The sequence below is a fragment of the Kitasatospora sp. NPDC089509 genome, from assembly GCF_044749365.1.
Classification (GTDB): domain Bacteria; phylum Actinomycetota; class Actinomycetes; order Streptomycetales; family Streptomycetaceae; genus Kitasatospora.
Genome location: NZ_JBIVHS010000004.1, coordinates 369,624 through 426,630, shown reverse-complemented (window position 1 = coordinate 426,630; position 57,007 = coordinate 369,624). Strand labels below are relative to the sequence as shown.

The 57,007-nt window shown below is 72.5% G+C and carries 51 protein-coding genes and 1 pseudogene; 28 read left to right on the top strand and 24 right to left on the bottom strand.

Annotation, left to right across the window (positions count from 1 at the left end):
* Positions 1-166: 166 nt before the first annotated feature.
* The 3 genes and pseudogenes from ACIP4P_RS11615 to ACIP4P_RS11605 all read right to left on the bottom strand — a co-directional run.
* Positions 167-1,390 (bottom strand): annotated as a pseudogene (locus ACIP4P_RS11615) (diguanylate cyclase domain-containing protein); the annotation flags it as partial.
* Positions 1,391-1,689: 299 nt separating this feature from the next.
* On the bottom strand, positions 1,690-2,811 hold the full coding sequence (locus ACIP4P_RS11610; RefSeq protein ID WP_400916985.1) for an adenylate/guanylate cyclase domain-containing protein: 1,122 nt from the start codon (positions 2,809-2,811) through the stop codon (positions 1,690-1,692).
* 173 nt (positions 2,812-2,984) lie between these two features.
* Positions 2,985-3,878: a biotin--[acetyl-CoA-carboxylase] ligase gene (locus ACIP4P_RS11605; protein WP_400916983.1), complete on the bottom strand. Its 894-nt coding sequence runs from the start codon at positions 3,876-3,878 to the stop codon at positions 2,985-2,987.
* A gap of 245 nt (positions 3,879-4,123) precedes the next feature.
* Here ACIP4P_RS11605 and ACIP4P_RS11600 point away from each other — a divergent pair, with 245 nt between their 5' ends.
* From ACIP4P_RS11600 to ACIP4P_RS11575, 6 genes are all read left to right on the top strand, one after another.
* A complete protein-coding gene (locus ACIP4P_RS11600) occupies positions 4,124-5,734 on the top strand; it encodes an acyl-CoA carboxylase subunit beta (protein WP_400916981.1) in 1,611 nt (536 codons plus the stop codon).
* A 29-nt stretch (positions 5,735-5,763) separates the two neighbouring features.
* Entirely contained in the window at positions 5,764-5,985 is a 222-nt protein-coding gene (locus tag ACIP4P_RS11595) for an acyl-CoA carboxylase epsilon subunit (protein ID WP_350511214.1), read from the top strand.
* Between the two features lie 156 nt (positions 5,986-6,141).
* Positions 6,142-6,282 carry a morphogenic membrane protein MmpB gene (gene mmpB / locus ACIP4P_RS11590; RefSeq protein ID WP_350511215.1) on the top strand — a complete coding sequence of 47 codons (141 nt, stop codon included), beginning with the start codon at positions 6,142-6,144 and terminating at the stop codon, positions 6,280-6,282.
* A 58-nt stretch (positions 6,283-6,340) separates the two neighbouring features.
* The gene (locus ACIP4P_RS11585; protein ID WP_350511216.1) at positions 6,341-6,943 is read left to right on the top strand and encodes a nucleoside triphosphate pyrophosphatase; all 603 of its coding nucleotides are present in this window, start codon (positions 6,341-6,343) and stop codon (positions 6,941-6,943) included.
* Positions 6,944-7,008: 65 nt separating this feature from the next.
* A complete protein-coding gene (locus ACIP4P_RS11580; RefSeq protein WP_400916978.1) occupies positions 7,009-7,773 on the top strand; it encodes a hypothetical protein in 765 nt (254 codons plus the stop codon).
* Positions 7,774-8,009: 236 nt separating this feature from the next.
* Positions 8,010-9,785 (top strand): acetyl/propionyl/methylcrotonyl-CoA carboxylase subunit alpha, encoded by a 1,776-nt coding sequence (locus ACIP4P_RS11575; protein WP_400916977.1) that lies wholly within the window; start codon positions 8,010-8,012, stop codon positions 9,783-9,785.
* Positions 9,786-9,946: 161 nt separating this feature from the next.
* Here the strand turns inward: ACIP4P_RS11575 and ACIP4P_RS11570 are convergent, their stop codons facing one another.
* Together ACIP4P_RS11570 and ACIP4P_RS11565 are read right to left on the bottom strand one after the other, a co-directional pair.
* A complete protein-coding gene (locus tag ACIP4P_RS11570; RefSeq protein WP_400917161.1) occupies positions 9,947-10,900 on the bottom strand; it encodes a DeoR/GlpR family DNA-binding transcription regulator in 954 nt (317 codons plus the stop codon).
* Between the two features lie 236 nt (positions 10,901-11,136).
* Positions 11,137-12,585: an NAD(P)H-quinone dehydrogenase gene (locus tag ACIP4P_RS11565; RefSeq protein ID WP_400916975.1), complete on the bottom strand. Its 1,449-nt coding sequence runs from the start codon at positions 12,583-12,585 to the stop codon at positions 11,137-11,139.
* A 99-nt stretch (positions 12,586-12,684) separates the two neighbouring features.
* Here ACIP4P_RS11565 and ACIP4P_RS11560 point away from each other — a divergent pair, with 99 nt between their 5' ends.
* From ACIP4P_RS11560 to ACIP4P_RS11550, 3 genes are all read left to right on the top strand, one after another.
* Complete coding sequence (locus ACIP4P_RS11560; RefSeq protein WP_400916973.1) at positions 12,685-13,122, top strand: gamma-glutamylcyclotransferase; 438 nt, start codon at positions 12,685-12,687, stop codon at positions 13,120-13,122.
* 147 nt (positions 13,123-13,269) lie between these two features.
* The gene (locus ACIP4P_RS11555) at positions 13,270-14,091 is read left to right on the top strand and encodes a purine-nucleoside phosphorylase (RefSeq protein ID WP_350511221.1); all 822 of its coding nucleotides are present in this window, start codon (positions 13,270-13,272) and stop codon (positions 14,089-14,091) included.
* A gap of 159 nt (positions 14,092-14,250) precedes the next feature.
* Complete coding sequence (locus ACIP4P_RS11550; protein WP_400916971.1) at positions 14,251-15,969, top strand: phospho-sugar mutase; 1,719 nt, start codon at positions 14,251-14,253, stop codon at positions 15,967-15,969.
* A 60-nt stretch (positions 15,970-16,029) separates the two neighbouring features.
* On the opposite strand, the gene ACIP4P_RS11545 is transcribed toward ACIP4P_RS11550, so the two are convergent.
* Positions 16,030-16,710: a PH domain-containing protein gene (locus ACIP4P_RS11545; protein ID WP_400916970.1), complete on the bottom strand. Its 681-nt coding sequence runs from the start codon at positions 16,708-16,710 to the stop codon at positions 16,030-16,032.
* A gap of 224 nt (positions 16,711-16,934) precedes the next feature.
* On the opposite strand from ACIP4P_RS11545, the gene deoC reads away from it, so the two are divergent.
* From deoC to ACIP4P_RS11525, 4 genes are all read left to right on the top strand, one after another.
* Positions 16,935-17,921 (top strand): deoxyribose-phosphate aldolase, encoded by a 987-nt coding sequence (deoC, locus tag ACIP4P_RS11540; RefSeq protein WP_350511224.1) that lies wholly within the window; start codon positions 16,935-16,937, stop codon positions 17,919-17,921.
* A gap of 5 nt (positions 17,922-17,926) precedes the next feature.
* Positions 17,927-19,408: an aldehyde dehydrogenase family protein gene (locus ACIP4P_RS11535; protein ID WP_400916967.1), complete on the top strand. Its 1,482-nt coding sequence runs from the start codon at positions 17,927-17,929 to the stop codon at positions 19,406-19,408.
* A complete protein-coding gene (locus ACIP4P_RS11530; RefSeq protein ID WP_400916965.1) occupies positions 19,401-20,303 on the top strand; it encodes an aldehyde dehydrogenase family protein in 903 nt (300 codons plus the stop codon). Before ACIP4P_RS11535 ends, ACIP4P_RS11530 begins: the two co-directional genes overlap by 8 nt.
* A 203-nt stretch (positions 20,304-20,506) precedes the next feature.
* Positions 20,507-21,145 carry an ATP-binding protein gene (locus tag ACIP4P_RS11525; RefSeq protein ID WP_400916963.1) on the top strand — a complete coding sequence of 213 codons (639 nt, stop codon included), beginning with the start codon at positions 20,507-20,509 and terminating at the stop codon, positions 21,143-21,145.
* A gap of 215 nt (positions 21,146-21,360) precedes the next feature.
* Here the strand turns inward: ACIP4P_RS11525 and ACIP4P_RS11520 are convergent, their stop codons facing one another.
* On the bottom strand, positions 21,361-22,329 hold the full coding sequence (locus tag ACIP4P_RS11520; protein WP_400917159.1) for a SigE family RNA polymerase sigma factor: 969 nt from the start codon (positions 22,327-22,329) through the stop codon (positions 21,361-21,363).
* 280 nt (positions 22,330-22,609) lie between these two features.
* Between ACIP4P_RS11520 and ACIP4P_RS11515 the strand changes: the two genes are divergently transcribed.
* From ACIP4P_RS11515 to ACIP4P_RS11500, 4 genes are all read left to right on the top strand, one after another.
* The gene (locus ACIP4P_RS11515) at positions 22,610-23,287 is read left to right on the top strand and encodes a response regulator transcription factor (RefSeq protein WP_030257458.1); all 678 of its coding nucleotides are present in this window, start codon (positions 22,610-22,612) and stop codon (positions 23,285-23,287) included.
* An 89-nt stretch (positions 23,288-23,376) separates the two neighbouring features.
* Positions 23,377-24,918: an ATP-binding protein gene (locus tag ACIP4P_RS11510; protein WP_400916961.1), complete on the top strand. Its 1,542-nt coding sequence runs from the start codon at positions 23,377-23,379 to the stop codon at positions 24,916-24,918.
* Entirely contained in the window at positions 24,915-25,238 is a 324-nt protein-coding gene (locus tag ACIP4P_RS11505) for a hypothetical protein (RefSeq protein WP_400916959.1), read from the top strand. Before ACIP4P_RS11510 ends, ACIP4P_RS11505 begins: the two co-directional genes overlap by 4 nt.
* Before the next feature lie 114 nt (positions 25,239-25,352).
* Positions 25,353-25,970: a VanZ family protein gene (locus ACIP4P_RS11500; RefSeq protein WP_400916957.1), complete on the top strand. Its 618-nt coding sequence runs from the start codon at positions 25,353-25,355 to the stop codon at positions 25,968-25,970.
* Here ACIP4P_RS11500 and ACIP4P_RS11495 read toward each other — a convergent pair.
* Both ACIP4P_RS11495 and ACIP4P_RS11490 read right to left on the bottom strand, forming a co-directional pair.
* Positions 25,940-26,614: a PhzF family phenazine biosynthesis protein gene (locus ACIP4P_RS11495; protein ID WP_400916955.1), complete on the bottom strand. Its 675-nt coding sequence runs from the start codon at positions 26,612-26,614 to the stop codon at positions 25,940-25,942. The genes ACIP4P_RS11500 and ACIP4P_RS11495 overlap by 31 nt on opposite strands.
* Before the next feature lie 125 nt (positions 26,615-26,739).
* Positions 26,740-28,137, bottom strand: a complete 1,398-nt coding sequence (locus ACIP4P_RS11490) for a hypothetical protein (protein ID WP_400916954.1) — start codon at positions 28,135-28,137, stop codon at positions 26,740-26,742.
* A gap of 396 nt (positions 28,138-28,533) precedes the next feature.
* Between ACIP4P_RS11490 and ACIP4P_RS11485 the strand changes: the two genes are divergently transcribed.
* Positions 28,534-28,719 (top strand): PspC domain-containing protein, encoded by a 186-nt coding sequence (locus ACIP4P_RS11485; RefSeq protein WP_188308551.1) that lies wholly within the window; start codon positions 28,534-28,536, stop codon positions 28,717-28,719.
* A gap of 38 nt (positions 28,720-28,757) precedes the next feature.
* Here the strand turns inward: ACIP4P_RS11485 and ACIP4P_RS11480 are convergent, their stop codons facing one another.
* The 3 genes from ACIP4P_RS11480 to ACIP4P_RS11470 form a co-directional block, all read right to left on the bottom strand.
* Entirely contained in the window at positions 28,758-29,138 is a 381-nt protein-coding gene (locus ACIP4P_RS11480; protein WP_400916953.1) for an ATP-binding protein, read from the bottom strand.
* A gap of 214 nt (positions 29,139-29,352) precedes the next feature.
* Positions 29,353-30,510: an adenosine deaminase gene (locus ACIP4P_RS11475; protein WP_350511233.1), complete on the bottom strand. Its 1,158-nt coding sequence runs from the start codon at positions 30,508-30,510 to the stop codon at positions 29,353-29,355.
* Between the two features lie 118 nt (positions 30,511-30,628).
* Complete coding sequence (locus ACIP4P_RS11470; RefSeq protein ID WP_400916951.1) at positions 30,629-31,591, bottom strand: LysR family transcriptional regulator; 963 nt, start codon at positions 31,589-31,591, stop codon at positions 30,629-30,631.
* A gap of 98 nt (positions 31,592-31,689) precedes the next feature.
* Here ACIP4P_RS11470 and ACIP4P_RS11465 point away from each other — a divergent pair, with 98 nt between their 5' ends.
* On the top strand, positions 31,690-32,982 hold the full coding sequence (locus tag ACIP4P_RS11465; protein WP_400916949.1) for an MFS transporter: 1,293 nt from the start codon (positions 31,690-31,692) through the stop codon (positions 32,980-32,982).
* 26 nt (positions 32,983-33,008) lie between these two features.
* A complete protein-coding gene (locus tag ACIP4P_RS11460) occupies positions 33,009-33,563 on the top strand; it encodes a Uma2 family endonuclease (protein WP_400916947.1) in 555 nt (184 codons plus the stop codon).
* A 179-nt stretch (positions 33,564-33,742) separates the two neighbouring features.
* On the opposite strand, the gene ACIP4P_RS11455 is transcribed toward ACIP4P_RS11460, so the two are convergent.
* The 8 genes from ACIP4P_RS11455 to ACIP4P_RS11420 form a co-directional block, all read right to left on the bottom strand.
* Positions 33,743-35,020: a thymidine phosphorylase gene (locus ACIP4P_RS11455; RefSeq protein WP_400916945.1), complete on the bottom strand. Its 1,278-nt coding sequence runs from the start codon at positions 35,018-35,020 to the stop codon at positions 33,743-33,745.
* A gap of 106 nt (positions 35,021-35,126) precedes the next feature.
* Positions 35,127-35,537 (bottom strand): cytidine deaminase, encoded by a 411-nt coding sequence (locus ACIP4P_RS11450; protein ID WP_400916944.1) that lies wholly within the window; start codon positions 35,535-35,537, stop codon positions 35,127-35,129.
* On the bottom strand, positions 35,534-36,799 hold the full coding sequence (locus ACIP4P_RS11445) for an ABC transporter permease (protein WP_400916942.1): 1,266 nt from the start codon (positions 36,797-36,799) through the stop codon (positions 35,534-35,536). Before ACIP4P_RS11445 ends, ACIP4P_RS11450 begins: the two co-directional genes overlap by 4 nt.
* Entirely contained in the window at positions 36,796-37,959 is a 1,164-nt protein-coding gene (locus ACIP4P_RS11440; protein WP_350511241.1) for an ABC transporter permease, read from the bottom strand. The genes ACIP4P_RS11445 and ACIP4P_RS11440 overlap by 4 nt, the downstream gene beginning before the upstream one ends.
* A 3-nt stretch (positions 37,960-37,962) precedes the next feature.
* Entirely contained in the window at positions 37,963-39,489 is a 1,527-nt protein-coding gene (locus ACIP4P_RS11435) for an ABC transporter ATP-binding protein (protein ID WP_400917157.1), read from the bottom strand.
* Between the two features lie 351 nt (positions 39,490-39,840).
* Complete coding sequence (locus ACIP4P_RS11430; protein WP_350511242.1) at positions 39,841-40,896, bottom strand: BMP family ABC transporter substrate-binding protein; 1,056 nt, start codon at positions 40,894-40,896, stop codon at positions 39,841-39,843.
* Positions 40,897-41,151: 255 nt separating this feature from the next.
* Entirely contained in the window at positions 41,152-42,450 is a 1,299-nt protein-coding gene (locus tag ACIP4P_RS11425) for an amidohydrolase (protein ID WP_400916940.1), read from the bottom strand.
* A gap of 201 nt (positions 42,451-42,651) precedes the next feature.
* Positions 42,652-44,247 (bottom strand): methylmalonyl-CoA mutase, encoded by a 1,596-nt coding sequence (locus tag ACIP4P_RS11420; protein WP_400916938.1) that lies wholly within the window; start codon positions 44,245-44,247, stop codon positions 42,652-42,654.
* A 281-nt stretch (positions 44,248-44,528) separates the two neighbouring features.
* On the opposite strand from ACIP4P_RS11420, the gene ACIP4P_RS11415 reads away from it, so the two are divergent.
* The 7 genes from ACIP4P_RS11415 (at position 44,529) to ACIP4P_RS11385 (ending at position 51,562) form a co-directional block, all read left to right on the top strand.
* Positions 44,529-45,284, top strand: a complete 756-nt coding sequence (locus tag ACIP4P_RS11415) for an SDR family oxidoreductase (RefSeq protein WP_350511244.1) — start codon at positions 44,529-44,531, stop codon at positions 45,282-45,284.
* 74 nt (positions 45,285-45,358) lie between these two features.
* Positions 45,359-47,011, top strand: a complete 1,653-nt coding sequence (locus tag ACIP4P_RS11410) for an alpha/beta hydrolase (protein ID WP_400916936.1) — start codon at positions 45,359-45,361, stop codon at positions 47,009-47,011.
* Positions 47,012-47,155: 144 nt separating this feature from the next.
* The gene (locus tag ACIP4P_RS11405; protein ID WP_400916935.1) at positions 47,156-47,821 is read left to right on the top strand and encodes a 2-oxo-4-hydroxy-4-carboxy-5-ureidoimidazoline decarboxylase; all 666 of its coding nucleotides are present in this window, start codon (positions 47,156-47,158) and stop codon (positions 47,819-47,821) included.
* A gap of 296 nt (positions 47,822-48,117) precedes the next feature.
* On the top strand, positions 48,118-48,498 hold the full coding sequence (gene sdhC, locus ACIP4P_RS11400; RefSeq protein ID WP_350503491.1) for a succinate dehydrogenase, cytochrome b556 subunit: 381 nt from the start codon (positions 48,118-48,120) through the stop codon (positions 48,496-48,498).
* A gap of 8 nt (positions 48,499-48,506) precedes the next feature.
* Positions 48,507-48,998, top strand: a complete 492-nt coding sequence (sdhD, locus tag ACIP4P_RS11395; protein ID WP_350511246.1) for a succinate dehydrogenase, hydrophobic membrane anchor protein — start codon at positions 48,507-48,509, stop codon at positions 48,996-48,998.
* Positions 48,999-49,049: 51 nt separating this feature from the next.
* Positions 49,050-50,792, top strand: a complete 1,743-nt coding sequence (gene sdhA, locus ACIP4P_RS11390) for a succinate dehydrogenase flavoprotein subunit (protein ID WP_400916932.1) — start codon at positions 49,050-49,052, stop codon at positions 50,790-50,792.
* Entirely contained in the window at positions 50,792-51,562 is a 771-nt protein-coding gene (locus ACIP4P_RS11385) for a succinate dehydrogenase iron-sulfur subunit (protein ID WP_350511248.1), read from the top strand. The genes sdhA and ACIP4P_RS11385 overlap by 1 nt, the downstream gene beginning before the upstream one ends.
* Positions 51,563-51,624: 62 nt before the next feature.
* On the opposite strand, the gene ACIP4P_RS11380 is transcribed toward ACIP4P_RS11385, so the two are convergent.
* Positions 51,625-53,241 (bottom strand): hypothetical protein, encoded by a 1,617-nt coding sequence (locus tag ACIP4P_RS11380; RefSeq protein ID WP_400916930.1) that lies wholly within the window; start codon positions 53,239-53,241, stop codon positions 51,625-51,627.
* 100 nt (positions 53,242-53,341) lie between these two features.
* The gene (locus tag ACIP4P_RS11375; protein WP_400916929.1) at positions 53,342-53,599 is read right to left on the bottom strand and encodes an SCO4848 family membrane protein; all 258 of its coding nucleotides are present in this window, start codon (positions 53,597-53,599) and stop codon (positions 53,342-53,344) included.
* Positions 53,600-53,740: 141 nt separating this feature from the next.
* On the opposite strand from ACIP4P_RS11375, the gene ACIP4P_RS11370 reads away from it, so the two are divergent.
* Entirely contained in the window at positions 53,741-54,943 is a 1,203-nt protein-coding gene (locus tag ACIP4P_RS11370; RefSeq protein ID WP_400916927.1) for a D-alanyl-D-alanine carboxypeptidase family protein, read from the top strand.
* Between the two features lie 19 nt (positions 54,944-54,962).
* Here ACIP4P_RS11370 and ACIP4P_RS11365 read toward each other — a convergent pair whose 3' ends face one another.
* Together ACIP4P_RS11365 and ACIP4P_RS11360 are read right to left on the bottom strand one after the other, a co-directional pair.
* The gene (locus ACIP4P_RS11365) at positions 54,963-55,895 is read right to left on the bottom strand and encodes a YihY/virulence factor BrkB family protein (protein WP_350511251.1); all 933 of its coding nucleotides are present in this window, start codon (positions 55,893-55,895) and stop codon (positions 54,963-54,965) included.
* Between the two features lie 36 nt (positions 55,896-55,931).
* The gene (locus ACIP4P_RS11360; RefSeq protein WP_400916925.1) at positions 55,932-56,942 is read right to left on the bottom strand and encodes a glycosyltransferase family 2 protein; all 1,011 of its coding nucleotides are present in this window, start codon (positions 56,940-56,942) and stop codon (positions 55,932-55,934) included.
* Positions 56,943-57,007 lie beyond the last annotated feature (65 nt).

Below are 57,007 nucleotides of genomic sequence, written 5' to 3'. Positions count from 1 at the left end.
GCAGTCGGGCGGAGGTCTCCGCGACGACCACCAGCTTGCCGAGGGTGTCGGCCGGGTGGACGGCGCGGGCCGCCGCGGCCTGGTCGAGGGAGGCGAGCACGGCGGTGAGCAGCTGCCCCGGGTCGGCGCTGTGGGCGGCGCCACGGAAGCGCCGCCGGTCGGCGGTGCCCGGTCGGCCGCCCGGTCCGCGCCGCCCGTCGGCCCGGTGGTGCGGGTCGGCGGCGTCGGCCAGTAGCACGGTGGGGTCGGGCGAGAAGCCGGGGCCGTGGCTGCGCCCGGCGACCACGGGATGGGCGGCGCGGGCGGCCTTGGCCCGGTACTGGGCGGCGTCGGCGAGCCGGAAGAGCCGGTCGGGGGTGGTGACCGGCCCGATCGAGTCGCCGGTGGAGGCGACCCCGCAGGCGACTCCCTCGCCCTCGGCGAGGGCGAGCGCCCGCGCGCACAGCTCCTCGGCGACGGCGACCACCTCGTCGGCCTTCTGGCCCTCGGCGAGCAGGCAGAACTCGTCGCCGCCGAGCCGGGCGGCCAGGCTGCCGGGCAGTTTGGCGGCGGCCAGCGAGAGCTGGTGGGCGAAGCGTTCCAGCAGCCGGTCGCCCATCTCGTGGCCGAGCTGGTCGTTGACCCGCTTGAGCCCGTTGACGTCGCAGACCACCAGCGAGACCACGGTGTTGTCCCGGTTGTGCGCCTCCAGCGCGCTGTCCAGCCGGGCGTCGACGGCACGTCGGTTGGCGAGGCCGGTCAGCGGGTCGGAGAAGGCGAGCCTGCGCAGGTCGGCGAGGCGTTCGGTCTGGGCGAGCCCGGCCGAGATCTGGGCGGCGAGCAGGGTCGCGTAGTCGGCGTCGGCGTCGGTGAAGGCGGGCATGCCGGCCGCCCGGGCGAGGTAGAGCTCGCCCCAGGCCTGTCCGTGCAGCACGATCGGCGCGACCACGCAGCACGCACGCCCGCGCCGGCGCAGTGCGGCGGCGCGTTCCTGGCAGTACGCGCCGGCGGTCGGATGCGTGTGTCCGGCGTGCGGCTCGATGTTCTCCGCCGTCTGCAGCCAGGCCCGCGGCAGCCGCCCGGTGGTCCAGCGTTCCTCCAGATAGGTGACGATCTCCGGGAAGTCCGCGACCGGGTACGACTCGTCCTCCGGCAGCTCCTCCTCGCCGGGGGCGAGGTCACCGTGGTTGACCAGCACCCGCAGCCGGCCGGACTCGCGGTCCCAGACCGAGACGGCGGCCATGGTGGCGCCCAGTGCCTCGGTGGCCCGGGTGGCGGCGGCCCGGACGGCCTCCAGCGGGGTGAGCGCCCCGGCCATGTCCTGGGCGAGTTCGACCACCGACTGCAGCCGCAGGTCGGGCAACGGGTCGGGGTGGTGCGGGCCGTCGCAGTCGCAGCCGCGGTCCGTCATGATCGCCTCACTGCTCACCGGCTCGCCTCGCTCCCTGTGCTCGGTCCTGCCGGACCCCCGCCCGCGGACCCCCACCGGTCGACCGCACCCGCGTCCGGCCGCTTGCACCAAGACTATGGCGATTTCGTTCGGTTATGCCCCGTTTGCCCGGATGGACCCGCACCGGACCGTACGACCTTCAACCGTTCGGCCACCCGAAGAAGCCCGGCCGAGCCCGCAAAACCACCCCATGAAGCCGACCCGGCGAAGAGACCTACCCCGGCGACGCCCGGCCAAGCCCGGCGAACGCGACCGCCCCGCTACTCGGCCTTCACCCGCCGCGACAGCAGCCACGGCTCCACCAGCCCCAGCCCCCGCACCGGCCGCCGCCACATCGGCTGCAGATGGAACCGCGCCCCCGCGTCCGGCCCCGGCATCGGCAGCCCGGAGGCGGGCATCCCGGCCGCCACCGAGAGCGCCTCGGCCAGGCCCGGCCCCTCCGAGTCGGCCGGGGCGACGCTGCCGTTCTGCTCCAGCGCGGCGGCGAACTCCCCGTCGATCAGCACCGCGTCCTTGGGCGCGATCGAGGTGAGCCGGCTGGCCAGGTTGACCGTGGTGCCGAAGACGTCGCCCATCCGCTGGGTGACCGTCCCGAAGGCCATGCCGACCCGCAGCGCCGGGATGGTCTCGTCCTCGGCCAGCGCGTCGATCAGGCTGAGCGCGATCTCGGCGGCGGTGGCCGGGTCCTCGGAGACGTAGAGGATCTCGTCGCCGAGGGTCTTGATCACCCGGCCGCCCTGGCCGGCGATCAGGTCGGAGCAGGTGTTCTCGAAGGTCTCGACCAGCTCGCCGAGCTCCTCCTCCTCCAGCCGGCGGGACAGCCGGGTGAAGCCGACCAGGTCCGCGAAGCCGACCGCGAGCCGACCGCTGGTGATCTCGTGGTCCTCGGCCGCCTGCACCACCCGGCCGGTGACGGCGGCCAGCTGGCGCCGCCAGACGTACACCAGGAACTGCTCCAGCTCCGGCAGCAGCAGCTCGACCAGCGGGTACGCCACGTCGGCGCGGGTCAGCCCGGGCTCGACGGCCTGGGTGAGGTTCTCCAGGAAGGTGTCCATCTGCCAGCCGGCCAGCCGGGCCGTGGTCTGGCCGGTGGACCGGGCCACCTGGATCGCCATCGACTCGCTGAGCAGCCCGGACTCGACCAGGCCGGCGAGGCGCCGCAGCGCGATCACGTCGCCGTCGGTGAGCGCCCGGGACTGCCCGATGTCGGGGAAGCCCATCGCCCGCCAGAACCGGGTGGCCAGCTCCATCGGGACGTCGGCGGCCCGCGCGGCCTGGTACGGGGTGTAGCGGCGTGGTGCGTCCAGGATCAGGCGTTCCAGTTCGAGCGCGACCGTGGGGTCGTGGCCGCCCGCCGTCCCGCTGCTGCCTTCCTCTGCCACCGGTCCGTCCCCGTGCGGTCGCCGCACTTGCCTCGTGTCCTACCGGTCCGGGCGCACCGCCCGCCACCCGGACGGACAGTGGCGCGCCTCACACCGCTGCCAGGTGGAATGTTCGCACGGAATCACGTGATCCGGAGCATCCGCCCGGGTCAAGGAGAGGTGAAGACTGCCGTTCAGCGCGGCTCGGGGCGGACGTGGACCACGTCCCCCGCGCCGACCGCCCGGCGTGCGCCGTCCTCGGTGCGGACCACCAGCCGGCCGTCCCCGTCGATCGCCACCGCCTCGCCGACCAGTTCGCGGTCGCCGGGCAGGTGCACCTTCACCCGGCGGCCGAGCGTGCTGCAGCGGTCCACGTACGCGCGCAGCAGGTCGCTCGCGTGCGGGTCCCCGGCGGCGGCCGTCCACTCCCGGTACAGCCCGGCGAACTCGCGCAGCAGGGCGCGCAGCAGCACGGAGCGGTCGGTGGTGGTGGCGCCGGCCAGGGCGAGCGAGGCCGCGGTGGGGACGGGCAGTTCGGCGGCGCGCAGCGAGACGTTCAGGCCCATCCCGACCACCACCGCGCCGCCGCTCAGCTCGGTGAGGATGCCGCCGAGCTTGCGCTCCGCGCCGTCGATCTCGGCCTGGAGGTCGTTGGGCCACTTCAGCCCGACCTCCACCCCGGCCACCCGGTCCAGGGTGCTGGCGGCGGCCACCCCGACCAGGATCGGCAGCCAGCCGTACCGCTCGACCGGCACCTCCTCGGGGCGCAGCAGGAAGGACAGGAACAGCCCGGAGCGGTCCGGGGCGGTCCACTGCCGGTCCAGCCGGCCGCGCGCGGCGCGCTGGGCCTCGGCGACCAGCACGGCGCCCTGGGGGGCGCCGGCCCGGGCCCGCTCGGCGAGGTCGCTGTTGGTGGAGCCGGTCTCGGCGACGACCTCCAGGGAGGTCCACAACCCGCCCGGGACGACCAGCTCACGGCGCAGCGCCTCCTGGTCCAGCGGCGGCCGGTCCAGGTCGGTCCAGGGGGACGGCCCGGTGCGGCCGAAGCCGCGCAGTCCGCTGCGGCGGGGGGTCTCGGATGCGGTCATGGGGGCAACCCTAGAACGCGGCCCGCGCACCGGCAGGACGGGCCGACGGCGCACCGCAGAGGCGCAGTCCGCCCCATCGTCCCGCAGAACGCTCGTTAACACACTGTGTCGATGGCCATAACGCCAGGACGTGCCGGATCGCCCTTCGCGCTGGCTACGCTACGCAGCGGTAGTTCGCAGCGCCGCCCTGCCTCCTGCGCGAGCCCCCGATCCCGGCCCGCGCGCACCCGAACAGGTCGCGGCCGATGATCAGGGAGAGCCACCGGATGACCGAGGCGCCGTACGACCCCCACACCACCGCCGGCAAGCTCGCCGACCTGCGGCGCAGGCTGGACGAGGCGGTGCACTCCGGCTCGTCCAAGGCCGTGGAGAAGCAGCACGCCAAGGGCAAGCAGACCGCCCGCGAGCGGGTCGTGGAGCTGCTGGACGAGGACTCCTTCGTCGAGTTCGACGAGTTCGCCCGGCACCGCTCGACCAACTTCGGCCAGGAGAAGAACCGCCCGTACGGCGACGGCGTGGTGACCGGCTACGGCACCGTCGACGGCCGCCAGGTCGCCGTCTTCGCCCAGGACTTCACCGTCTTCGGCGGCTCGCTCGGCGAGGTCTTCGGCGAGAAGATCGTCAAGGTGATGGACTTCGCGCTGAAGACCGGCTGCCCGGTCATCGGAATCAACGACTCCGGCGGCGCCCGGATCCAGGAGGGCGTGGTCTCGCTCGGCCTGTACGGCGAGATCTTCCGCCGCAACGTGCACGCCTCGGGCGTCATCCCGCAGATCTCGCTGATCATGGGCCCCTGCGCGGGCGGCGCGGTCTACTCCCCCGCGATCACCGACTTCGTGGTGATGGCGGACCGGACCTCGCACATGTTCATCACCGGCCCGGACGTGATCAAGACCGTGACCGGCGAGGACGTCGGCATGGAGGAGCTGGGCGGCGCCCGCACCCACAACACCAAGTCCGGCAACGCCCACTACCTGGCCTCGGACGAGAAGGAGGCGATCGAGTACGTCAAGAGCCTGCTCTCGTACCTGCCCTCCAACAACCTGAGCGACCCGCCGTCCTACCCGGAGCAGGCCGACCTCACGGTCACCGAGGAGGACCTCGAACTCGACGCCATCGTGCCGGACTCGGCGAACCAGCCGTACGACATGCGCAAGGTGATCGAGCACATCGTCGACGACGGCGAGTTCCTGGAGACCCAGCCGCTGTACGCGGGCAACATCATCACCGGTTTCGGCCGGGTCGAGGGCCACGCGGTCGGCATCGTCGGCAACCAGCCGATGGACCTGGCCGGTTGCCTGGACATCAACGCCAGCGAGAAGGCCGCGCGCTTCATCCGCACCTGCGACTCCTTCAACATCCCGGTGCTGACCTTCGTGGACGTGCCCGGCTTCCTGCCCGGCACCGAGCAGGAGTGGGACGGCATCATCCGGCGCGGCGCCAAGCTGATCTACGCCTACGCCGAGGCGACCGTCCCGCTGATCACCGTGATCACCCGCAAGGCCTTCGGCGGCGCGTACGACGTGATGGGCTCCAAGCACCTGGGCGCCGACCTCAACCTGGCCTGGCCGACCGCGCAGATCGCGGTGATGGGCGCGCAGGGCGCGGTCAACATCCTGCACCGCCGGGAGATCGCCGAGGCCGAGGAGGCCGGCACCGTCGAGGAGAAGCGGGCCGAGCTGATCGCCTCGTACGAGGACACCCTGCTGAACCCGTACCTGGCCGCCGAGCGCGGCTACGTGGACGCGGTGATCGCCCCGAGCGAGACCCGCCGGCACATCGTCCGGGGCCTGCGGGCGCTGCGCGGCAAGCGCGAGGTGCTGCCGCCCAAGAAGCACGGCAACATCCCCCTGTAGGCACCATCCCTCTCGGGAGAGAACCAGCCATGTCCCCGATCCACGTGCTGCACGGGCAGCCGACCCCCGAGGAGCTCGCCACCGTCCTGGCGGTGGTCCAGGCCCGGGCCGCCGCCGCGCAGGCCGCCGCCGAGGCGGCGCGTCTGGCGGGCGCCGGCCCGGCCTCCCCCTGGAACGACCGTTCCCGGCTGCTCCGCCCCGCCCTCCACCCGGGCGTCAACGCCTGGCGGACCTCGGGCTGGGCGCGCTAGCAACTCCTCGTCCGGAGCAGGAAGTCGGCCGGTCCGACTTCCTGCTCCGCACGCTCTCCGGCACCCGCGCCACGGCCCGGACCGCCGCCCGCTTTGCCCGAAACCTGAGTACGGATACTCAGGCGCCCCGGCCCGGCCGCGGCGCACTCTGGACGGGTGCTCTGGTCAGATCCCGAGGACGAGCCCTCGCCCGAGGCCCGTCGCATGCAGGAGCGGATGCAGCGGGCCGGCAAGGTGCTGGCCGCCATGGTCCTGGTGGGCTCCGTGCTGATCATGCTGACCCGGTACTTCACCTGACCGGTCACTCGACCGTTCACCCGAACGGCGGACACGGGCACCCCCTACCCTGGTGGGCATGACCGACCAGCGCGCCCTCGTCCTCGCCTCCGCCTCCCCCGCCCGCCTCGGACTGCTGCGCCAGGCGGGGCTCGACCCCCGCGTGGTGGTCAGCGGCGTCGACGAGGACGCGATCACCGCCGCCACCCCCGGCGAGCTGGCCCTCGTCCTGGCCGAGGCCAAGGCGAAGGCCGTCGCCGCCGAACTGACCGGCGGCGAGCTGGTGATCGGCTGCGACTCCGTCCTGGAACTGGACGGCCTGGCCCTCGGCAAGCCCGCCGACGCCGCCGAGGCGCTGGCCCGCTGGCAGTCCATGCGCGGCCGCGCCGGGGTGTTGCGCACCGGCCACTGCGTGATCGACACCGCGACCGGCCGGCAGTCCTCCGCGACCGCCTCCACCACCGTCCGCTTCGGCACCCCGGACGACGAGGAGGTGGCCGCCTACGTCGCCTCCGGCGAACCGCTGTACGTGGCCGGGGCGTTCACCCTGGACGGCCGCTCGGCGCCGTTCATCGAGGGCATCGACGGCGACCCGGGCAACGTGATCGGCCTGTCCCTGCCGCTGCTGCGCCGGCTGCTCGCCGACCTCGACCTGCGGATCACCGACCTGTGGACCAAGTGACCTGCCGCATCCGGCCGTTGTACCCCTAAGCTGACCGGCGTTCGAACGGGGAGGGAACGCGGGCGATGACCGACAACGTGCTCAACGTGGTGCTCGGCCTGGTGGCCAGCGCCATCAGCGCCGGGCTCGGCTGGCTGGCCCAGGCCCTGCGGCGGCGCCGGAAGGTCGAGCGGGTCCGGGAGTTCTTCGGGCTGCCGGCCGGCAGCGAGTGCCTGATCGTGGTGCCGCGCAGCATCGGGGCGGGCTCGCACGCCAACACCGTGACCCGCCGGGACGCCTACGCGCTGATGTGGCTGGCCGGTCTGGTCGAGGAGTGCGGCGCCCGGCCCGAACTGGTCGCCCACGACGCCGCGCACCGCGGCCTGGGCGCCAAGACCGAACTGTGCCTGGGCGGTCCGGTCAGCAACGAGCGGATGGCCGCCCACATCGCCTGGGGCCTGCCCGGCGTGCTGGTCACCTCCGGTCCCGGCCCGGGCAGCAACGTCCTCGTGGTCGGCGACCGGGACTTCACCGCCGACCGCGAGCAGGCCCACACCCTGCTGGCCCGGATCGCCACCCCGGACGGCGGCCGCCCGGTCTTCCTGATCGCCGGCCAGACCGGCACCGCCAACCAGGCCGGCGTCCGCTACCTGGTGGCGCACCACCGCGAACTCGCCCGCCGGCACGGCCGGAACGGCACCTTCGCGCTCGTCCTGCGGGTGGTCAACCCGGAGGCGTACGGACCGGACATGGTCGAACTGGCCGCCGACGTGACGACCGAGGCCCTGCGCCACCCCTCGGCCACCCCGGCCCCGCCACCGGCACCGGCGCCCGCCGCCGGCCCGGTTTGACCGGACCGCGGGAAGGTGTGTTCCATGCCACCGTCCCGCCGCGCCGCGGCACGGTCACCCACCGTCCACCACGGGCGTCCGACCGGACCGGTCACGACCTGCGAAGTCGTCGTCCACCCGGTCCAGACGGCCCGAAATCCCATCACGGTGCGTGTGGGATAGTTCACAACCTGGGGCTACTCGCCGGTACCGCCCAGGAATCCATAAACTCAACGAGGTTCAAGAAGGGAGCCACAGTGCGCAAGGTGCTCATCGCCAACCGCGGGGAAATCGCCGTCCGCGTCGCCCGGGCCTGCTCGGACGCCGGTATCGCCAGCGTCGCCGTCTACGCCGAGCCGGACCGGGATGCGCTGCACGTCCGCGCGGCCGACGAGGCTTACGCGCTGGGCGGTGACACCCCCGGCACCAGTTACCTGGACATCGCCAAGGTCCTCAAGGCCGCCGAGGACTCCGGCGCCGACGCCGTCCACCCCGGTTACGGCTTCCTGTCGGAGAACGCCGAGTTCGCCCAGGCCGTCCTCGACGCGGGTCTGACCTGGATCGGCCCGCCGCCGCAGGCCATCCGCGACCTCGGTGACAAGGTCACCGCCCGGCACGTCGCCCAGCGCGCCGGCGCCCCGCTGGTGGCCGGCACCCCGGACCCGGTCTCGGGTGCCGACGAGGTCGTGGTGTTCGCCCGCGAGCACGGCCTGCCGGTCGCCATCAAGGCGGCGTTCGGCGGCGGCGGCCGCGGCCTGAAGGTCGCCCGCACGCTGGAGGAGATCCCGGAGCTGTACGAGTCCGCGGTGCGCGAGGCGGTCGCCGCCTTCGGTCGCGGCGAGTGCTTCGTCGAGCGCTACCTGGACAACCCGCGGCACGTGGAGACCCAGTGCCTCGCGGACAAGCACGGCAACGTGGTGGTCGTCTCCACCCGTGACTGCTCGCTGCAGCGCCGGCACCAGAAGCTGGTCGAGGAGGCGCCCGCGCCGTTCCTGACCGAGGCGCAGAACGCCGAGCTGTACCGCGCCTCCAAGGCCATCCTCAAGGAGGCCGGCTACGAGGGCGCCGGGACCTGCGAGTTCCTGGTCGCGCTGGACGGCACGATCTCCTTCCTGGAGGTCAACACCCGTCTGCAGGTGGAGCACCCGGTCACCGAGGAGGTCACCGGGATCGACCTGGTCCGCGAGATGTTCCGGATCGCCGACGGCGAGGAGCTCGGCTACGGCGACCCCGAAGTCCGCGGTCACTCCTTCGAGTTCCGCATCAACGGCGAGGACCCGGGCCGCAACTTCCTGCCCGCGCCCGGCACCGTGACGCTGTTCGCCCCGCCGTCCGGCCCGGGCGTGCGGCTGGACTCCGGCGTCGAGAGCGGCTCGGTCATCGGCCCGGCCTGGGACTCCCTGCTGGCCAAGCTGATCGTCTCCGGCCGCGACCGCAAGCAGGCCCTGGAGCGGGCCAGGCGGGCGCTGAACGAGTTCAAGGTCGAGGGCATGGCCACCGCCATCCCGTTCCACCAGGCGGTCGTCACCGACCCGGCGTTCGCGCCCGAGGTGCACGGCGGCGACGGGCCGTTCACGATCTACACCCGTTGGATCGAGACCGACTTCGACAACACCATCCCGCCGTTCGCGGGCTCGGCCGGCGAGGCCGAGGAGGCGGAGACCCGGGAGACCGTGGTCGTCGAGGTCGGCGGCAAGCGGATCGAGGTCTCGCTGCCGTCCTCGCTGGGCGTCGCGGCGGCCCCGGCGGCCGGCCCGGCGGGCGGTGCCAAGGCCAAGCGCCGGGTGGGCGCCAAGAAGGCCGGCTCGGCCATCAGCGGTGACACCCTGGCCTCGCCGATGCAGGGCACCATCGTCAAGGTCGCCGTCGAGGAGGGCCAGGTCGTCGCCGAGGGCGAGCTGATCGTGGTCCTGGAGGCGATGAAGATGGAGCAGCCGCTGAACGCCCACAAGGCGGGCACCGTCGTCGGCCTCAAGGCCGAGGTGGGCGCGAGCGTCAGCAGCGGCGCCGCGCTGTGCGAGATCAAGGACTGACCCGATCGAGGGCTGACCTGATCGGGCACCGACCCGGTCGAGGACCGACGTAGGCGCGGTCCGTCAATCGACCGACCGGTCCGTACTCCCTTCGGGGGGTGCGGACCGGTCGTGTTTCCACCACCGGCCCGGGCGCTCGGCGCGCCGCGGCGGCCCCGGACTCAGCGCCCGCGCGGCAGGCCCATCTCGGCCAGCCGGACCGGCATCCCGCCCGGGCCCAGCGGCCCGCCGTGGGCGCCGGGGCGGCGCTGGCCGGGCAGCGGGGCGGCGCCGGGCGGCGGGACCGGACGGCGGCCCAGCGGGCCGGGCTGGGTCTGGTGCACCGGGCCGCTGCCGGTGCCGTGCACCGGGGCGTCACCGCCCGCCCCGCCGAGCGGGGCGAGGTCGATCTGCACCCCGCAGTCGGCCAGTGCGTCCAGCTCCCGGGCGGTGGCGTCGTCCGAGGTGGCCTGCTCGTCGGTGACCAGCCGGGTGATGGTCTCGGTGGCGACGGTCTGGAACATGCCGGCCGCGCCGAGCTTGGTGTGGTCGGCGAGGACGATGACCTCGGCGGCCGCCAGCACCATTGCCCGGTCCACGCTCGCGGACAGCATGTTCGCGGTCGACAGCCCCCGCTCGGCGGTCAGCCCGCTGCCGGAGATGAAGGCCTTGGTGACCCGCAACCCCTGCAGGGACTGCTCGGCCCCACTGCCCACCAGGGCGTAGTTGGAGCCGCGCAGGGTGCCGCCGGTCATCACCACCTCGACCCGGTTGGCGTGTGCCAGCGCCTGGGCGACCAGCAGCGAGTTGGTGACCACCGTCAGCCCGGGCACCCGGGCCAGTCTGCGGGCCAGCTCCTGGGTGGTGGTGCCGGCGCCGACCACCACCGCGTCGCCCTCCTCCACCAGCCCGGCGGCGAGGTCCGCGATGGCGCTCTTCTCCGCCGCGGACAGGTGGGTCTTCTGCGGGTAGCCGGGTTCGCGGCTGAAGCCGCCGGGGAGCACCGCGCCACCGTGCCGGCGGTCGAGGAGCCCTTCTGCCTCCAGCGCCCGCACGTCCCGGCGCACGGTCACTTCGGAGGTCTGGACGACGCGGGCCAACTCCCGGAGCGAGACGGCTCCGTTGGCGCGCACCATTTCGAGGATCAACTGGCGACGTTCTGCTGCAAACACAGAACCGACGGTAACCTGCGTGACCGTCTGCTTTCAGGCGTTTGCAGCTGGTAGCGGGAATTGCTCACGCAAGAGCGGCGCGTGACCGTACAATACGCGCCGTCAACAACCCGGAACTGCGCCCGCCGTCCGGGTGACGATCATGCCCGCGCGAAGGGCGGCCGCCGATCGGCAGCCGCCCTCAACTGTGCGCCTTGAGCTCAGGATTCGCCCGCGGCCCGCTTGCGGACGTGCAGCTGCCGGGCGGCCTCGGCGGTCGAGCCGGAGACGGACGGGTAGACGGTGAAGGCGCTGGCCACCTGTTCGACCGTCAGATTGGCGTCCACCGCGAGCGCGATCGGGTGGATCAGTTCACTGGCCCGCGGGGCGACCACCACGCCGCCGACCACGATGCCGGTGCCCGGGCGGCAGAACAGCTTCACGAAGCCGTCCCGGATGCCCTGCATCTTCGCCCGCGGGTTGCCGCGCAGCGGCAGCTTGACCACGACGGCGTCCATCTTGCCGCACTCCACGTCGGCGGCGGTGTAGCCGACGGTGGCGATCTCCGGGTCGGTGAAGACGTTGGAGGCCACGGTCTTCAGGTTCAGCGGCTGCACCGCGTCGCCGAGCGCGTGGTACATCGCGATCCGGCCCTGCATGGCCGCCACCGAGGCGAGCATGAAGACGCCGGTGCAGTCGCCGGCCGCGTAGACGCCCGGGGCGCTGGTGCGGGAGACCCGGTCGACCTGGATCTGGCCCCAGTCGTTGAGCTTGACCCCGGCCTCCTCCAGGCCCATCTCCGCGGTGTTGGGGATCGAGCCGACCGCCATCAGGCAGTGGCTGCCCTCGATCACCTTGCCGTCCGAGAGGGTCACCTCGACCCGGTCGCCGATCCGCTTGGCGCTCTCCGCGCGGGAGCGGCTCATCACGTTCATGCCGCGGCGGCGGAAGACGTCCTCCAGCACCTCGGCGGCGTCCGGGTCCTCGCCCGGCAGCACCCGGTCGCGGCTGGACACCAGGGTGACCTTGGAGCCGAGCGCCTGGTAGGCGCCGGCGAACTCGGCGCCGGTGACGCCTGAGCCGACCACGATCAGCTCGCGGGGCAGCTCCTCCAGGTCGTACACCTGGGTCCAGGTCAGGATCCGCTCGCCGTCCGGCTGGGCGTCCGGCAGCTCGCGCGGGTGGGCGCCGGTGGCGATCAGCACCGCGTCGGCGCGCAGCGACTGCACGTTGCCGTCGGGGCCGTCCACCAGCACCTCGCGGGAGCCGTCCACGGCCTGCCCGCCGGCGCCGAGCCGGCCGCGGCCGCGCAGCACGGTGACCCCGGCGCGGGTGACGGACTGGGTGATGTCGTGGGACTGCGCGATCGCCAGGCGCTTGACACGGCGGTTGACCTTGCCCAGGTCCACCCCGATGACCTTCCGGTCCTCGTCGGTGCCGTCCCGGTCGACCGTGATGCCCAACTCCTCGTACGAGCTGTCGAAGGTGGTCATCACCTCCGCGGTCGCGATCAGGGTCTTCGACGGCACGCAGTCCGTGAGCACCGCCGATCCGCCCAGGCCGTCGCTGTCGACGACGGTCACCTCCGCGCCGAGCTGGGCCGCCACCAGGGCCGCCTCGTAGCCGCCGGGTCCGCCACCGATGATCACGATCCGAGTCACGTACCCCATTGTCCCGCACGCCGGGAGCGGCGCCACAAGGGGGTCCGGGCTCAGAACGTCCGTCCACTCGCCCCCGTCCCGTGCGCCACCCGGGCTACGCTGACGTCCATGCCCCTTTACGCCGCGTATGCCACCAACCTCGATGCCCGGCAGATGACCCGCCGAGCCCCGCACTCGCCGCTCCGCGGCACGGGGTGGCTGGACGGCTGGCGGCTCACCTTCGGCGGCGAACAGCTCGGCTGGGAGGGCTCGCTGGCCACCGTCGTCGAGGACGGCAAGGACCAGGTGTTCGTCTCCCTCTACGACATCGCGCCGATGGACGAGGAGGGCCTGGACCGCTGGGAGGGCGTCCAGCTCGGCATCTACCGCAAGATCAAGCTGCGGGCGCAGACCCTGGACGGCGACATCCCGGTCTGGACGTACGTGCTCAACGACTACGAGGGCGGCCTGCCCGCGGCCCGCTACCTCGGCCTGATCGCCGACGCCGCCGAGAGCGCCGGCGCCCCGCACGACTACGTACTGGACCTCCGCCGCCGGCCCTGCTGACCGACCGGCCCGATGTCCGTACGTATCGACAACCCGGTCATCCCAAAAGCACCTCCGAGCTGTGTTTTCAGGTCAACCGGGTAACGATCCGGCATGCCGCGGCGGAATTTCTACGCGCGTAGCCGAAAGCCGTCTATCCTCTGACCCGTGAACGCTTCTCCTCAGTCGGTCGTCTCCGCCGACCCCTACGCCGCCGCCCAGGCCGCCGCCGAGCGCCTGCGCGAGCTGACCGGTGCCGAGCGGCACGACGTCGCCCTGGTGATGGGCTCCGGCTGGGTGCCGGCCGCCGACGCCCTGGGCGAGACCGTGGCCGAGTTCCCGGTCACCGAGCTCCCGGGCTTCCCCGCCCCCGCCGTGGCCGGCCACGCCGGCAAGATCCGCTCGGTGAAGATCGGCGACAAGCGCGCCCTGATCTTCCTCGGCCGCAACCACTACTACGAGGGCCACGGCGTGGCCACCGTCGTCCACGGCGTGCGCACCGCCGCCGCGGCCGGCTGCGGCATCATCGTCCTGACCAACGGCTGCGGCGGCCTGCGCCAGGGCTGGACCCCGGGTCAGCCGGTCCTGATCAGCGACCACATCAACCTGACCGCGGACTCCCCGATCGTCGGCGCCAACTTCGTCGACCTCACCGACCTCTACTCCAAGCGCCTGCGCGCGCTGTGCCACGAGGTCGACCCGAGCCTGGACGAGGCCGTCTACGTCCAGTTCCGCGGCCCGCACTACGAGACCCCGGCCGAGGTCAACATGGCCCGGGTGATCGGTGGCGAGCTGGTCGGCATGTCCACCACCCTGGAGGCCATCGCCGCCCGCGAGGCCGGCGCCGAGGTGCTCGGCATCTCCCTGGTCACCAACCTGGCCGCCGGCATGACCGGCGAGCCGCTCAACCACGAAGAGGTGCTGGAGGCCGGCAAGGCCTCCGCCGAGCGCATGGGCGAGCTGCTGGCGAAGGTCCTGGAGCGGATCTGACCCCTGCCGGGCGCAGAATCATGAACGACGGGGCCCACGGGCGCGTGATCCGCTGATCACGCCTTCCCGCGGGCCCCGTCCGCATGTGCACACCTCTTCTCACCTTTGCGCGGAACCCTCCGGTCGACCCCCGACGCACTCCCCGATGGAGCAGGCAACATGACGCAGGCACTTAACCCCGACCTCCTCGCCCGGGCCCGGACCTGGCTGGCCGAGGACCCCGACCCGCAGACCCGCGAGGAGCTGGCCGCCCTGCTGGCCCGCGCCGAGGGCGCGGAGGCCGACGAACCCTGCACGATCGCCTGGGCCGAACTCGCCGAGCGCTTCGCCGACCGCCTCCAGTTCGGGACGGCCGGCCTGCGCGGCGAGCTCGGCGCCGGCCCGATGCGGATGAACCGCGCCGTGGTGATCCGGGCCGCCGCCGGCCTGGTCGCGTACGTGAAGAAGCAGGGCCTGGGCGACCTGGTCGTGATCGGCTACGACGCCCGCCACAAGTCCTACGACTTCGCCCGGGACACCGCCGCCGTGGTGGTCGGGGCCGGCCTGCGCGCCGCGCTGCTGCCCCGCCCGCTGCCGACCCCGGTGCTCGCCTTCGCCGTCCGCCACCTGGGCGCGGCCGCCGGAGTGACCGTCACCGCCAGCCACAACCCGCCGCAGGACAACGGCTACAAGGTCTACCTGGGCGACGGCTCGCAGATCGTCCCGCCGGCCGACGCCGGGATCGCCGCCGAGATCGACGCGATCGGCTCGCTGGACGACGTCCCGCGCGCCGCGGAGGGCTGGGAGGTGCTCGGCGAGGACGTCATCGAGGCCTACCTGACCCGGGCCGTCTCCATCGTCGACGCGCACAGCCCGCGCGAGCTGGCCGTGGTCTACACCCCGATGCACGGCGTCGGCCGCGACACCCTGGTCGCCGCCTTCCGCCGGGCCGGCTTCGCCGAGCCGACCGTGGTCGCCGAGCAGGCCGAGCCCGACCCGGACTTCCCGACCGTGGCCTTCCCCAACCCGGAGGAGCCGGGGGCGATGGACCTCGCCTTCCGCACCGCCGCCGAGGCCGGCCCCGACATCGTGATCGCCAACGACCCGGACGCCGACCGCTGCGCGGTGGCCGTCCCGGTCCACACCAACGCGGCGGGCAGCGGCAACGGCACCTCCGGCTGGCGGATGCTGCGCGGCGACGAGGTCGGCGCGCTGCTCGGCTCGGCGCTGGTCGCCAAGAAGGCCGAGGGCACCTTCGCCACCACCATCGTCTCCGCCACCCTGCTCGGCCGGATCGCCGAGGCCGCGGGCCTGGGCTACGCCGAGACGCTGACCGGCTTCAAGTGGATCTCCCGCGCCGAGGGCCTGCGCTACGGCTACGAGGAGGCGCTCGGCTACTGCGTCGACCCGCAGGGCGTCCGGGACAAGGACGGCATCACCGCCGCCCTGCTGGTCGCCGAGCTCGCCGCCACCCTCAAGCAGTCCGGCCGGACGCTGAACGACCTGCTGGACGACCTGGCGCTGGAGCACGGCCTGCACGCCACCGACCAGCTGTCCGTCCGGGTGCAGGACCTCTCGCTGATCGCGGACGCCATGCGCCGGCTGCGCGAGCAGCCGCCGACGGTGCTGGCCGGACTGGCCGTCGCCCGCGCGGACGACTTGGCGGCCGGCTCCGCCGAGCTGCCGCCCACCGACGGCCTGCGCTACTACCTGGCCGGTGACGACGTCCGCTCCGCCCGGATCGTGGTCCGCCCCTCCGGCACCGAGCCCAAGCTGAAGTGCTACCTGGAGGTCGTCCTCCCGGTCGCCGCCGCGGCCGACCTGGCCGCCGCCCGGGAGCGCGCCGCCGCCCTGCTGGCGACCATCAAGCAGGACCTCGCCGAGGCCGCGGGCATCTGACCCGGAGCACGGAGAAGGGCCCGCCGGTTCCGACCGGCGGGCCCTTCCGTGCGTGCGGGGTCAGACCGCGATCACCGTGATCAGGGCGACCAGGCCCGCCAGGGCCGGGGCGATCACCCACCAGCACCAGCGGACGACCAGCGGGCCGGCCGCGTCGGGACGGCGCCCGTTGCTCTCGGCCATCTCGGTGAGCACGTCGGTCACCTGGTCGGACCAGGCGCGGGTGGGGTCGGGCGAGCCCTGGACGACCGGGTTGGTCCGGGCCGCGAGCCCCATCCCCAGGCCGGTCCGGGAGGCGTGCTCGGCGTTGCCGCGGCTCTGCGCCCGGGTGGCCCGCTTGCGCTGGCGCAGCGACACCGGAACGGCCCACACCTGGTACTTCTTCTCGCCGGCGAGCAGTTCGACCGAGTAGCCCGCGCGCAGCGCGTCGACCGAGGCCCAGGGGGCGGTGATGGTGCGCCAGGGGTTGCGGACGACCAGGCGGCTGCGGTTCGCGAACACCGCCGGGCGCAGCGTGTAGGCGAACACCGGGAGGGCGAACACCGGGAGCGCCGCGAGCGCGACGTACGGGGTCTTCCCGTCGCCGGTCACCACCGCGTCGCCGATCAGCCAGGCGGCGACGGCCAGCAGGAACACTCCGGAGATCACGCCGGGGACGGAGCGGTACACGCGGTCCGCGTACTCGGGTTCCCCGCCGGGGGCGGCCTGGCCCGGGTGGGGCTTGCCGTCGGATTCGGTCATGGCGTCGATTCTGCCCCATGCACCCCTCACCAGCGGGTCTCGGTCCGGCCACGAATGCCGGGCCCGGGCGCCCGGGGCGGCGGGCCGGGGCGCGGGGCCGGGGACCGGTCGGCCGGGGGCGCGGGGCGCGGGGCCTTCGAGGTCTCGGTCCGGCCACGAATGGTGGCCGAAAGGTGGCCGCCCTAGCGGTCGGCTACGCGCGTAGATATGCTGCTCTGGTGACTATGTCCACTGTTGCAGCCAATGCCCCCGGCGTTGCGGGCAGCGGCCTCGCGGACGTTGCGGCGTCCGAGGCCTCCCTCCGCCGCTTCCTGCACGGCCTGCCCGGCGTCGACCAGGTCGGCCTTGAGGCGCGAGCCGCCACCCTCGGTACCCGCTCGATCAAGACCACGGCGAAGGCCTATGCCATCGACCTGGCGATCTCCATGATCGACCTGACCACGCTGGAAGGCGCGGACACGGTCGGCAAGGTGCGCGCCCTGTGCGCCAAGGGCAGGACCCCCGACCCGACCGACCCGACCACCCCGCGCGTCGCCGCCATCTGTGTCTACCCGGACATGGTCGCCACCGCGAAGGACGCCCTGCGCGGCACCGACATCCAGGTCGCCTCGGTCGCCACCGCCTTCCCGGCCGGCCGCGCCGCCCTCCCGGTCAAGCTCGCCGACACCGCCGACGCGGTGGCCGCGGGCGCCGACGAGATCGACATGGTGATCGACCGCGGCGCCTTCCTCTCCGGCCGCTACTTCGACGTCTACAACGAGATCGTCGCCGTCAAGGAGGCGTGCAAGCGCGCCGACGGCAGCTACGCCCACCTCAAGGTGATCTTCGAGACCGGCGAGCTGAAGACCTACGACAACGTCCGCCGGGTCTCCTGGCTGGCGATGCTGGCCGGCGCCGACTTCATCAAGACCTCCACCGGCAAGGTCGCCGTCAACGCGACCCCGCCGGTCACCCTGCTGATGCTGGAGGCGGTCCGCGACTTCCGCGCCGCCACCGGCGTCCAGGTCGGTGTGAAGCCCGCCGGTGGCATCAAGACCACCAAGGACGCCATGAAGTACCTGGTCATGGTCAACGAGACGCTCGGCGACGACTGGCTGACCCCGCACTGGTTCCGCTTCGGCGCCTCCAGCCTGCTCAACGACCTGCTGATGCAGCGCCAGAAGCTGGCCACCGGCCGCTACTCCGGCCCCGACTACGTGACGGTGGACTGATCACCATGGCCAAGAAGAAGAACATCGAGGAGCCCGCGGCCAAGCCGGCCGGCGGTCTGTTCAGCTACGCCCCGGCCCCGGAGTCCCCGGCCGCCGCCGGCGACATCGCCACCTCCTACGGCCACTTCATCGGCGGCGAGTTCGTCGACTCCTCCGGCAGCGAGGCCCTGAAGACGGTCAACCCGGCCACCGAGCAGGTGCTCGCCGAGTTCGCCCGGGGCACCGACGAGGACGTGGACCGCGCCGTCGCCGCCGCCCGCAAGGCCTTCGGCGACTGGTCGGCGCTGCCCGGCAGCGAGCGCGCCAAGTACCTGTTCCGGATCGCCCGGATCATCCAGGAGCGCGCCCGCGAGCTGGCCGTGCTGGAGTCGATCGACAACGGCAAGCCGATCCGCGAGACCCGCGACTTCGACATCCCGACCGTCGCCGCGTGGTTCTTCTACTACGCGGGCTGGGCGGACAAGCTCGACTACGCGGGCTTCGGCGCCAACCCGCGCCCGCTGGGCGTGGCCGGCCAGGTCATCCCGTGGAACTTCCCGCTGATGATGCTGGCGTGGAAGATCGCGCCCGCGCTGGCGACCGGCAACACGGTCGTCCTGAAGCCCGCCGAGACCACCCCGCTGACCGCCCTGCGCTTCGCCGAGATCTGCCGCCAGGCCGGTCTGCCCAAGGGCGTCGTCAACATCGTCACCGGCGACGGCCGCACCGGCGCCGCGCTGACCGCGCACCCGGACGTCAACAAGGTCGCCTTCACCGGCTCCACCCCGGTCGGCCGGGCGATCGCCAAGCAGGTCGCCGGCAGCCGCAAGAAGCTGTCGCTGGAGCTGGGCGGCAAGGCCGCCAACATCGTCTTCGACGACGCGCCGATCGACCAGGCGGTCGAGGGCATCGTCAACGGCATCTTCTTCAACCAGGGCCACGTCTGCTGCGCCGGTTCCCGCCTGCTGGTCCAGGAGTCGGTCCAGGACGAGGTGCTGGACGCCCTGAAGCGCCGGATGGCCACCCTGCGGGTCGGCGACCCGCTGGACAAGAACACCGACATCGGCGCGATCAACTCGGCCGCCCAGCTGGCCCGGATCACCGAGCTGACCGCGGCCGGCGAGGCCGAGGGCGCCGAGCGCTGGTCGCCGGAGTGCGAACTCCCGGGCACCGGCTTCTGGTTCAAGCCGACCCTGTTCACCGGCGTCAGCCAGGCCCACCGGATCGCCCAGGAGGAGATCTTCGGCCCGGTGCTGTCGGTGCTGACCTTCCGTACCCCCGACGAGGCGGTCCAGAAGGCCAACAACACCCCGTACGGCCTCTCCGCCGGCATCTGGACGGAGAAGGGCTCGCGCATCCTCTGGATGGCCAACAGGCTCAAGGCCGGCGTGGTCTGGGCCAACACCTTCAACAAGTTCGACCCGACCTCGCCGTTCGGCGGCTTCAAGGAGTCGGGTTACGGCCGCGAGGGTGGCCGCCACGGTCTGGAGGCCTACCTCGATGTCTGATGTCGCAACGCGTCTTGACGTCCTCAAGACCTACAAGCTGTACGTCGGCGGGAAGTTCCCGCGCTCCGAGAGCGGGCGGGTGTACGAGGTGACGGACGCAAAGGGCGAGTGGCTCGCCAACGCCCCGCTGGGCACCCGCAAGGACACCCGCGACGCCGTCCTGGCCGCCCGCGCGGCGGTCAAGGGCTGGGCCGGCACCACCGCGTACAACCGCGGCCAGGTGCTGTACCGGGTGGCCGAGATGCTGCAGGGCCGGCGCGAGCAGTTCGCCGCCGAGGTGTCGCTCTCCGAGGGCATCGGCCCGAAGAAGGCCGCCGCGCTGGTGGACGCCGCGATCGACCGCTGGGTCTGGTACGCGGGCTGGACGGACAAGGTCGCCCAGATCGCGGGCGGCGCCAACCCGGTCGCCGGGCCGTACTTCAACCTCTCCACCCCGGAGCCGACCGGCGTGGTCGGGATCGTCGCCCCGCAGGCCGGGTACGGGCACTCGCTGCTCGGCCTGGTCTCGGTGATCGCCCCGGCGATCGCCACCGGCAACACGGTCGTGGTCGCGGCCGCCGCGGACGCCCCGCTGCCCGCGCTGTCGCTGGGCGAGGTGCTCGCCACCTCGGACGTCCCGGGCGGCGTGGTCAACATCATCTCGGGCCGGACCGCGGACATCGCGCCCACCCTGGCCTCGCACCAGGACGTCAACGCGGTGGACCTCACCGGTGCCATCGCCGCCGACGGTCCCGGCGCGGCGACCGCCCTGGAGGCCGCCGCCGCCGATACCCTGAAGCGGGTGGTGCGTCCGGAGCTGGACCCGTTCGCCCAGGACTGGACCAATGCTCCCGGTACCGACCGGCTACTCTCGTTCCTGGAGACGAAGACGGTCTGGCACCCGATGGGGATCTGACCCCGTCTCCACCGCGTCACAACTCCACAGACTGGCCGTCCCCAGTGCCCTCTCCCCCCCAGGGCCCGGACGGTCATTGGACGGACCCGCACCTCTCCCCCCCTGGTGCGGGTCCGTCGGTTTCCCGGGCTGGCCGGCCCGGCGCAGAAGGTGGCCGCCGACCGGTTTCGGCAACCGGCCGCGATGCGTCAGACTGGTGTCCCGTGAGTGACTCCCCCATGAATCCCGCGCCGACAGCCCACGCCCGGGTGATCCTGCTCTCCGGGCCCTCCGGATCGGGGAAGTCCTCGCTGGCGGAACGCAGCGGACTCCCGGTGCTCCAGCTGGACGACTTCTACAAGGACGGGGACGACCCCACCCTGCCCCGGCTGCCGGACGGCGCCGTGGACTGGGACTCCCCGCTCGCCTGGCACCGCGACCAGGCCGTCGCCACCATCCGCGCGCTGTACGAGCACGGGCGGGCCGAGGTGCCGGTGTACTCGATCCCGGACAACGGCCGGGTCTCCACCCGCGCCCTGGCCCTGGACGGCGCGACCGCGTTCATCGCCGAGGGCATCTTCGCCGCCGAGATCGTCGCCGAGTGCGCGGCCGAGGGCCTGCTCGGCGACGCTCTGTGCCTGCGCAACGGCGCGCTCACCACGGCCTGGCGCCGACTGCGCCGGGACGTCCGGGAGAGCCGCAAGTCGCTGCCGGTGCTGCTGCGCCGGGGGCTGCGGCTGATGCGGGCCGAGCGGGCCATCGTCGGGCGGCAGGTCGAGCTCGGCTCGTACCCGTGCGCCGGGCCGGAGGCCGCGAGGCGGGTCCGCGCGGCGGCCGGGACGCGGGAGCTGTCGGCGGTCTGAGCGGCCGGGCCGCGACCCCCTGGAAACGCCGGAACGACGACGGGCCCGGTGCGTCTCCCCCGCACCGGGCCGTCGCCTCGCCGAACGGCCCCGGCTCCCCACGGACCCCGCTCCCCCGAGCCGGTGTCCCCGAACCGCTACCGTCCGCTTCCCGTCCCCCGACGGGAGTCCTTGTTCCCCTCCGGCGTTCCCCTCCGCCGTTCGCCTCCGGCCCGTTACGCGACCAGCTCGCCGAACGCCCGGACGGTGTCGCCCGACTTGTTCAGGTGCTCGTCGTCGCGCAGCCGGCGCAGCGCGCGCCAGATGCTGCTCTTGACCGTGCCGACGCTGATCCCCAGCACGTCGGCGATCTCCGGGTCGGTCTTGCCCTCGTAGTACCGCAGCACCAGCATGGTCCGCTGGTTCTCCGGCAGCTTCGCCAGCGCCTGCCAGAGCACGGTGCGCAGCTCGGTGCCGCCCATCGCGTCGGTGTCGCCGGCCGTCTCCGGCAGCTCCTCGGTCGGGTACTCGTTGACCTTGCGGCGCCGCCAGGCGGAGATGTGCAGGTTGGTCATGGTGCGGCGGAGGTAGCCCCCGACCGCGGCCTTGTCGGTGATCCGGCCCCAGGCCCGGTAGGTGCTGAAGAGCGCGCTCTGCAGCAGGTCCTCGGCCTCGTAGCGGTCACCGGTGAGGTGGTACGCCGTGGCGTACAGGGAGGCGCGGCGCTCGCGCACGTACGCGGTGAACTCCGTGATGTGGTCCTCCGCGACGGCCGGGTGCTCCCCCTGCGCGTCCCCCTGTCCCGCCTCGGTGGTGCGGGCCGCTGCGGGGTTCAGCCGCAGCAGCGTCGCACCGGCGGCCTCGCGGCCGGCCGACTCCCCCGAGCCGACCGTCCGCAGACCGTTCTTCCCCAGGTCGCCCCCCCGGGCGTCCTTGCCCTCGACGCGGACGGGGAGGATCCCCCGCAGCGTGAGGGTGGTGCCGGAATCGGCCGCACTCCCCAGTCGGCCGATCCCGTACAGCTCCCCAGTCCTGCCGCCGCCGCTCACCCGGCGTGCGGCAGGGTTTCCACCGGTGCTGTGCGCGCACCCCCGTACGGTCACGGCACCGGAGTTCTCGTCGGTCCTGATCTCGTACCGGGTCCGGTGGGTGGTCGCTGACGAACGCGCGGTGCGGACAGCCGGGTTGGTCCGGGTCTGAAGCATGGCGTTCATCGTGCGCCCCCTTGGTTCGGTACGAGCGGTTCCTGTTGCCGCCCTCCAGCCGGCCCTTGCGGCCCGCTGTCCTGCGGCGACATGGAAAATCCTGCCCGCCGGTTGTGATGGCGCTGTCCGCCGACTGTCACAGGGGTGTCACAGGGGCGGGCCCTTCGTCCCGTTCCGCCTCCCTCCGTTCCGGACGCCGGTGGCCGCCCTTCCGGTTCCCATACGGGCGGTGACCGGTCCGGGGGGTGAATCGACGCTTCCGGTGGGCCAAAATGGGGCCGTGCCTTTCCTCCTACTGATCGAGGACGACGACGCCATCCGGACCGGCCTCGAACTCGCCCTCACCCGCCAGGGCCACCGCGTGGCCACCGCCGCCTCCGGTGAGGACGGTCTGAGGCTCTTCAAGGAGCAGCGGCCCGACCTGATCGTGCTGGACGTGATGCTGCCCGGGATCGACGGCTTCGAGGTGTGCCGTCGGATCCGGCGCACCGACCAGCTGCCGATCATCCTGCTCACCGCGCGCTCCGACGACATCGACGTGGTGGTGGGTCTGGAGTCCGGGGCGGACGACTACGTGGTGAAGCCGGTCCAACCGCGGGTGCTGGACGCCCGGATCCGGGCCGTGCTGCGGCGCGGCGAGCGGGAGAGCTCGGACTCCTCCGCGTACGGCAGCGTGGTGATCGACCGGGCCGCGATGACCGTCACCAAGGACGGCCAGGACCTCCAGCTCACCCCGACCGAGCTGCGGCTGCTGCTGGAGCTCAGCCGCCGCCCCGGCCAGGCGCTCTCCCGCCAGCAGCTGCTGCGGCTGGTCTGGGAGCACGACTACCTCGGCGACTCGCGCCTGGTGGACGCCTGTGTGCAGCGGCTGCGGGCCAAGGTCGAGGACGTGCCGTCCGCGCCGACCCTGATCCGCACCGTGCGCGGGGTCGGCTACCGGCTGGACCCGCCCGCCTGAGCCCACTCCTCTCCCGAGCTCCCGCCTCGAACTCCCGCCCCTTCCACTCTGAACTCTCGCCCTGAACTCCCGTACGACGACAGGCTCTTGTGACTGACCATCAGCAGACCGCCCGGCGGTTCTCGTCCGGCCCGTGGCGACGGCTGCGCTCACTGCGGGTGCGGCTGATCGCGGTGTTCGCGGCCGTCGCGCTGCTCGCCGCCGTCTCGGCCTCCGGCATCGCGTACTGGCTCAACCGCGACGCGGTGCTCAAGCGCGCCCAGGACACCGCGCTGAACGACTTCCGGGTCTCGCTCAGCCGCAACGTCTCCGACCTGCCGCTGAACGCCAGTTGCCCGGACCTGGCCACGCTGGCCTCCAACGTGGCCAGCTCCGGACTGAGTTACGACGTGGTCGTGGTCGACTCGGCGCACCCCGAGTGCCCGGCCTCCTCCGACCCGACGAAGTTCACCCTGGCCGACGTCCCGGCGACGCTGCGGACCACCGTCGCCAAGCCGCGCGAGGTCAGCGAGAGCAACCCGTACCCGTACCACCTGTACTGGCAGCGGCAGAACCTGTCGGGCCGCCCGTTCGTCATCGGCGGCACCAAGGTGGTGCCGAACGGGCCGACGGCGTACATGTTCAAGTCGCTGGAGAACGAGCGGGCCGACCTCAACACGCTGGGCTGGTCGCTGGCCATCGCGACCCTGCTGGCGCTGATCGGCTCGGCGCTGCTCGCCCAGGCCGCCTCGTCGACCGTGCTGCGGCCGGTCAAACGGCTCGGCGAGGCCGCCAAGCGGCTCGGCGAGGGACACCTGGACACCCGGCTGGAGGTCGACGGCTCCGACGAACTCGCCGACCTGGCGCGGACGTTCAACCGGGCCGCGGAGTCGCTGCACGAACAGGTCGAGGAGCTGAGCGCGCGCGAGGCGCAGAGCCGCCGGTTCGTCGCCGACATGTCGCACGAACTGCGCACCCCGCTCACCGCGATGACCGCGGTGACCGACATCCTGGAGGACGAGGCCGAGTCGCTGGACCCGATGATCGAGCCCGCCGTCCGGCTGGTGGTCAGCGAGACCCGGCGACTGTCCGACTTGGTGGAGAACCTGATGGAGGTCACCCGCTTCGACGCCGGCACCGCCCGGCTGGTCGCCGACGAGGTGGACGTCGCCGACCTGATCATGTCCTGCATCGACGGCCGGGCCTGGTACGACGCGGTCGAACTGGACGCCCCGCGCGGCATCCTGGCCGTGGTCGACCCGCGCCGGCTCGACGTCGTCTTCGCCAATCTGATCGGCAACGCGCTCAAGCACGGCGGCTCGCCGGTGCGGGTCAAGGTCCGGCAGACCGACGACTCGGTCGTCGTCGAGGTGTCCGACAGCGGCCCCGGCATCCCCGAGGACGTGCTGCCACACGTCTTCGACCGCTTCTACAAGGCCGACCGCGGACGGGCCCGTTCCGAGGGCAGCGGGCTGGGACTGTCCATCGCGATGGCCAACGCCCAGATCCACGGGGGAACGATCACGGCGGCGAACGGGGAGGTCGGCGCGGTGTTCACCCTGACCCTGCCGCTGACCCAACCGCCGCCGCCGTCCGCGGGCGGGACCGACAGCGGCCCCGCCGGCGGCGCCGAGCTCAAGGACGCCACGTGACCTCCCCCACCCGTACCGACCGCACCACCCTGCGCCGGGCCGCCGGCGCGCTGCTCCTGCTCGCCCTGGCCACCGGCTGCGGCATCCGGCCGACCGCGGTACCCGTCGACGCCGGTGCGCCCGCCAGCCGGACGGCCTGCCCGAACACCCCCCACCCACCGACCGCGCTGGCCACCCCGCCCGCCCCGGCCCCGACCGTCACCCCGAGCCGCGGCACGGCCAAGACGGGCGCCAGCCCCTCGCCCACCCCGCTGACGCCCGGCTCGCCGCCGCCGGACAACGTGTTCGGCGCGGTGCCGACCACCTCGGCGTGCCGGTAGCCGTCGGGTAGGCCGGGGCAGGTCCCGGCCCGGCCCGGCGGAAACGGGGGCGCGTCCCGGAATGTTCACGCCCGAGGTGGAACCGCCGCGCCACCGGCCCACGTCCTTCCCCCCGTGCAGCGAGATGGCACCAGGACACGCGACGAGCGTTCCGGCGCACGGACCGAGACCAGGCCGGCGGCGGGCGTCCACCGTCCCTTCCGACTGGCGGGACTGGCGGGCCTGGCCCTCCACCTGACCCTGGCGCTCTGGCTGGTGCTCAGACCCCTGCCGGTCGCCTGGGTGTACGACGCCAACCTGACGCCGCTGGCCTCGCTCCGCTCCTCCACCGGCTGGCAGGTGGTCGGCGAGCTCCTGCTGCTCGCCCCGCTCGGCGTGCTGCTCCCGCTGGCCGGCGGCCGGATCCGGGCCCCCTGGCTGCCGTCCTTCCTGCGCACCACCGGCGTCTCCGCCCTCCTGGCGACCGGCCTGGAGTTCCTCTCCTCCTGGACGCCCGGGCACGTGCTCAACGTCGACCACATACTGTTCGCCGTGCTCGGCGTGATGGCCGCCCACCTCGCCCTCGTCCCCGGCCTGCGCCGCCTGCTGCGGGACCACCGCCCGAAGCCGCGGGCGCCCCGGGCGGTCGTACTGACCGGCCCGCCGGTGGCCGCCACCGTCACCCCGACGAGGACGGTCGTGCCCGCGGCCCGACCGCGCGCCTACGCGGAGCCGACCCCGCCCGCGGGCTGACCCGCGACCCGGACCACCCGGCCGCCGACCTCCACCAGTCCACCCGGGCGCGGGCCCGCCAGCAGCTGCGAACCCCGCCCCTGGGTGACGGTCAGCGCCCGACCGAGCCGGGCGGCCAGCAGCAGGGCGGCCGCGCCGGTCGCCTCGTCCTCGTCGATCCCGTCCCCGCGCCCGGGGAAGGCCCGCGCCCGGACGGTGCCGGCCGCCTCGTCCTGCCAGGCCCAGGCGTACACCCACTCCCCCGGCGGCGGCACCGCCAGCCCGTCCACCTCGGCCGGCGAACCGTACTGCCGCAGCGTCCGGGGCGGGGCCCACTCCGGCCGGGCCGTGATCCGGGTCAGCCCGCCGTCCCGCCGCACCGCCACCACCCCGGCCGCGGTGACCAGCCGCTCCACCCCGAGCAGCCAGGCGGCGCCCACGCACGGATGGCCGGCGAAGGGCAGGCGCACGCTCGGGGCGTAGATGTCGATCTCCCCGCGCTCCGGGTCGTCGACGAACACCGTCTCGCTGAAGCCCAGTTCCCGCGCGAACGCCTGCCGGTCGGCCCGGTCCGGCAGGGCGGCACCGTCCCGCACCACGCCCAGTTCGTTCCCGTGTCGCCCGTCGGGCCCGCAGAAGACCCGCAGCACCTCGTGGTCGGTCATGTCCCACCTCGTCCGTCACCGTTCCGGTGTCACCGGCTGTCGATCGTCGCCGGAGCCCGTGCGCCCACGGCCCGGGCGGCTGCCGCCGTCGCCGTTCCGTCGCACCGGGCCCCTCGCACGGAAGGTCAGTTCCCGCTGCCCCGGGCACGGTTGCGGCGGCGGGCCACCACCAGGGTGCCGAGACCGAGGGCGATCGCGGTGGCGCCGGTGATCGCCATCGGCGCGGCGGAGGGACCGCCGCCGGTGGAGGCCAGCCGGGTGGGGGCCGGGTCGGCCGGGGCCGCGACGGCCTGAGCGGTGACGGCGGCCTGCGCGGCGGTGGCCGGGCCCGGCGTGCCGGTGGTGACCTGGGCGGCCGGGACGGCGGGGTCGGTGGCGACCGGGGCCGGGACGGCGGCGGAGGCGGTCGGAGCCGGGGTGCCGGTGGAACCCGTGGCGGCCTCGATCCGGAAGTCGGCCCGGGGGCTGGAGGTCCCGCGCTCGGTCCCGCCCGGGCCGGCCAGGCTGTAGCCGTTGGCGACCACCGACTCGGCCGCCGCCGGGGCGTCCTTGGTCCAGGCGAGCCGCAGGTTGACCGTGTGGGTCCCGCCGTTCGGCAGGGCGATGACGTCGGCGTCCTTGGCACCGCTGCGCAGCTCCACGCCCAGCTGGGTGCCGGGGAGGTCGTGCCACTCGGGCGTACCGGCGATCCACACCCCCGCCTGGGTCTGGAACTCCAGCCTGACCATGTCCGCGCGGAGCATGCCCTCGCCCTGGAACACGATCGCCGGGACGACCCGGAGGTCGGTGCCGGTGTGGTTGCCGAGGACCACCGTGAAGGGCTTCGCCTCGCCGCCGGCCGTGAAGGAGGCGGGCAGGCCCTCGATCCGCACCTCCGGGAGCCCGACCGGGGCCGGGGTGGTCGGGGTGCCGCTCTCGACGGTGAAGTTCGGGGTGTTGCCCCAGGCCGGGGCGCCGCGCTGCTCCGGCGGCAGGGTCGGGTCCGAGATCACCGCGCGGAGCGCGGCGCCGGCCGGGCCGGGGGCGGCGTCGGCGGCGAAGGTCAGCCGGAGCCGGTAGGTGAACTCGGCACCGGCCGCCAGGTGCAGCTCGGTGGCGAACGGGTCCAGGTCCCACTGGCCGCCGGCATCCGTCCCCAGCGCCTTGGCGTCCTGCCACCGGGTGTCACCGGGGCGCTGGAACTCCAGCTTGAGCTGGCTCGGCCCGGGGCCGCTGCCACGGACCGTCGAGACGACGAATCCGGTCATCACGTCCACCCGGTGGTCGGTGGTGTTCCTGAGGGTCGAGGAGAGTTCGACCGAGGTGCCCGCCTTGACCGTGGTCGGCATGCCGCTGGTGGTGATCGTGACGGCCTGGCCCTGCGGAACGGCGGCGGTCGAGCCGGCGGTCGGGCCAGTGGTCGGACCGGTGGTCGGGCCGACCGTCGGGGCCGCGAGGGCGGCCGGGGCGGAGCTCAGGGCGAGGCCGGAGACCAGCGCGGCAGCGGCGGCCACGGCGAGCAGTCTGCGGGGCTGAGTGCGCAAGGGAACCTCACGGAAGAATTCGGGCGTGACCCGGGAAGAGTGCGAAATCGCAGGCGTGAGGGGCCTGTTGAGGCCAGGCCGAACAAGGCCGTTCCGGCGCCGCTGGAATGCCCCCCACCATCAACGACCGCGGAATCATATCCCCCTCCGCCGACCGTTCCGCGACCGGGTTTTCACCCTCCCGGAAACTCCGGTGGGACGTTCGGCGGGACGTTCGGTGGGACCTTCGTCCTCAGGGTGACCCTGAGCCGGACCCCGACCCGGCCTACGCCTTGCCGGTGAGCCACCCGGTGCGGGAATCGCCTGGCGGGCGGAGGTTTTCGGGCCGACGGCGGCCGAGTATGGAAGTACGCCCGCCGGAGCGACCGGCCCGGGCCGCCAGCCCTAGGAGTTCAGATGAGCGCGCGCCTCGCCCGTCCCCGCCACAACCGCGTCATCGCCGGCGTCTGCGCCGGGATCGCCGAGCGCTTCGGACTGACCCCGTGGACCGTCCGCCTGATCTTCCTGCTCTCCTGTCTGCTGCCCGGCCCGCAGTTCCTGGTCTACCTCGCGCTCTGGGTACTGCTCCCCCAGGAGCCGTGAGGCCGTCCGGGCGGCCCGTCGTGGTGCCGGGGGCTGGATCAGCCGCCCAGGCCCGGCAGAGCGCCGGTCAGGCCGCCGATCGGGGTCTTGTCCAGGCCGGGGACGCCCGGGAGGGCGGCGCGCTGCTGGGTGACGCCGGCGACCGGGGCGGCGGGCGCGGCCTCGGCGGCCGGGGCGGCGGCGGGCTGACCGGCGGACGGGGTCAGGGTGCCGAGGGTGCCGGCCACCTTGTCGCCGCCGGGCAGCTTGGCCGCGGTGTCGGTGACCGCACCGGTCACCGCGGGGTTCGTGACCGCGCCGGTGGGCAGCCCGAGGCCGCCGGCCGCCTGACCGGGCGCCGCGGAGGCGGTGCCGGCGCCGACCGCCGCGATGGCGATGCCGAGCGCCGCGGTACCGGCGGCCTTGAGAGCCTGCTTCATGGTTGGTCCCCTTGGATCCTCGTCGGTGGCCGACATCGGCACGGTTCGGCGAACGGGCGACCGTCGCCACGGCCGGTCAGCAATGACTGGCACACCGTAGTGACCGGGTCGCGCGAGAACCAAAGGGCGTTCACTCACCCGAGTGACTAGTCGGATGAACACCAACTCCCTTGGCAGGAAGAGGCGTTCATCCGACCCGGTTCGACCCGGCGCTTCAGTTGGCGCCGACACCCCCGCTGAACAGCCACTCCGCCTTGAGCTCGGCGTAGCCCGGCTTGATCACGTCGCTGATCATCGCCAGCCGCTCGTCGAAGGGCAGGAACGCGGACTTCATCGCGTTCACCGTGAACCACTCCATGTCGCCCAGGGTGTAGCCGAAGGCCTCCACCAGGTGCCCGAACTCCTGGCTCATGCTGGTACCGCTCATCAGCCGGTTGTCGGTGTTCACGGTGACCCGGAACTTCAGCCGGCTGAGCAGCCCGATCGGGTGCTCGGCGTACGAAGTGGCGGCCGCCGTCTGGAGGTTGGAGGTCGGGCACATCTCCAGCGGGATGCGCTTGTCGCGCACGTACGCGGCCAGCCGGCCGAGCTCGACGCCGCCGTCCTCGCGCACCGTGATGTCGTCCACGATCCGCACGCCGTGGCCGAGCCGGTCGGCGCCGCAGCACTGCAGGGCCTCCCAGATCGACGGCAGGCCGAAGGCCTCGCCCGCGTGGATGGTGAAGTGGTTGTTCTCGCCCTTGAGGTAGTCGAAGGCGGCCTGGTGGCGGGTGGGGGGGTAGCCGGCCTCGGCACCCGCGATGTCGAAGCCGACGACGCCGGCGTCCCGGTGGCGGTTGGCGAGCTCGGCGATCTCCTGCGAGCGGGCGGCGTGCCGCATCGCGGTGATCAGGGTGCCGATCCGGATCCGGTGGCCGGCCGCGCGGGCGTTGGCCTCGCCGAGGCGGAAGCCCTCCTGCACCGCCTCGACGACCTCGTCCAGGCTCAGGCCGCCCTCCAGGTGCTGCTCGGGGGCGTAGCGGACCTCGGCGTACACGACGCCGTCGGCGGCCAGGTCCTCGGCGCAGTCGGCGGCGACCTTGATCAGGGCCGCACGGGTCTGCATGACGGCGCAGGTGTGGGCGAAGGTCTCCAGGTAGCGGACCAGCGAGCCGGAGTCGGCGGCCTCGCGGAACCACTCGCCGAGTTCCTTCGGGTCGGTGGTGGGGAGGCCCTCGTAGCCGGTGGCGGCGGCGAGCTCGACGATGGTCTCCGGGCGCAGCCCGCCGTCGAGGTGGTCGTGCAGCAGGACCTTCGGCGCGCGGCGGATCTGGTCGGCGGTGGGAATGCGCGGGCCGGTGCCCGCGGTGGTGACGGGGATCTGCTTCTCCATTGCGGAAATATAGCCCCTACGCGCGTAGACCCACCACCGTGCGCACCACCGAATGGTCCAAACCCGACCGGGAATTCCACCGCCCGGTCCATAGGATCCGCCAAAGGCCGTCCGACGTTCAGTCGTGGTGCAGCAGCCGCCCCCGCCGGGACAGCACGAAGTCCCGGAACGCCGCCACCGGCGGTGTCAGCGGCCGCCCCGCCGCCCAGGCCAGGCCGATCGCCCGCCGGGTCCGCGGCGCCGTCACCTCCAGCTCCACCACCCCGGGCCGCGGCACCAGGGCCGGCGGCAGCAGCGCCACCCCCAGCCCGGCCGCCACCAGCCCGCGCAGGGTCTCGGTCTCCTCCCCCTCGAAGGCCAGCCGCGGCACGAACCCGGCCTGCGCGCAGAAGCCGTCGGTGATCATCCGCAGCCCGTACCCCTGCTCCAGCCCGACGAACGGCTCCTCGGCCACCTCCGCCAGCCGGATCCGCCGCCGCCCGGCCAGCCGGTGGTCCGCCGGCACCACCAGGTGCAGCCGCTGCTCGTCCAGCGGGCGGGCGGTGAAGGCCGGATCGTCCGGCAGCGGCGCGACCAGGCACAGGTCCAACTCGCCCGCCCGCAACCGCTCCAGCATCGCCGTGCCGTAGTCCTGCACCAGCTGGAACCGCACCTGCGGGTGCGCCGCCCGGAAGCCGCGCAACAGTGCCGGGACGGCGTCCGGGCCCATCGTGTGCAGGAACCCGAAGGCCACCCGGCCGGCCGTCGGATCCGCCTCCGCCCGGACCGCCTCCGCGCCCCGCTCCAACTCCGCCAGGGCCCGCTCCACCGAGGCCAGCAACAGCCGGCCCGCCCTGGTCAACCGGACCGTCCGACCCTGCCGGGCCAGCAGCTCCACCCCCAACTCCCGCTCCAGCCGGGCCACCGCGCGGGACAACGTCGGCTGCGGCACCCCGAGCAGCGCCGCCGCCTGGGTCACGTGCTCCAGCCGGGCCACCGCGGCGAACCGGGCCAGCCGCGGCGCCAACCGGACGGCCGGCTCGTCCGGCCCCAACTCGGCGGCCCGGTACCGCTGCTCCGCCCCGTCCCGCGCATCCGCCACGACCGTCCCCACCTCACCTCGACCCATGCACCAACGCATCGATCATCCCCTCTTCATGCATTGGACGCATCAAGCGCGCCGGGCCTACCGTCGAGGCCATGCAGCCCTCCGATACCAGGGCATCCGTCACCACGGCGCCCGCGCCCGCCCCGGATGCCTCCCCCACGCACCCCCTCGACCAGGACGACCGCCACCGCCCCGGCCAACCCGCCTTCCGCCGCGCCAACCTGGCCCTGTTCGCCGCCGGGATCGCCACCTTCGTCCTGCTCTACTCCACCCAGGGCCTGCTGCCGATCCTCTCGGCCGACCTCGACCTCACCCCCGGCCAGGCCAGCTGGACGGCCTCCGCCACCACCCTCGGCCTCGCCCTCGGACTGCTCCCCGCCAGCGCGCTCTCCGACCGGTACGGCCGCACCGCCGTGATGACGGCCTCCGTCCTCGCCGCCACCGCCCTCGCCGTCGCCCTGCCCTTCGCCCCCGACCTCACCACCCTGGTCGCGCTGCGGACGCTCCAGGGCGCCCTCCTCGCCGGGCTCCCCGCCACCGCGATGGCCTACCTCGCCGAGGAGATCCACCCCAGCGCGCTGGCCTCCGCGATGGGCCTCTACGTGGCCGGCAACAGCATCGGCGGCATGGGCGGCCGGCTGGTCTCCGGCTGGACCGCCGCCGCCCTCGGCTGGCGCTGGGGCCTGGCCGCCTCCGCCGCCCTCGCCCTGCTCGCCGCGCTCGCCTTCCGGCTGCTGATCCCCGCCGCCCGGCACTTCACCCCGGCCCCGGTGGACGCCCGCGCGCTCGCCCGCACCGTCGGCCGGCACCTGCGCAACCCGCTGCTGGTACGGCTGTACGCGCTCGCGATGCTGTTCATGGCGGTCTTCGGCGCGGTCTACAACACCGTCGGCTACCGGCTGATCTCCGCCCCCTTCCACCTGCCGGAGTCGGTCGCCGCCTCGATCTTCGCGGTCTACCTGGTCGGCACCGCCACCTCCGCCGCGGCCGGCCGCCTCTCCGCCCGGCTCGGCCGCCGCGGCACCCTCTACGTCGCCATCGGCGTCACCGCCGCCGGCCTGCTGCTCTCGCTCGCCGACTCGCTGCCCTGCGCGCTGCTCGGCCTGGTGCTGATCACCGCCGGCTTCTTCGCCGGCCACGCCACCGCCTCCGCCGCCGTCGGCCGCACCGCCACCGAGGGCCGCGCCCAGGCCTCCGCCCTCTACCTGATCGCCTACTACCTCGGCAACAGCCTCGGCGGCACCCTCGGCGCCGACGCCTACCACGCCACCGGCTGGCCCGGCACCGCCACCGTCGGCCTCACCGCCATGGCCCTGGCCGCCGCCGTCACCCTCTACGCCACCCGCCAGGCGCATGCGGCGAGGCAAGCGGTCGCGGACGCTTGACAGTGGGCGCCGATAGACTCAGGGACATGAGCATCGATCCTGCTGCGTACGCCCGGCTGCTTGAGATCGCGGATCAGCTGCCGAAGGTGCCGGGGATAGGGAAGATCGAGATCGCCGACGGTCAGATCGTCATGATGATGTCGCCGGTGAAGCGCCACGAGCTCGCCGTGCTGCGCATCGCCCGACAGCTCAACGCCCAGCTGCCGTCCACTCACCCAGGTCACATCGCTTACCACGGTGCAGACTTGCAGGACGCCGGCCTCGGCCAGCTGCGCAATCCGGATCTGATGGTGTTCCCCGAGGCGACCTTGGAGGGCGAGCAGCGAGCGGTCCTCCCGCACGAGGTCGTGCTGGTGGTGGAGATCGTGTCCGCCTCCAACCCCGAGAACGACTACCACAACAAGGTCCGCGACTACGCGGCCATGGGCATCCCGTTCTACCTGATCGTCGATCCCCGCTCCGGCACCGGCGTCGTACATTCCGAGCCGGGCTACGAGTCCCGCGAGAAGTTCGCCTTCGGCGACAAGATCACCATCGGCCCCTGGACCCTCGACACCAGCGGGCTGCTCACGTACGCCTGAGCACGCGAGAGGAGCCCGTACCCGGTGGTCGGGTACGGGCTCCTGGAGAAGGTTTCAGGCAGCCGGCGCCTGGAAGCGGACGACGGCCTGGGTGTCGGGCGTGACGTGGATGTCGAGCTCCGCCTCCAGCGCACCCGCCAGCCGCTGCAGCAGCGGCCACACATGGAGCAATCGCGTGACTACGCGATGCGGTCGAGGACGATCGGGTTCGGGGTGAAGGCGGTGCCCGCCGGGGCGACGGTGATGCCGTCCTTGAGGGCCTCGATGGCGTAGTCGTAGCGCTCCGGGGTGTCGGTGTGCAGGGTCAGCAGGGGCTGGCCGGCCACCACGGTGTCGCCCGGCTTGGCGTGCATCTCGACGCCGGCGCCGGCCTGGACCGGGTCCTCCTTGCGGGCGCGGCCGGCGCCCAGGCGCCAGGCGCAGACGCCGATCGCGTAGGCGTCCAGTTCGGTGAGCACGCCGGAGGCGGGGGCGGGGATGACGTGCTGCTCGCGGGCGACCGGGAGCGGGGCGTCGACGTCGCCGCCCTGGGCGGCGATCATGCGGCGCCAGTGGTCCATCGCGGAGCCGTCGCGCAGCGCGTCGGCCGGGTCCTTGCCGTGCACGCCGGCCGCGGCGAGCATCTCGCGGGCGAGCGCGAGGGTGAGCTCGACGACGTCGGCGGGGCCGCCGCCGGCCAGCACCTCGACGGACTCGCGGACCTCCAGGGCGTTGCCCGCGGTGAGGCCGAGCGGGGTGGACATGTCGGTGAGCAGGGCGACGGTGTTGACCCCGGCGGTGGTGCCCAGGCCGACCATGGTGCGGGCGAGTTCGCGGGCGTCGTCCAGGTTCTTCATGAAGGCGCCGGAGCCGACCTTGACGTCGAGGACCAGGGCGCCGGTGCCCTCGGCGATCTTCTTGGACATGATCGAGGAGGCGATCAGCGGGATGGCCTCGACGGTGCCGGTGACGTCGCGCAGCGCGTACAGCTTCTTGTCGGCGGGGGCGAGGCCGTCGCCGGCGGCGCAGATGACCGCGCCGGCGCCGCGCAGGACGTCCATCATCTCGTCGTTGGAGAGCAGGGCGCGCCAGCCGGGGATGGACTCCAGCTTGTCCAGGGTGCCGCCGGTGTGGCCGAGGCCGCGGCCGGACAGCTGCGGGACGGCGGCGCCGCAGGCGGCGACCAGCGGGGCGAGCGGGAGGGTGATCTTGTCGCCGACGCCGCCGGTGGAGTGCTTGTCGCTGGTGGGCAGCGGCAGCGAGGAGAAGTCCATCCGGACGCCGGAGCGGATCATGGCGTCGGTCCAGCGGCTGATCTCGTGCGGCTTCATGCCGTTCAGCAGGATCGCCATGGCCAGCGCGGACATCTGCTCGTCGGCGACCTCGCCCCGGGTGTACGCGTCGATGACCCAGTCGATCTGAGCGTCGCTCAGCTCTCCGCGGTCGCGCTTGGTCCTGATGACGGAGATGACGTCCATGGGTGCTCCAAGAGGGGTTTCAGATGCGTCAAAAAGCGAAGAGTGCCGCGAGATGACCGGGTTCCGGCCCACTCGCGACACTCTACGCGCGTAACAATTGCCGAGGCTAGAGCCGCTCCGGCCCGAACGCGTCGGGCAGGACCTCGCTCATCGGCTTCACGCCGGAGGCCAGGTCGACCAGCAGGGCGGGCCCGCCGTGCTCGTACAGCAGCTGGCGGCAGCGGCCGCACGGCATCAGCAGCTCACCCGCGCCGTCGACGCAGGTGAAGGCCACCAGCCGGCCGCCGCCGGAGGCGTGCAGCGCGGACACCAGCCCGCACTCGGCGCACAGCCCGAGCCCGTACGAGGCGTTCTCCACGTTGCAGCCGCTGACCAGCCGGCCGTCGTCGACCAGCGCCGCCGCGCCGACCGGGAACTTGCTGTACGGGGCGTACGCGCGGCCCATCGCCTCGCGCGCCGCCTCGCGCAGCCGCTCCCAGTCGACCACCGCGGGCCCGGTGGAGGCGGGGGCCGTCACTTGCCCTGGCCCTTGCGGTAGATCTGGCCGTCCGCCTTGGGCATCCGCAGTCGCTGCGACGCCAGCGCGAGCACCACCAGGGTGATCACGTACGGCGTGGCGACGATCAGCGGGCGCTGCACCTCGTCGGTCAGCGCGTACCAGGCGGCCAGGCCGCCGGCCACCACGAAGGAGACCACCGTGGCGGTGAACTTGCGGCGGTACAGCTGCCACAGGGCGAGCAGCGCCATCGCGATCGCGACGATCAGGATCAGCACGTGCACCGACTCCGGGTCGCGCAGCTGGAGGCTGTCGGTGAAGCCGAACAGGCCCGCGCCCATGGCGAGGCCGCCGGGCATCCAGTTGCCGAAGATCATCGCCGCGAGGCCGATGAAGCCGCGGCCCAGGGTCTGGCCGTCCTTGTAGAAGTGCGCGGCGACCAGCGAGAGGTACGCACCGCCGAGGCCCGCGAAGGCGCCCGAGGCGATGACCGCCAGGTACTTGTACTTGTAGACGTTGACGCCCAGCGACTCGGCGGCGGTCGGGTTCTCACCGCAGGAGCGCAGCCGCAGGCCGAACACCGTGCGCCAGAGCAGGAAGTAGCTGGCCACGATCAGCGCGGCGGCCAGCACCACGACCACCGAGAGGTTGGTGACCAGGCCGCCGAGCACGCCGGCCACGTCGGAGACCAGGAACCAGTGGTGGTTCTCGATGCTCTTCAGGCCCGAGGACAGCCCCGGGACGGTGATGTACGGCAGCGGATCGGCCGGCGGGGACTGGTTCTGCCCGGCGCCCACCGAGATGTAGTCCTTGTAGTAGATCCGGTTGACGTACGCGCAGATGCCGGGGATCAGCAGGTTGATGCCGACGCCGGAGACGATGTGGTCGACGCCGAAGGTGACGGTGACGATCGCGTGCAGCAGACCGCCGAGCGCACCGCCGGCCATGCCGGCCAGCAGGCCGACCCACGGGTTGACCAGGTACCCGGCCCAGGCGCCGCAGAAGGTGCCGGCGACCATCATGCCTTCGAGGCCGATGTTGACCACGCCGGCCCGCTCGGACCAGAGACCGCCCAGACCGGCCATGCCGATCGGGACCGCGGCGCTGAGCGCGGCGGTGACCTGCCCGGAGGAGGTCAGCGAGTGGTTGCCGGTGGCCATGCCCACGGCGGAGAACAGCACCAGGGCGCCCGCGATCAGGAGCAGGACGACCGGCCAGGACAGCTTGCGCTTCTTCGCGGGCGCGCCGGGCGCCTTCGGACGAGCAGCGGTGGCGGTGCTCATGCCGACACCTCCTTCTTCTCAGCGGCCGCGGCAGCCTGGGCGGCGAGCTGGGCGCCGACCTTCTGCTGCTGGCGCTTCAGGCCGTAGCGACGCACCAGTTCGTACGCGACGACGACGCAGATGACGATGGTGCCCTTCATCACGTCGACGATCTCGAACGGGAACTCGCCGTTCTGGGGCAGCGGCAGCACCGAGCCGGTGACGTCCAGGAAGGCGAACAGCAGGGCCGCGAAGGCCATGCCGATCGGGCTGGTCCGGCCGAGCAGGGCGATCGAGATACCCAGGAAGCCCAGGTTCTGCTGGAAGGTCTGGCCGAAGTAGAACGAGTTCTGCAGCAGCTCGGGCAGGCCGATCAGACCGGCGATCGCGCCGGAGACCGCCATCGAGATGACGACCATCTTCTTGACGTTCACGCCGGACGCGGTCGCGGCGGACTCCGAGCGGCCGGTGGCGCGCAGGTCGAAGCCGAAGCGGGTGCGGGTCAGCACGAACTGGAACACCACGCCGACCAGGATCGCGACGAAGAGGAAGCCCCACAGGGTGCCGCCGGCCGTCTCGATGCCGAAGAAGTGGCTGGAGTCCGAGACCGGGTTGGTCTGGATCGAGTTGCTGGTGCCGCTGACCTTGGGCGCGAAGACGCCCGGGACGAGCAGCACACCGATGATCGCCAGCGCGATCGAGTTCAGCATGATGGTCGAGATGACCTCGCTGACGCCGCGGTAGACCTTCAGCAGACCGGCGATGCTCGCGTACAGGCCGCCGACCAGCATGGCGGTGACCAGCAGCAGCGGGATCTGGATGAAGGACGGCAGGTTCACCTGGGCGCCGACGTAGGCCGCGAACAGCGCCGCGACCTTGTACTGGCCCTCGACGCCGATGTTGAACAGGTTCATCCGGAACCCGAACGCGGCGGCCGCGGCGGCCAGGTAGTAGGTGGTGCTCCGGTTGAGGATGTTCACCTGGTAGTCCGACTTGGTGGCGAACGTGAGCATCACGTTCCACGCGTCGAACGGGTTCTTGCCCGAGGTCGCCAGCAGCACGGAGCAGATCGCGACGGAGAGCACGACCGCGAGCACCGGCGCCGCCAGTGCGAGCACGATCCGCTCACCGCTGATCCGCTGCGCCAGGCTGCGCTTGGCGGCGGGGTTGGGACTGGTCATGGGTTACTCCCCCGCCTGCGGGTCGTCGGCGGTGTCGGTGTGCGGGTGCTCGCCCTCGGCCTCGGTGCCCTCGGCGGCGACGGCCTGCGCCTCGGCGACGGCCTCCGGCTCGGACTCCAGGTGGCCGGCGGCGGCACCGGTCATCGCGGTGCCGAGGTCCTCGGCGGTGACGGTGGCCGGGTCGGCGTCGGCGACCAGGCGGCCGCGGTAGATGACCCGGATGGTGTCGGAGAGGCCGATCAGCTCGTCCAGGTCGGCCGAGATCAGCAGCACGGCCAGGCCCTCCCGCTGGGCGGTCCGGATGTGCTCCCAGATCTGCGCCTGCGCGCCGACGTCCACACCGCGGGTGGGGTGCGCGGCGATCAGCAGCTTGGGCTGGTGGCTCATCTCGCGGCCGATGATCAGCTTCTGCTGGTTGCCGCCGGAGAGCGAGGCCGCGGTGACCTCGATGCCGGGGGTGCGGACGTCGTACTGCTCGACGATCCGCCAGGTGTCCTCGCGGGCGGCGGCCGGCTTGAGCAGCACGCCGCTGGAGTTGGGCTCCTCGGTGACGTGGCCGAGGATCCGGTTCTCCCAGAGCGGGGCCTCCAGCAGCAGGCCGTGCTTGTGGCGGTCCTCGGGGATGTAGCCGATGCCGGCCTCGCGGCGGACCCGGGTCTGGGTGCCGGAGAGGTCCTTGCCGTCCAGGACGACGGTGCCGCCGTCCAGCGGCAGCATGCCCATGATGGCCTCGACCAGTTCGGCCTGGCCGTTGCCCTCGACGCCGGCGATGCCGAGGATCTCGCCCTTGTGGATGCGCAGCGAGATGTCGTCCAGGACGACGCGCTCGATGCCCTCCGCGTCGGTCTTGGCGATCCGGAGGTCCTTGACGTCCAGCATCTCGGTGGTGGTGACGGTCGACTCGCGGCTCTCCGGGGAGGGCAGCTCGGCGCCGACCATCAGCTCGGCCAGCTGGCGGGCGGTGACGGCCTTGGGGTCGGCGTCGCCGACCGTGGTGCCGCGCCGGATGACGCTGATCGCGTCGGCCACCGCGAGCACCTCGTGCAGCTTGTGCGAGATGAAGATGACGGTGACGCCCTCGGCCTTGAGGTCGCGCAGGTTGTCGAACAGTGCGTCGACCTCCTGCGGGACGAGCACGGCCGTGGGCTCGTCGAGGATCAGGATCTTGGCGCCGCGGTACAGCACCTTGAGGATCTCGACGCGCTGGCGGTCGGCCACACCGAGGTCCTCGACCAGGGCGTCCGGGCGCACGCCCAGGCCGTACTGGTCGGAGATCTCCTTGATCTTCGCCTTCGCCTTGGCCCCGATGCCGTGGAGCTTCTCGCCGCCGAGGACGACGTTCTCCAGCACCGTGAGGTTGTCGGCCAGCATGAAGTGCTGGTGCACCATGCCGATGCCGCGGGCGATGGCGTCGCCCGGGGTCTGGAACTCGCACTGCTCGCCGTTGATCGCGATGGTGCCCTCGTCCGGCTTCTGCATGCCGTAGAGGATCTTCATCAGCGTCGACTTGCCGGCGCCGTTCTCGCCCATCAAGGCGTGCACGGTGCCGGTGCGGACGGTGAGGTTGATGTCGTGGTTGGCCACGACGCCGGGGAAGCGCTTGGTGATGCCGCGCAGTTCGACGGCCGGTGTCGCCGTCCCCGCGCTGGGGGTGCCGTCCTTGCGCAGCGGGACGGGGTCGGATGCGGTGATGGCGGTCTCCTGGTGGTCTGGAGGCGCGACGTTGCGCTGGGAGGGCCAAAAGGGGGGAAACGGGGGGACGGAACGGGGCCCGGGGGTACGCGTTGAGCGCACCCTGCCGGGCCCCTCCCGTGAACCGAGTCGATCGTCGCGCTGCCGGGCAGGCGGCAGGCGCTGGTCGCGTCCGAGGACGCGCGGGCCTTAGTTGGCCGGCGCGGTCGGGATGGTGGTGGCGCCGCTGGTGATGGAGTCGGCGGCGGTCTTCAGCTTGTCCTGGATGTCGTCGATCTTGCCGCCGGTGGTGGCGAGCGAGACACCGTTGGCCTTCAGGTCGAAGAGCTTGATGCCGGTGAACGGCGAGCCCTGCTTGACCGACTGGATGTACTGGAAGACCGCGGTGTCGACGTTCTTGACCATCGAGGTCAGGATGGCGCCCTTGAACTTCGCCAGGGCCGGCTGGCTGGCCTGGTCGGAGTCGACACCGATGGCGAGCTTGCCCGCGTTGGCGGTGGCCTCGATGGCGCCGTTGCCGGAGGCACCGGCGGCGGCGTAGATGACGTCCGCGCCCTTGTCGAGCTGGCCCTGCGCGGCCTCCTTGCCCTTGTCGGGCGCGGCGAAGCCGGTGAAGTCCGGGGGGGTGGTCAGGTAGGTGGTCTCGATCTGGATGTTCGGGTCGGCGAACTTGGCGCCCGCCTTGTAACCGGCCTCGAACTTCTTGATCAGCTCGGTCTGGACACCACCGATGAAGCCGATGTGGTGGGTCTTCGACTTGTTCGCGGCCGCGACGCCGGCCAGGTACGAACCCTCCTGCTCGGCGAAGAGCAGCGAGGTGACGTTGGACGGCTGGTCCTTGTCGTTCGAGTCGATGATCGCGAACTTGACGTTCGGGTTGTCCTTCGCGACCTTGTTGACCGCCTGCTGGTAGACGAACCCGACGGCGACGATGGTCTTGTAGCCACCGTCGATCAGGTTCTTGAGGCGGGTCTCCTTGTCGGCCTCGGCCTCGCCCTGCTTGGCCTCGGCCTCGGTGACGGAGACGCCCAGCTCGGACTTGGCCTTGTCCAGACCGCGCGCGGCGGAGTCGTTGAAGGACTGGTCGCCTCGGCCGCCGATGTCGTAGGCCATACCGACCTTGAGACCGTCGGACGAGCCGGAGGAGGCGTTGTTGTCAGTGCTCTTTGCGCCGCAAGCGGCGAGCGAGGCGATGCCCAGGGAACCCGAGAGCACAACCGCGGCGAGCTTCATTGAACGGCGCAAGGGAGTTTCTCCTTCTCACACGCACCCGTTTAGCGTGGTCGGACGCCACCGTAACGCGCGTAGAACACGGTTGTGTTACGGGGTGCCGGAGCATTCGGGTTGTTATCAAACCGTGGTCTGAAGGCCGTCCCCGAGCCCTTTTTCCCCTGCGCGGACGGTGAATCCGAGACTTGGTCCGGGCCAGTGTACGGAACCGTTCGGAACCCGGATCTCGACAACCCCGTCACGCATCGCCCACAAACGCCTCGGGAACGATCAGATCCGGTCGCCCTCCAGGGCCAGCGCCGCGAACAGTTCCACGCCCACGCCGATCGCCCGCTCGTCCACGTCGAACCGGCCCTGGTGCAGGTCGCGGACGGTGGTGTCACCCGGGGCGCGGACGCCGAGCCGGGCCAGCGCGCCCGGGGCGTGCTCCAGGTACCAGGAGAAGTCCTCACCGCCCAGGCTCTGTTCGGTGTCCTCCACCACCTGGGCGCCACTCGGTCCGCCGGTCGGTCCGCCGGTCGGCTCGTGCCCCTCGCCTCCGTGACCGAAGCGGGCGGTCATCGCCGCCTCCAACTGCCCCACCGAGACCGCCTCGTTGACCACCGGCGGCACCCCGCGGTGGTAGTCCAGCGTCCACTTGGCCCGGTAGGTCTCGGCGAGCTTGGCGATCAACTCGTGCAGCAGGTCCGGCGCCTCGCGCCAGCCGTCCAACTCCAGGCAGCGGACGGTGCCCTCCAACTCGGCGTGCTGCGGGATCACGTTGGGCGCGGAGCCGGAGGCGATCCGGCCCCAGACCAGGCTGACGCCCCAACGCGGGTCCATCCGGCGAGCCAGCGCGGCCGGGAGGTCGGCGGCCATCCTGGCGATCGCGGTGACCAGGTCGGTGGTCAGGTGCGGGCGGGCGGTGTGCCCGCCCGGGCCGTCCAGGTGCAGCACCAGGCGGTCGCAGGCCGAGGTGATCGCGCCGACCCGCAGGCCGATCCGGCCGACCTCCACCTTCGGGTCGCAGTGCACCGCGAAGATCCGGCCGACGCCGTCCATCCCGCCCGCCTTGATGACGTCCAGCGCGCCGCCCGGCATGACCTCCTCGGCCGGCTGGAACACCAGCCGGACCGGGCGGCGCAGCTCGCCGGAGCGCAGCGCCCCGGCCAGCACCAGGCCGAGGCCGAGCAGCACCGAGGTGTGCACGTCGTGGCCGCAGGCGTGGGCCCGGCCGGGGACGGTCGAGCGGTACGGCACGTCGCTCTTGGCGTCGTCGATCGGCAGCGCGTCGATGTCGGCCCGGAAGGCCAGGAACTCGGCACCCGGGGCGGTACCGGCCGGGACGAGGTCGACCAGCAGACCGGTGCCGCCGGGCAGCACCCGCGGTTCCAGGCCCGCCGCCACCAACCGGTCGCGCAGCAGCCCGGTGGTGCGGAACTCCTGGCGGCCCAGCTCCGGGTGCCGGTGCAGATCACGGCGGAAGGCGATCAGCTCGGGCTCCAACCTCCGGACCCGGGCGCGCAGTTCGGCGACGGGGCCGGCGACGGCGAGAGTGCTGCCCGGCTGAGCGGGCTCAGGGGGGTTCATCTCCCCAAGAATAGGCCCGTTGGGGGGATTTGGCCCGACTTCCGGAAAACTAGTCCCCGGATGGGCGCATACCGGCCTGACAGGTGGGTATGACATCTCGTTTCAGCCGCCTTCCCCGGTTTGCTTGCTCTGTGCAACGATCACTCGCGCCGGTGGTCACGGCCCCCCTCCGCTTGACGGCCACTGGGCCGTGAAGGTGACTCAGAAACGTTCCACCGGAACGTAGGTGCCCCACACCCCGCGCAGCGCGTCGCAGACCTCGCCGACGGTGGCCCGGGCGGCCAGCGCCTCCTTCATCGGGTAGAGCACGTTGGACGTCCCCTCCGCCGCCCGGCGCAGCGCGTCCAGCCCGCGGGCGACCGCGAGGTCGGAGCGGTCGGCCCGCAGCCGGGCCAGCCGGTCGGCCTGCCGCTGCTCGACCGCCGGGTCCACCCGCAGCGGCCGGTACGGCTCCTCCCCGTCCGCGTCGTGCCCGTCCAGCCGGAAGCGGTTGACGCCGACCACCGTGCGCTCGCCGGAGTCGGTCTCCCGCTGGACCCGGTAGGCGGTGCGCTCGATCTCGGCCTTCTGGAAGCCCTGTTCGATCGCCGCCACCGCCCCGCCCCGCTCCTCGACCCGGGCCATCAGGGCCAGCACGGCGGCCTCGACCGCGTCGGTGAGCGACTCGACCGCGTAGGAACCGGCGAAGGGGTCGACGGTGGCGGTCACATCGGTCTCGTGGGCGAGCACCTGCTGGGTGCGCAGGGCCAGCCGGGCGGCCTTCTCGGTGGGCAGGGCGATCGCCTCGTCGAAGCCGTTGGTGTGCAGGGACTGGGTGCCGCCGAGCACCGCGGCCAACGCCTGCACCGAGACCCGGACCAGGTTCACCTCGGGCTGCTGGGCGGTGAGCTGCACCCCGGCGGTCTGGGTGTGGAAGCGCAGCATCCACGAGCGGGGGTCCCGCGCGCCGAACTCCTCGCGCATGATCCGGGCCCAGATCCGGCGCGCGGCACGGAACTTGGCGACCTCCTCCAGCAGGGTGGTGCGGGCCACGAAGAAGAAGGAGAGCCGGGGCGCGAACTCGTCCACGGCCATCCCGGCGGCCAGCGCGGTCCGCACGTAGGCGATCCCGTTGGCCAGGGTGAAGGCGATCTCCTGCGCCGGATCGGCGCCGGCCTCGGCCATGTGGTAGCCGGAGACGGAGATGGTGTTCCAGCGCGGGACCTCGGCCCGGCAGTACCGGAACACGTCGGCGGCCAGCCGCAGCGAGGGCTGCGGCGGGAAGATGTAGGTGCCCCGGGCGATGTACTCCTTCAGCACGTCGTTCTGCACCGTCCCGGTGAGCGCCGAGGGCGCCACCCCCTGGGCCTCGCCGACCAGTTGGTACAGCAGCAGGAGCAGGGCGGCGGGGGCGTTGATGGTCATCGAGGTGGACACCCCGCCGAGCGGGATGCCGTCGAAGAGCTCCGCCATGTCCTCGACGCTGTCCACCGCGACGCCCACCCGGCCGACCTCCCCGGCGGCGGGCGGCGCGTCCGAGTCGTAGCCCATCTGGGTGGGCAGGTCGAAGGCCACCGAGAGGCCGGTGCCGCCGTCCGCGATCAGCCGGCGGTAGCGGGCGTTGGACTCGGCGGCGGTGCCGAAGCCCGCGTACTGGCGCATCGTCCACGGCCGGCCGGTGTACATGCTCGGGTACACGCCCCGGGTGTACGGGTACTCGCCCGGACGGCCCAGCCGGGTGTCCGGGTCCCAGCCGGCCGGCGCCCCCGGGCCGTACAGCGGCTCGATCGGGAAGCCTGATTCGGAGCGGCGCGGCACGGCTGCCTCCACGGGGAGCTCGGGGTCCTTCACAACCTAGGCCCTGTCCGGCCGATCTCGCCGGGCGCGCGACGCCGGGCATCCCGCCTGGACGCACGCCCGAATCGCCCAAGTACGTCCAGTACGAGGCCGACTCGGGCGCACGCCCAGCCGGGCGCCCAACGCCGCGCGCTGATCCGCCAAGATCGGCCGGACAGGACCTAGGGGCCAACCCCTCCGGCGGCGCGCGGAGGCGGTTGAGATGATCGGGTGAACGACCGGATGAGCCCCAGGGAGTGGCAATGACCGAGCAGAAGGTGGCCGTGGTCACCGGTGCCAGCAGCGGGATCGGCGCGGCGACCGCCCGCCGGCTGGCCGCCGAGGGCTTCGAGGTGGTGCTGACCGCCCGCCGCACCGAGCGGATCGAGGAGCTGGCCAAGGAGATCGCCGGGCGGGGCGGTTCGGCGAGGGCGGTCACGGTGGACGTCACCGACCGGGCCGCCGTGGACGCCTTCGCGGCCGAGGTCGGCCGGGTGGACGTCCTGGTGAACAACGCCGGCGGCGCGATCGGCGCCGAGAGCGTCGAGCACGGCGACCCGGCCGACTGGCGGGCCATGTACGAGGTCAATGTGCTCGGCGTGCTGCACATGACCCAGGCACTGTTGCCCGCCCTGCGCGCCACCGGCGACGGCACCGTGCTGGTGCTCTCCTCCACGGCCGCGCTGGCCGCGTACGAGGGCGGCGGCGGGTACGTCGCGGCCAAGCACGCCGCCCACACCATCGCGGCGACGCTGCGGCTGGAGCTGTGCGGGGAGCCGATCCGGGTGATCGAGATCGCGCCCGGGATGGTGAAGTCCGAGGGCTTCGCGGTCACCCGTTTCCGCGGTGACGAGGAGAAGGCCGCCGCCGTGTACGCGGGCGTCGCCGAGCCGCTGACCTCCGAGGACATCGCGGACACCGTGGCCTGGGCGGTGACCCGTCCGGCGCACGTGAACATCGACCTGCTGGTGGTCCGCCCCCGGGCGCAGGCCGCCAACCACAAGGTCCACCGGGGCTGACCCCCGCCGCGGCCAGGCGGGCGGCCCGACACCCCGATCGAACACGTGTCGTACACGAGTGGTACACACATGCGATGACGATCTTCCGGGCCGCCCGCCCACGGGTGCTGCTGACCGCCCTGGCGGCCGGCACCCTGCTGCTCACCGCCGCCTGCAACGACACCGCCCCGACCGCCCAGGACAAGGCCACCGGCACCGGCGGCGCCACCGCCCCCGCCGCCACCGGCCCCGCCGCCACCCCGACCCCGAAGCCCAAGGGCGAGGCGGACCCGGCCCTCAAGGCCTTCTACGGCCAGCAGATCACCTGGACGGACTGCCCGGCCGACCCCAAGGCCGCACAGGCGAAGATCGACACCTCCGGCATGCAGTGCGGCAAGCTGCACGTCCCGCTCGACTACACCGCCCCCGCCGCCGACGCGATCGACCTCGCGCTGATCAAGTACGGGGCGGCCGACCACGGCAAGCGGATCGGCTCGCTGATGGTCAACCCCGGCGGCCCCGGCGCCTCCGGCGTCGAGATGGTCAAGTACGGCGCCAAGGACTTCGAGGGTGCCCTGCACGACCGCTTCGACGTGATCGGCTTCGACCCCCGCGGCACCGGCGACAGCTCACCCGTGACCTGCTACGACGACAAGCAGCTCGACGAGGTCAACCAGACCGACGCGCCGGACGACCCGGCCCAGCGCAAGGCCGCCCACGTCAAGCAGTCCACCGACCACGCCGCCGCCTGCCAGGCCAAGTCCGGCAAGCTGCTGCCCTTCGTCGGCACCCGCAACACCGCCCGCGACCTGGACGTGCTGCGCGCCGTCGTCGGCGACCGGAAGCTCAACTACCTCGGCATCTCCTACGGCACCTACCTCGGCGCCCTGTACGCCGAGGAGTTCCCGCAGAACACCGGCCGGCTGATCCTCGACGGCGCCGTCGACCCGGCCGAGGACACCCTGGACCACGGCATCGACCAGCAGGTCGGCTTCGAGAAGTCCTTCGAGCGCTTCGCCGCCGACTGCGTGGAGAACCACGCCACCGAGTGCCCGCTCGGCAAGGACAAGAGCAAGGCCGCCAAGAAGGCCGCCGACTTCCTGGACGGCCTCCACGACAACCCGCTGACCACCAAGGACGGCCGCAAGCTCGGCCGCGACATGGCCTGGACCGGTGTCATGTCGCTGCTCTACGGCGACGAGACGACCTCCTGGCAGTACCTGCGCAACAGCCTCGGCTGGGCCATGATGCGCGACAAGGGCGACTACCTGATGGCCTTCGCCGACGACTACAACGGCCGCGACCAGAACGGCCACTACAGCCCGATGGACGAGGCCAACACCGCGATCAGCTGCGCCGACGCCGCCCGCCCCGCGCCGACCCCGGAGCACGCCAAGCAGGCGGTCGACCGGCTGCTCGCCGAGGCGCCGCTGCTCTCCAAGGGCGCCACGGTGGACGACTTCACCGAGCCGGGCTGCGCCTACTGGCCGTTCAAGACCCAGGAGAAGCCGCACACCATCCGGGCCGAGGGCGCCGCCCCGATCCTGGTGGTCGGCAGCACCGGCGACCCGGCCACCCCGTACGCCTCCGCCGAGCAGCTGGCCAAGGGCTTCGCCAAGGCCACCCTGCTCACCCGGGTCGGCGAGGGCCACGGCGCCTTCGGCAAGGGCAACACCTGCATCGACCAGGCCATGGCGGCCTACCTGACCGACGGCACCATGCCCGCCGACGGCACCCGCTGCAGCTGAACCGCCCCGGTGGTCCGCCAAGGCCCGGCGGCCGCGCCGCCGGGCCCGTAGCGGGCGGAAGTGGGACGGAGGATGACGCAATGGTGTCAACGTCACAACTTGATAGCTCGTCCGGATGAATTCCGCGCGCGCCCTCCCCAACTGATGACCGCTCAACTACCGTTGAGGAGCTGCCGGAACGGCGCCGCGCGCCCCCCACAGCCTCCATACTTCAGCTGCTCCACCACCCCACTGGCCCCTTCCCGCCCTCACGAGGAGGACCCGCTGGCCAGCGACATCCCGTCACAGCGGCCCGACGCCAGCACCGAGCCGTCCCTCCTCGGCCTGCACCGCTTCAACGAGGCGGACGCCGGAGCCGCCGAGGAGGCGCTGCTGGCCTGTTGCGGCAGCCACCGCTGGGCCCTGCGACTCACCGCACACCGCCCGTACCCCGACATAGAGTCCCTGCTGGCCGCCGCCAGCGAGGCCTCCTACGACCTGCGCCCGGCGGACCTCACCGAGGCCCTCGCCGACGAGAGCTGGATGCCGCAGCCCCTGCTCGGCATGCGCGCCCCCGGCAGCCAGGCCGCCCACACCGCCCTGCGGGCCGCCCACGCCGCGTACGAGGCCCGGTTCGGCCACGTCTTCGTGGTCTGCCTGGACGGCGTCGACCCGGAGGAGATGCTCGACGCCGTGCTCTCCTCCATCCGCACCCGGCTGGCCAACGACCCGGACGAGGAGCGACTGATCGCGGCGGACGAACTCCGGCGGATCGCCCTCACCCGGTTGGAGCACCTGGTCGCCACCCACTCGGAGGCCGGGGCGCGCTGACACCCGGACGGGTCGAGCCGGTACGGTCGTACCGGCTCGACCCGCGTTCACCCCCCGGAGTGAATCCGACCGGACTTCGACAGCGGAGCGCGACGGAATCGACACCCAGAGTGACCAAGGGGCGCTCGGTTCCCGCTCCGCTAGGCCAGAAGTGCCTGATTGATCACACCTGGGGGCCCCGGAGGCGGTTCCCGACAAGGCGTCGATAGGATGCTGGCGGCCGGTGGACCGTACCCGGCCGGGCTGACCGACACCGAAGCCGGCCGAGCCCCCAATCGCTTCCGGAGGGTTTTTCCGTGCCGGCTGGAACGCTGTACCGCGGCCGGGAAGGCATGTGGAGCTGGGTGGCTCATCGAGTCACCGGCGTCCTCATCTTCTTCTTCCTGTTCGCCCACGTCCTGGACACCGCTCTCGTGCGAGTGTCGCCGGAGTCCTACGACACCGTCATTCAGACGTACAAGACTCCGCTCGTGAACCTGATGGAGTACGGCCTGGTGGCCGCCATCCTGTTCCACGCGCTCAACGGCCTTCGCGTCGTCGCCGTGGACTTCTGGTCCAAGGGCCCGAAGTACCAGAAGCAGATGCTGTGGACCGTCGTCGGAGTCTGGGTCGTCCTGATGGCCGGCTCCTTCTACGGCATCCTGCAGCACACGCTGATCGCCTGGTTCGGGAAGTGAGCTGACTGATGTCCACGGAATACTCCGACGCGATCGTCGTCCCCTCGAAGCAGGCGCACACCGGCAAGGGCCTCGGCACCGGTAACCCGGCCGACGCCTTCGTCATCGAGCCGCCGCGCAAGCGGACGAAGAAGACCCCGCGCCGCACCCGGACCAACTTCGAGATGCTGGCCTGGCTCTTCATGCGCCTGTCCGGTGTCGTCCTGGTCGTGCTGATCCTCGGTCACCTGCTGATCATGCTGGTGCTCGACGGCGGCGTCTCCAAGATCGGGTTCGCCTTCGTCGCCGGCCGCTGGGCCTCGCCGTTCTGGCAGGGCTGGGACCTGTTGATGCTCTGGCTCGCCATGCTGCACGGCGCCAACGGCATGCGTCAGGTCATCAACGACTACGCCGAGAAGGACTCGACCCGGCTCTGGCTCAAGGGGCTCATGGGTACCGCCACGGTCTTCACCGTGCTGCTCGGCACCCTGGTGATCTTCACCTTCGACCCCAACATCTGAGCCGCGAGCACCATCGACCATCGGCAGAGGCCAGAGGCGAGTTAACCCCCCATGCAGATTCACCAGTACGACACCGTCATCGTCGGCGCCGGCGGCGCCGGCATGCGCGCGGCCATCGAGTCGACGCAGCGCAGCCGCACCGCCGTCCTGACCAAGCTCTACCCGACCCGGTCCCACACCGGCGCGGCCCAGGGCGGCATGTGCGCCGCGCTGGCCAACGTCGAGGAGGACAACTGGGAGTGGCACACCTTCGACACGGTCAAGGGCGGTGACTACCTGGTCGACCAGGACGCCGCCGAGATCATGTGCAAGGAGGCCATCGACGCGGTCCTCGACCTGGAGAAGATGGGCCTGCCCTTCTCCCGCACCGAGCAGGGCCGGATCGACCAGCGCCGCTTCGGCGGCCACTCCCGCAACCACGGCGAGGCCCCGGTCCGCCGCTCGTGCTACGCGGCCGACCGCACCGGCCACATGATCCTCCAGACGCTGTTCCAGAACTGCGTCAAGCACGGCGTCGAGTTCTTCAACGAGTTCTACGTCCTCGACCTGCTGCTCAACGAGGGCAAGACGGCCGGCGTCGTCGCCTACGAGCTGGCCACCGGCGAGATCCACGTCTTCCAGGCCAAGTCGGTCGTGTTCGCCTCCGGCGGCACCGGCAAGTTCTTCAAGGTCTCCTCCAACGCCCACACCCTCACCGGTGACGGCCAGGCCGTGGCCTACCGCCGCGGTCTGCCGCTGGAGGACATGGAGTTCTTCCAGTTCCACCCGACGGGCATCTGGCGCATGGGCATCCTGCTCACCGAGGGCGCCCGCGGCGAGGGCGGCATCCTGCGCAACAAGGACGGCGAGCGCTTCATGGAGCGCTACGCCCCCGTCATGAAGGACCTCGCGTCCCGTGACGTCTGCTCCCGCGCGATCTACACCGAGATCCGCGAAGGCCGCGGCTGCGGTCCGGACGGCGACCACGTCTACCTGGACCTCACCCACCTGCCGCCGGAGCAGCTGGACGCCAAGCTCCCGGACATCACCGAGTTCGCGCGCACCTACCTCGGCATCGAGCCCTACACGGACCCGATCCCGATCCAGCCCACCGCGCACTACGCCATGGGCGGCATCCCGACCAACGTCGAGGGTGAGGTCCTGCGCAACAACACGGACGTCGTCCCGGGCCTGTACGCGGCCGGCGAGGTCGCCTGCGTCTCCGTGCACGGCGCCAACCGCCTGGGCACCAACTCGCTGCTGGACATCAACGTGTTCGGCCGTCGCGCGGGCATCGCCGCCGCCGACTACGCCAACGCCAACGAGTTCGTCCCGCTCCCGGAGAACGCGGACGAGCTGGTCCAGGGCATGGTCGACAGGCTGCGCGAGTCGACCGGCACCGAGTCCGTGGGGCAGATCCGTACGGCTCTGCAGGAGACCATGGACGCCAACGCGATGGTGTACCGCACCGGCGCCACCCTGAAGCAGGCGGTCGAGGACATCGCCGCGCTGCGCGAGCGCTACAAGAACGTCTCGATCCAGGACAAGGGCTTCCGCTACAACACGGACCTCCTGGAGGCCATCGAGCTGGGCAACCTGCTCGACCTGGCCGAGGTGCTGGCCGTCTCCGCGCTGGCCCGCGAGGAGTCCCGCGGCGGCCACTACCGCGAGGACTTCCCGACCCGTGACGACGTGAAGTTCATGCAGCACACCATGGCGTACCAGGAGGTCGCCGAAGACGGCAGCACCTCCATCCGCCTCGACTACAAGCCGGTCGTCACGACCCGCTACCAGCCGATGGAGCGTAAGTACTGATGAGCACTCCGACTGTGGAGCACTCGGCCGCTCTGGACGCGGTCGAGGCCGGTGTCACCCAGCTGATCACCGTCACCTTCCGGATCCGCCGGTTCAACCCGGAGGAGCACCCGGACCCGGTGTGGGTCGACTACCAGCTGACCATGGACCCGAAGGAGCGCGTCCTGGACGCGCTCAACAAGATCAAGTGGGAGCAGGACGGCACCCTCACCTACCGCCGTTCCTGCGCCCACGGCATCTGCGGCTCCGACGCGATGCGGATCAACGGCCGCAACCGGCTGGCGTGCAAGACCCTGATCAAGGACGTCGACCCAGAGAAGCCGATCACGATCGAGGCCATCAAGGGCCTGACGGTCCTCAAGGACCTGATCGTGGACATGGACCCGTTCTTCCAGGCGTACAAGGACGTCATGCCGTTCCTCATCACCAAGGGGAACGAGCCGACCCGCGAGCGCCTGCAGTCCGCCGAGGACCGCGAGCGCTTCGACGACACCACCAAGTGCATCCTGTGCGCCGCGTGCACGTCGTCCTGCCCGGTGTTCTGGAACGACGGCCAGTACTTCGGCCCGGCCGCCATCGTCAACGCGCACCGCTTCATCTTCGACTCGCGCGACGAGGGTGCCGAGCAGCGCCTGGAGATCCTCAACGACCGTGAGGGCGTGTGGCGTTGCCGCACCACCTTCAACTGCTCCGAGGCCTGCCCGCGTGGCATCGAGGTCACCAAGGCGATCCAGGAAGTGAAGCGGGCGCTGGTCACCCGCCGCTTCTGATCCCCGGCTGAACCCGCACGGAGGCCCCGCCCGATCACTCGGGCGGGGCCTCCGTCGTCGGATCAGGCCAGCGGGCCCAGGTCGTTCGCGTCGGTCCAGCCGCTGTACATCACCAGGTGCCGGTCGGCCGTGACGGCCCACAGGTCCGGCTTGCCGTCGCCGTCCGCGTCACCGGAGCTGCCGAGGGTCGGGTACTTGTCGACGGTGAAGCCGCTCGCGACGACGTCCGCCTTCGGGTTCGCGAGGGCGGAGAAGTCGAAGGTGCCGTCGGCCTTCTTCGCGATCGGGTAGGCGTGCAGGTCACCGGTGGCCCGCTCGCGCGCCCAGAGGGCCAGGTTGCCCGCCGAGTCCGGACCCGGGGCGATCACGTCGTAGCCGGCCCAGGAGCCGTCGGCGGTGAGCTGACGGGCGGTCCGCATCCGGTAAGACATGCCGGGGTTGGCGAACAGCCAGAGGTTGCCGTCCTCGACGGTCACCAGGGAGGAGACCATCCGGCTGTCCAGCGGGCCTATCAGGGCGATCTGGTCGGCCTTGTGCCAGTCGGTGGCGTAACCCGCCGGGCAGGCCGTGGCGGTGCCCGCGGCGTCCTGGCAGGAGGACGGCCGGCCGATCATGGACGGGAGCCGGGTGAACGAGGCGTAGTCCACGTTGTTGTACAGGTACAGCGCCGGCGAGCCGCTCGGGTGCATCAGCAGGTCGTCGACCGGCGCATGCGCGTTGGCGTCCCAACCCCGGTGGGCCACCTGGACGTTGTTCCAGGAGCTCTGGTTCGGCGACTGGCCGCCCTTGATCACGGCGGACGGGGTGGTGTCGCCCGAGTTGCCGCTGATGATCTGGAGGTTGCCCGCGGCGTCCGGCAGCAGGACGTCCGGGACGCCGTCCCCGTCGACGTCACCGAGCGCCTTGGGCGGGTTCTGGTTCCACGGGGCGTAGAAGGTGTAGCCCGCCCCACCGACGTTGCCGGCGTTGTCGATCACCTGGACGTTGAGGTTGTTGGTGCCCCAGTTCAGGACCCGCAGGCTCGCGGTCACGGTGCCGTCGTCCTCCGGAACGACGGCGTCGGGCGAGTCGCAGCCGCCTATGCCGAGGTCGCCCCAGCCGTACCGGACGCAGGCGACGCCGGAGGACTCGCCACCGGCCGGCACCGGGTCGGTGGTCTTGATCACGAAGGTGCCGACCTGGCCGGCGAACTTGGTGGCGGTGCCGCTCGACGGGAAGTCGGTCGAGGTGACCGTGGCGGTCGGGCTGGTGGTGTCCACGGTGAAGTGGCAGTCCGCCGAGGGGGCGGAGGTCTGGGTGCCCTGGAGGGCCCAGGCGTGCCAGGCGTAGCTGTGCCCGTCCAGCAGACCGGGGACGTTGAGGGCGGCCAGTTGGTTGAAGCCCGCCTGGGCCTCACCGGTGAACACCGGGTCCTCGGCACCGGTGGTCACGTCCCAGACACCGAACCGGGCGCCGGTGCCGGTGACCTTGACGTTGAGCGCCGGTCCGAGGACGCTCCGGCCGATCCAGGTCGGATCGGCCACTGAGTCGCAGGCCTTGGCGTGGTAGGAGTCGACCCCCTGCTTGGTGTCGGCCACGGCCGGCGCGGTGTCGGCCACCGCCGCAGTCGGGGCGAGCAGACCGGCGGCCACCGCCGCCGCGGTGACCCCGCCGAGTCTGCGGGCACGCGAAAGTGTCATGAAGATTCCCCACCCCTTGTGAGCAGCGCGTCCGGTACGCGCGTGAGAGCCGTGAGGATCTTGCCAGTGGGGGCCGACGGCGGCAACGGGGATTAGGCGGTCACTCGGTGACCGGGGTGCGGCGGCCCGCCCGCAGGCCGCGGACGCCGATGCCGCCGACCGCGATGCCGAGCAGGAAGGAGGTGACGGCGAGCAGCAGGTGGATCCAGAAGAAGGCGGTGGGCTGGGAGTGGTCGCCGTTCACGAAGGCCTGGCCGCCCGAGTCCTTCCAGAGGTTCTTGACGAAGGTGGTCCAGATGATGATCGACCAGACGCCGAAGGCGGTCAGGAACCAGGAGGTGCGGCGGCTGAGCTTCATGGGGCGGTCCTCGGCGGGGGTGGGCGGCGGTGTGCCTCCCCAGTATGCGCGGGCGGCCGATCGGCGTAGGGCGGGGCCCTCGTGCGGAGGACCCGTCCGGTGTGGCGGACGACACGGCGCCGAAGTGGGTACGGTCAGTCGGTGTCCACACCCCGTCACACCCTCGCGCAGTTGTGCGCCGCGGTCACCGCGGCCCCGGTTCTGCTCGTCGCCCCGGCGGCGGTCGCGGCCCCGCAGGCGCCGCCCCCGTCGACCGTGATCGGCGGGGAGCGGCTCGGGCTCCCCGGGGTCCAGGTCGATCCGCTGGCGGGTGCGCCGGCGCTGCCGACGGACCTCACCGGCGAGTCCTGGATGGTCTCCGACGCCACCTCGGGGGACGTACTGGCCTCCTACAACCCGCACGCCAGGCTGCCTCCGGCGAGCACCCTCAAGATCCTCTTCGCGGACACCGTGCTGCCCAAGTTCGACCGCAACACGGTGCACCGGGTCGCCGACGAGGAGATCCAGAACATCGGCGCCGGCAGCAGCCTGGTCGGCATCAAGGAGAACCTGGACTACCGGGTCGAGGACCTCTGGCGCGGGGTGTTCCTGAGCTCGGGCAACGACGCCGTGCACGTCCTGTCGCACATGAACGGCGGCATCCAGCCGACCGTCGACGAGATGCAGTCCAAGGCCGACGCCCTCCAGGCCAGGGACACCAAGGTGGTCTCCCCGGACGGCTACGACATGGACGGCCAGCTGTCCTCGGCGTACGACCTGTCGCTGTTCGCCCGTTCCGGCCTGCGCAACGCGGACTTCCGGATGTACTGCGCGACCCGGGAGGCGATGTTCCCGGGGGCCGTCGACAAGAACACCGGCCAGCGCAGCAGCTTCGGGATCGCCAACACCGACCGGCTGCTGGGCAAGTACCCGGGCCTGATCGGGGTGAAGAACGGCACCACCACCAACGCCGGCTCGACCTTCGTCGGCGCCGCCGAGCGGGACGGGCGCACCCTGCTGGTGACCGTGATGCACCCGGCCAGCTACCAGCGGGTGTACGACGAGACGGCCGAGTTGCTGGACTGGGGCTTCGCCTCGGCCGGCAAGGTGCGGCCGGTCGGCCGGCTGGTGGAGGAGAAGCAGGCCGGCGGCGAGCAGCCGAGCGGTCAGGCGGGCGGGACGGCCGGTGCGCCGCCGCCGCACTCCGCCGCGGCCTCGGCCGGGCCGGTGGCCGGGTCGGCCGGGGACGACGGGCTGGGCCCGGTCGGCTGGTCGGCCGTCCTGGTCGGCGCGCTGGTCGGGGCGGGTGCCGTGGTGGTGCTGCGGCGCCGGACGGCGAACCGCGCGGGCCGGCTCTGGAAGTGACCGCGCGGCGGCCCGGCCCTCACTCCGGGGGCCGGGCCGCCGCCGCTTCCGCCGACTCGTCGGCGGCGGCGATCAGCGCCCGGCCGTGCGCCCGGGTCCGCTCCCGGGCGGCCTCCGGGTCGGCCGTCGCCGTCCAGGCCACGCAGTACATCAGCAGCCGGCTGACGAAGTTGATCCACAGCAGCAGCGCCACCGGGGTGGCGAAGGCGCCGTACAGGCTCCGCCCGGCGACCGAGCCGAGGTAGGAGGCGAGCGCCAGTTTGAGCACCTCGAAGCCGACCGAGCCGATCAGCGCACCGCGCAGCAGGTCGCCGCGGCGCTGGTCGGTGATCCCGGGGAAGGGCGCCAGCAGGTAGGCGAAGAGCAGCATGTCGCACGCTATGGCGATCAGCACGCCGACCCCGGTCAGCAGGTAGCCGCTGCGCAGGCCGATCGCGTCGGCGATCCGCCCGGCGAGCGTGGTGCCGGCTGCGGAGACGGCCAGCGAGAACAGCGACACCAGGCCGAGGCCGGCCAGCACGGCGACGTCCCAGGCCTTGCGCAGCACCGGGTTGCCGTCCTCCTGGGGCAGCTGCCAGAGGTCCCGGATCGAGGTGCGCATGGTGTCCACCCAGCCGAGGCCGGAGACCAGCAGCAGGGCGCCGCTGACCAGCCCGACGGTGCCCGCGTTGGCCACCAGGGACGGCAGGTTGAGCGCGTCCGACAGCCCCGGCAGCTGGTCCGAGATGTGGTGCTGGAGATCGTCCACCTGTTTGCTGTTCAGCGTCGCGGCGGCGACCGCCAGACCCACCGTGAGCAGCGGGAACAGCGCCAGGAAGCCGAAGAAGGTGACGGCGCCGGCCAGCCGGTTGCCGCGGGCGGCGGAGAAGTACTCGTACACCCGGTACGGGCGGCTGCGCAGCACCCGGGCCACGAGTGGGCCGAGGACCGGAAGGCGGGTCAGGAAGTCCACCTGACCGGTTATACCGGCCCTTCCCCCGAACGGCCGTCAGGCGGCGCGTCGGCCGTTGACGAGTCGGCGGGCCTTCGCCAGGGCGCGGACGGTCTGGTACGCGGTGTAGCGGCCCTGGCCGAGCAGTTCGGTGCGCACGCCGTCCACGCCGGGCGGCGGGCGGTAGCCGGCCGGGCGCAGCCGGGCGCAGTGCGCGGCGGCGCGGCGGAAGTACTCGCGGCGGTCGCCGGCCGGGACCCGGCCGGGCTTGGCGACCACGGTGTTGAGGTGGTGGAGCATCCTGCCGTAGACGACCGGGCGCCAGTGGTCGAGGTCGGGGCGGCGGTCGAGGAAGGCGAAGACCAGGTCGTACTGGGCGAACACGTCGAAGTGCTTGCGGCTGGCGGTGGCCAGGATGTTGCCGCCCTCCTGGCGCTGCCGGTAGTGCACGCCGACCCGGTCGAGCAGGGTGATGCTGGCGGCGGCGAGCAGCGCCGGGTACGTCCAGGGGGTGTCCTCGTAGTAGCCGGCCGGGAACTCCAGCCGCTGCTCGGCGATGAACCCGCGGCGGTAGGCCTTGTTCCAGACGACCTGGAGCAGGTCGAGCAGGTCGGGGCGGGCGGCGAGGTCGAACACCTCCGGGGAGGCGGCGCCGAAGACGTGCCCGGCGGCGGCCCGGGTGATCCGGCCGTCGGCGTAGGTGCGGGCGTAGTCGTAGACCAGGACGTCCGGGTCGCCGGTGGCGGCGAGGCGGTCGTCGACGGCCTTCAGCAGGTCGGGGGTGAGGGTGTCGTCGCTGTCGAGGAAGACCACGTAGTCGCCGGTGGCGACCTCCAGGCCGGCGTTGCGGGCCCGGCCGAGGCCGACGTTCTCGGGCAGGTGGATCACCCGGATCCGGGGGTCGGCGGCCGCCGCCTCGTCCAGCAGGGCGCCGCAACCGTCCGGCGAGCGGTCGTCCACCGCGATCAGTTCGAGCTCTGGTCCGCCCTGGCCGAGGACCGACGCGAGGCACTCGGCGAGGTAGTCCTGGACCTGGTACACGGGGACGATGACGCTGAAGCGGGGCACGGGGCCCAGCGTAGTGGGCCCCGGGGGGCCGGAGCCCCGGAAGGTAGGATCGGGGGCGCACGTAC

Coding starts and splice junctions, on each gene's coding strand:
- ACIP4P_RS11605 (WP_400916983.1), bottom strand. CDS start 3,878: ATGACCGCATCCGAGACCCCCCGCCGCAGCGGACTGCGCGGCTTCGGC.
- ACIP4P_RS11600 (WP_400916981.1), top strand. CDS start 4,124: ATGATCAGGGAGAGCCACCGGATGACCGAGGCGCCGTACGACCCCCAC.
- ACIP4P_RS11595 (WP_350511214.1), top strand. CDS start 5,764: ATGTCCCCGATCCACGTGCTGCACGGGCAGCCGACCCCCGAGGAGCTC.
- ACIP4P_RS11585 (WP_350511216.1), top strand. CDS start 6,341: ATGACCGACCAGCGCGCCCTCGTCCTCGCCTCCGCCTCCCCCGCCCGC.
- ACIP4P_RS11580 (WP_400916978.1), top strand. CDS start 7,009: ATGACCGACAACGTGCTCAACGTGGTGCTCGGCCTGGTGGCCAGCGCC.
- ACIP4P_RS11570 (WP_400917161.1), bottom strand. CDS start 10,900: ATGGTGCGCGCCAACGGAGCCGTCTCGCTCCGGGAGTTGGCCCGCGTC.
- ACIP4P_RS11565 (WP_400916975.1), bottom strand. CDS start 12,585: ATGGGGTACGTGACTCGGATCGTGATCATCGGTGGCGGACCCGGCGGC.
- ACIP4P_RS11560 (WP_400916973.1), top strand. CDS start 12,685: ATGCCCCTTTACGCCGCGTATGCCACCAACCTCGATGCCCGGCAGATG.
- ACIP4P_RS11550 (WP_400916971.1), top strand. CDS start 14,251: ATGACGCAGGCACTTAACCCCGACCTCCTCGCCCGGGCCCGGACCTGG.
- ACIP4P_RS11545 (WP_400916970.1), bottom strand. CDS start 16,710: ATGACCGAATCCGACGGCAAGCCCCACCCGGGCCAGGCCGCCCCCGGC.
- deoC (WP_350511224.1), top strand. CDS start 16,935: ATGTCCACTGTTGCAGCCAATGCCCCCGGCGTTGCGGGCAGCGGCCTC.
- ACIP4P_RS11535 (WP_400916967.1), top strand. CDS start 17,927: ATGGCCAAGAAGAAGAACATCGAGGAGCCCGCGGCCAAGCCGGCCGGC.
- ACIP4P_RS11530 (WP_400916965.1), top strand. CDS start 19,401: ATGTCTGATGTCGCAACGCGTCTTGACGTCCTCAAGACCTACAAGCTG.
- ACIP4P_RS11520 (WP_400917159.1), bottom strand. CDS start 22,329: ATGCTTCAGACCCGGACCAACCCGGCTGTCCGCACCGCGCGTTCGTCA.
- ACIP4P_RS11495 (WP_400916955.1), bottom strand. CDS start 26,614: ATGACCGACCACGAGGTGCTGCGGGTCTTCTGCGGGCCCGACGGGCGA.
- ACIP4P_RS11485 (WP_188308551.1), top strand. CDS start 28,534: ATGAGCGCGCGCCTCGCCCGTCCCCGCCACAACCGCGTCATCGCCGGC.
- ACIP4P_RS11480 (WP_400916953.1), bottom strand. CDS start 29,138: ATGAAGCAGGCTCTCAAGGCCGCCGGTACCGCGGCGCTCGGCATCGCC.
- ACIP4P_RS11475 (WP_350511233.1), bottom strand. CDS start 30,510: ATGGAGAAGCAGATCCCCGTCACCACCGCGGGCACCGGCCCGCGCATT.
- ACIP4P_RS11465 (WP_400916949.1), top strand. CDS start 31,690: ATGCAGCCCTCCGATACCAGGGCATCCGTCACCACGGCGCCCGCGCCC.
- ACIP4P_RS11460 (WP_400916947.1), top strand. CDS start 33,009: ATGAGCATCGATCCTGCTGCGTACGCCCGGCTGCTTGAGATCGCGGAT.
- ACIP4P_RS11455 (WP_400916945.1), bottom strand. CDS start 35,020: ATGGACGTCATCTCCGTCATCAGGACCAAGCGCGACCGCGGAGAGCTG.
- ACIP4P_RS11445 (WP_400916942.1), bottom strand. CDS start 36,799: ATGAGCACCGCCACCGCTGCTCGTCCGAAGGCGCCCGGCGCGCCCGCG.
- ACIP4P_RS11440 (WP_350511241.1), bottom strand. CDS start 37,959: ATGACCAGTCCCAACCCCGCCGCCAAGCGCAGCCTGGCGCAGCGGATC.
- ACIP4P_RS11435 (WP_400917157.1), bottom strand. CDS start 39,489: ATGGGCGAGAACGGCGCCGGCAAGTCGACGCTGATGAAGATCCTCTAC.
- ACIP4P_RS11425 (WP_400916940.1), bottom strand. CDS start 42,450: ATGAACCCCCCTGAGCCCGCTCAGCCGGGCAGCACTCTCGCCGTCGCC.
- ACIP4P_RS11415 (WP_350511244.1), top strand. CDS start 44,529: ATGACCGAGCAGAAGGTGGCCGTGGTCACCGGTGCCAGCAGCGGGATC.
- ACIP4P_RS11410 (WP_400916936.1), top strand. CDS start 45,359: ATGACGATCTTCCGGGCCGCCCGCCCACGGGTGCTGCTGACCGCCCTG.
- ACIP4P_RS11405 (WP_400916935.1), top strand. CDS start 47,156: ATGACCGCTCAACTACCGTTGAGGAGCTGCCGGAACGGCGCCGCGCGC.
- sdhD (WP_350511246.1), top strand. CDS start 48,507: ATGTCCACGGAATACTCCGACGCGATCGTCGTCCCCTCGAAGCAGGCG.
- sdhA (WP_400916932.1), top strand. CDS start 49,050: ATGCAGATTCACCAGTACGACACCGTCATCGTCGGCGCCGGCGGCGCC.
- ACIP4P_RS11385 (WP_350511248.1), top strand. CDS start 50,792: ATGAGCACTCCGACTGTGGAGCACTCGGCCGCTCTGGACGCGGTCGAG.
- ACIP4P_RS11380 (WP_400916930.1), bottom strand. CDS start 53,241: ATGACACTTTCGCGTGCCCGCAGACTCGGCGGGGTCACCGCGGCGGCG.
- ACIP4P_RS11375 (WP_400916929.1), bottom strand. CDS start 53,599: ATGAAGCTCAGCCGCCGCACCTCCTGGTTCCTGACCGCCTTCGGCGTC.